Source organism: Rhizobium beringeri (assembly GCF_004306515.1).
GTDB classification, from domain to species: domain Bacteria; phylum Pseudomonadota; class Alphaproteobacteria; order Rhizobiales; family Rhizobiaceae; genus Rhizobium; species Rhizobium beringeri.
Window position 1 is genome coordinate 2951887 of the sequence record NZ_SILG01000001.1, and the last position, 55421, is coordinate 3007307.

Below are 55421 nucleotides of genomic sequence, written 5' to 3' on the forward strand. Positions count from 1 at the left end.
ATCGACGACGACAAGGATCTGCGCCGTGCCACCGCGCAGACGCTCGAACTCGCCGGATTCTCCGTTTCCGCCTATGACGGTGCAAAAGCCGCGCTGGCGGACCTGCCGGCGGGCTTTGCCGGCCCCGTCGTCACCGATATCCGCATGCCCGAGATCGACGGACTGCAGCTCTTCGCCACGCTGCAAGGCATGGATGTCGACCTGCCGGTGATCCTGATGACCGGCCACGGCGATATTCCCATGGCCGTTCAGGCGATCCAGGACGGCGCCTATGATTTCATCGCCAAGCCCTTCGCAGCCGATCGGCTCGTGCAGAGCGTGCGTCGCGCAAGCGAGAAGCGGCGGCTTGTTCTGGAAAACCGCATGCTGCGGAAAGCAGCCGAAGATGCGCAGGAGAATTTGCCGCTGATCGGCCAGACGCCTGTCATGGAAAACCTCAGAAACATTCTTCGCCACATCGCCGATACAGATGTGGATGTGCTCGTCGCCGGCGAAACCGGCAGCGGCAAGGAAGTGGTTGCCCAGATCCTGCATCAATGGAGCCACCGTCGGAAGGGCAATTTCGTGGCGCTGAACTGTGGCGCCCTGCCCGAAACCGTCATCGAAAGTGAGCTGTTTGGCCACGAGGCCGGCGCATTTACCGGCGCTCAGAAGCGCCGCACGGGCCGCATCGAACATGCAAGCGGCGGCACGCTGTTCCTCGACGAAATCGAGAGCATGCCGGCCGCCACGCAGGTCAAGATGCTGCGGGTGCTGGAAATGCGCGAAATCACGCCGCTCGGCACCAATGAGGTGCGCCCGGTCGATCTTCGCGTCGTCGCAGCTGCCAAGATCGACCTCGGGGATCCCTCGGTTCGCGGCGATTTTCGCGAGGATCTCTATTACAGGCTGAATGTCGTGACGATCTCCATTCCGCCGCTCAGAGAACGCCGCGATGATATCCCGCTACTGTTCTCCCACTTCACCGCTCGTGCCGCGGAGCGCTTCCGCCGTGATGTCCCGCCGCTTTCACCTGATGTGCGACGACATCTCGCCTCGCACACATGGCCGGGCAATGTCCGCGAACTCTCGCATTATGCCGAACGCGTCGTGCTTGGCGTGGAAGGCGGCGGAGCGGCAGCGGTCCCTCCTCAGCCGACGGCTGCGACGCTCCCCGAACGGCTGGAACGCTACGAGGCGGAGATCATCCGCGACACGCTGTCAGCCAATGACGGCGACGTGCGCCGCACCATCGAGGCGCTCGGCATTCCGCGAAAGACGTTTTATGACAAACTTCAGCGCCACGGCATCAACCGGGGCGGCTATATCTCGCGCAAGTGATCGGTGATGACGGTCTATCTGCCGAGTGGCTTTAGACTTCCACCAGTCCCAGCTTCTTCACCTGCCGGATCGTCAGCATGGTGCGCACGGTATCGACATGTTCGTTCGCCGTCAGCACCTCGATGACGAAATCCTGAAAACGGGTGAGGTTCTCCGCCACGCAATGCAGCAGGAAATCGCTGTCGCCCGAGACCATCCAGGCCTGGCGCACCAGCGGCCACTCGGCGGTGGCAGCGGCGAAGGCCTTGAGATTGCCTTCCGACTGGTGCTTGAGGCCGACCATGCAGAAAGCGACGAGGTCGAAGCCGAGCTTCGGGCTGTTCAGCATCGCGTGGTAGCCCTCGATGATGCCGGCTTCCTCGAGCTTGCGCACCCGGCGCAGGCAAGGCGGCGCCGAGATGCCGACGCGATCGGCGAGCTCCACATTGGTCATGCGGCCATCGGCCTGCAGTTCCCGGAGGATCTTTATATCGATGACGTCGAGTTCCGCACGCCCCACATCATTGCCTTTCTTTAATTCTCCGCGGGGAGCTTCTATATAAAGCCGCGGAATACGCAAGAAAGTTTCGCGCCGATGACGGATTCTTGCATATCCGGGCAATTTGCCTTGTTGGTAACGCAAGGCTGCCCTTGAATAAAAGCATTGGACGTTCATAAATGGCCCATGGACCGCGAAACGGCCGCAATCGCGACTTAGCCGCCGCCCTCCTGCCAGTCGAAAGGAAATGACATGCCTGCCCGCCATACCAAGGTGCTCATCATCGGTTCCGGACCCGCAGGCTATACTGCCGCGGTCTATGCCGCGCGCGCCATGCTGAAACCGGTTTTGATCGCCGGTCTCGAACAGGGCGGCCAGCTGATGATCACCACCGATGTCGAAAACTATCCGGGCTTTGCCGATCCGATCCAGGGTCCCTGGCTGATGGAACAGATGCTGCAGCAGGCAAAACATGTCGGCGCCGAGATCGTCAACGACCTCGTGACCGAAGTCGATATGAATCAGCGTCCGTTCGTCGCCCGCACCGACAGCGGCCAGGTCTGGACCGCCGATACGCTGATCATTGCCACCGGCGCCAAGGCCAAGTGGCTCGGCATCGAGAGCGAGCAGCATTTCCAGGGCTTCGGCGTTTCGGCCTGCGCCACTTGCGACGGTTTCTTCTATCGCAACAAGGATGTGATCGTGGTTGGCGGCGGCAACAGCGCCGTCGAGGAGGCGCTCTATCTCTCCAACATTGCCAAGTCGGTCACGGTCGTGCACCGGCGCGACTTCTTCCGAGCCGAGAAGATCCTGCAGGAACGCCTGTTCTCCAAGGACAATGTCAAGGTGCTGTGGAATACCGAAGTGGCCGAAATAACAGGCACACCGGCCAAGCCGCCGATGCCGCAATCCGTATCCGGCGCGCGCCTGCGTGACGTCAGAACCGGCACGATCACCGACATGGTGATCGATGGCGTCTTCGTCGCGATCGGCCATGCGCCGGCAACCGAGCTCTTCAAGGACAAGCTGAAGCTGAAGGACAATGGCTATCTCTGGACCGCGCCGGATTCGACCGCGACCAGCCTGGACGGGGTCTATGCCGCGGGCGACGTGACCGATGATACATTCCGCCAGGCGATTACTGCCGCCGGCTTGGGTTGCATGGCTGCACTTGAAGTCGAGCGATATCTGACGGGCCACATGCCCGTCGCCGTGGCCGCGGAGTAAGATCGGCATGAGGGGTGGGGGAATGCCATTGGATTGGGACAAGCTGCGTATTTTTCACGCAGCTGCCGAGGCGGGTTCGTTCACGCATGCGGCGGATAAACTGCATCTGTCCCAGTCCGCCATCAGCCGCCAGGTCAGCGCGCTGGAGCAGGATGTCGGCACCAAGCTGTTTCATCGCCATGCGCGTGGACTGATTCTGACGGAACAGGGCGAGCTGCTTTACCGCACCGCCCATGACGTGCTGCTGAAGCTCGAAACCGTGAAGATGCAGCTCACCGAAACGACCGAGACGCCATCCGGCAAGCTGCGCGTCACGACGACGGTCGGCCTCGGCCAGGGCTGGCTGACGGACAAGATCCAGGAATTCCTGCAGCTCTATCCCGATGTGCAGATCCAGCTGATCCTCGACAATGAGGAAGTGGATGTGAACATGCGTCATGCCGACTGCGCGATCCGCCTGCGCCAACCGCAGCAATCCGACCTCATCCAGCGCAAGCTCTTCACCGTGCACATGCACGTCTATGCGGCCCCCTCCTACATCAACCGCCACGGCGAGCCGCAAAAGGTCGAGGATCTCGACAATCACCGAATCATCACCTTCGGTGAGCCGGCGCCGAGTTACCTGCTCGACGTCAACTGGCTGGAAGTCGCCGGCCGCTCCTCCGACAACAAGCGTATTCCGCATCTGCAGATCAACAGCCAGACCTCGATCAAGCGCGCCGCCCTGCTTGGAATCGGCGTCGCCTGCCTGCCGGATTACATCGTCGGCCGCGACCCGGGCCTGATCCAGCTGGCGATCAATGCCGACGTCCCCTCCTTCGACACTTATTTCTGCTATCCCGACGAGATCAAGAACGCCGCCAAGCTGAAGGCTTTCCGCGATTTTATCGTCAGCAAGGCTAGAAACTGGAACTTTTAAGCCCGGTTTTATTGATGAATTGCCGACTATGCAGAACGTGCATGACTGGCATGCACAAATGAGGGTTGCCGTTTGCCCAATAAACCACCATATCGCACATAGCTGATGCACATGGTGGCTTTTCCTCCCAGTTCCACCGCATTAGCTGTTCCCCTCTGGAGGTTTTTGACCTTCACACTTATAAGGGCCCTGGTTTTCCAGTGGCCCTCTTTTTTTGCCCTTGCTTCCTCGATAAATGCCGCACCGCAAAAAAATTGTGCGGCGCATAGCAGACATGCACAAAAAAGCATTGAAACCTGCTCAAGGAAGCACCATATCTCTCTCAGCTGATGCATCTTGTGGTTTCTCTCCCAGTACCACCGCATTAGCTGTTCCCCTCTGGAGGTTTTTGACCTTCACAATTATAAGGGCCCTGGTTTTCCGGTGGCCCTCTTTTTTGCCCAAAATTTGAGCACCCACTAAACACCACGGCCTCACGCCTCCGTGATTTGCATATCGAAGTCCGACGATCGATATATCGGTTAAACACGATTTATGGTTCGGCGAATGACGATGGACAAAGACGAAATTATCAAGGCCCTCGCCCATCCTACCCGGATGGACATTCTGAGCTGGCTGAAAAACCCCGAGGAACATTTCCCCTCGCAGGAGCATCCTTTCGAAATGGGCGTCTGCGCCAGCCAGTGCGAGCGCTGCGGCCTGTCGCAGTCGACGGTCTCGGCCCATCTCGGCACGCTGCATCGCGCCGACCTCGTCACCACCAAACGCGTCGGCCAGTGGATCTTTTATAAGCGCAACGAAGAAACGATCTCCGCCTTCCTCAAGCAACTGACGCAGGATCTTTAGAATGCCCCTCGCCCTCCTCGTTCTCGCCTTGAGCTCGTTTGCGATAGGCACCACCGAATTCGTCATCATGGGTCTGTTGCCGGAGGTGGCTGCCGATCTCTCGGTCAGCATCCCGCAGGCCGGATGGCTGGTCACCGGTTATGCCTTGGCGGTCGCGATTGGCGCCCCCGTGATGGCCGTTTTGACCGCGAAGCTGAAGCGCCGCACTGCCCTGATTGCGCTGATGGCATTCTTCATCGCCGGCAACCTGCTTTGCGCTCTGGCGAGCGACTACTGGGTGCTGATGATCGCGCGAGTCGTTACGGCACTCTGCCATGGCGCCTTCTTCGGCATCGGCTCGGTGGTTGCCGCCGGCCTCGTCGCCGAGGATCGCAAGGCCCGCGCCGTCGCGCTGATGTTCACCGGCCTGACGCTCGCCAATGTTCTCGGCGTGCCGCTTGGTACTGCGATCGGCCAGGCCTATGGCTGGCGCGCCACCTTCGGCGTCGTCACCGTCATCGGTATCGTCACCATATCAGGCCTGATCGCCATCCTGCCCAGGGATAAGCAGCAAGAAAACGGCAGCATCCTGCGTGAGATCGCAGCCCTTAGGAATGGCGGCCTGTGGCTGGCACTCTCCACCACCGTCTTCTTCGCCGCCTCTATGTTCGCTCTCTTCACCTATATCGCGCCGTTGCTGCGCGACGTCACCGGCGTTTCGCCGGAAGGCGTCACCTGGACGCTGTTTCTGATCGGCCTCGGACTGACCATCGGCAACCTCGTCGGCGGCAAGCTTGCCGACTGGCGGCTCGGCGCGACGCTTGCCGGCGTCTTCGCCGCGATCGCCATCACCTCGATCGCCTTCAGCTATACGAGCCGCTTCTTCATCCCGGCTGAAATCACCCTCTTCCTCTGGGCGATGGCAAGCTTTGCCGCCGTGCCGGCACTTCAGGTCGGCGTCGTCGGCTTCGGCAAAGATGCTCCGAATCTCGTCTCGACGATCAACATCGGCGCCTTCAACACCGGCAATGCGCTCGGCGCTTGGGTGGGCGGCTTGGTCATCGACGCCGGCTTCGATCTCACCCGCGTTCCGCTCGCCGCAGCGTTGATGGCCCTGATCGGCCTCGGCGCCACGGCACTCACCTATCTCTCCGCCAGGGGCCGGGCCGCCCTCGCCCCTGCCGAGTGATCCCCCCGCAAAAGAAAGGACCATCATGGCCAAGCTTTTCGAACCCACGAAAGTCGGCGACATATCAGTCAAGAACCGCGTCGTCATGGCGCCGCTCACCCGCAACCGCTCGCCGGGCGCGATCCCCAACGACCTCAACGTCGAATACTACCGCCAGCGCGCCACCGCCGGCCTGATTATCACGGAAGCAACCGCGATCACCCATCAGGGCCAGGGTTATGCCAACGTGCCTGGTCTCTACACCAAAGAGGCTCTCGACGGCTGGAAGCGCGTCACCGACGCAGTCCATGCATCAGGCGGCAAGATCGTCGTCCAGATGTGGCATGTCGGCCGCATCTCGCACACGACATTGCAGCCGAACGACGGCAGGCCGGTTTCATCGACCAACCGCGTCGCCAAGGCCAAAACCTATCTGGTCAATGCCCACGGCACCGGCAGCTTTGCCGACACCTCCGAACCACGCGCGCTCGAAACCGCAGAAATCCCCGGCATCATCGAGGATTACCGCAAGGCTGCCCGGGCGGCGATCGACGCCGGCTTCGACGGTGTCGAGATCCACGGCGCCAACGGCTATCTCCTCGACCAGTTCATCCGCGACGGCGTCAATGACCGTACTGATGCATATGGCGGCTCGATCGAAAACCGCACCCGTCTAACTTTCGAAGTCGTCGATGCCGTGGTGAAGGAAATCGGCGCCGGCCGCACGGCGATCCGCATCTCGCCGGTGACGCCGTCCGGCGAAAGCTACGATTCCAATCCGCAAGCGACCTTCGCAAATGTCGTCGAAGGGCTGGCCAAATACGACCTCGCCTATATCCATGTCGTCGAAGGCCAGACCGGCGGCGACCGCGACTACAAGCAAGGCGACAATCCCGCCTTCGATTACAAGGCACTGCGCCTGACTTATGAAAAGGCCGGCGGCAAAGCCGACTGGATGGTCAACAATGGCTACGATCGCGATCTGGCGATCGACGCCGTCGAAAGCGGCCGCGCCGATCTCATCGCCTTCGGCAAGCCTTTCATCGCCAATCCCGATCTCGTCGAGCGCCTGGTACACAATCTGCCGCTCAACACGCCCGACCAGTCGACCTTTTACGGCGGCACCAGCAAGGGCTATATCGACTATCCCGTCCTCGAAAAGGTCGCCTGACCTTCACGCGAACGCGAATCCCGCCGAAAGGCGGGATTTCCATCTTCGACGCGTTTTTGTAGGGTGCCGCCATGTTTGCTCCCTATCTTGATCGCTGGTCGCTGATATCAGACGGTGAACCGATCATCACACATTCCAGCCGCCTGCTGCCGGTCCTCTGGCAGGACAGGCCAGCCATGCTGAAAGTGACGGCCAATATCGACGAACGATATGGCGCGCTATTGATGCAATGGTGGGACGGGGACGGCGCAGCCTATGTCTACGCCCATGAGGGCGACGCCGTGCTGCTGGAACGGGCGACGGGAAAACGCTCGCTGCTTGCCATGGCGATGAACGGCGAGGACGACAAGGCAAGCCGCATCCTCTGCGGGACGGCGGCACGGCTGCATGCACCGCGCGAAAAACCGCTTCCCGATCCCATACCCCTCACCCGCTGGTTCCGCGATCTGGAACCAGCAGCAAGCAAGCATGGCGGCACGCTTGCCGATTGCTCGGCGATCGCCAACGTCCTCCTTGCCGATCAGCGTGATGTCACCATCCTCCACGGCGACATCCACCACGACAATATCCTCGATTTCGAAGCACGCGGCTGGTTGGCAATCGATCCGAAGCGGCTCCATGGCGAACGCGGCTTCGATTTCGCCAATATCTTCGCCAACGAGGAACTGCCTGTCATCACCGATCCCGTCCGTTTCCGCCGCCAGCTCGCCATCGTCTCAGCGGAGGCTGGGCTCGAGCCGAAACGGCTGCTGCAATGGATCGCCGCCTATTCCGGCCTTTCCGCCGCCTGGTTCCTCGGCGATCCGAATATTCAGCAGGCAGAAACAGCCCTGACGGTCGCCCGGATCGCGCTGGCCGAACTCGAGAGCTAACCCGCGTTCTGCGACGGGTGCCCGATAAGGGCGGCCGCGGCTTGACGGTGCGGTTCGGGCAGGCAGCCAAGTGCCACGAGCGAAGCCCTGACCGCCTCGTCGATCGGCGTCTGCGGTTCCTTGCCGAGTTCGGCCGTAAGCCTGGTATTCCGCATCCGCACCGGCACCTTCCAGAGATAGCGCATTTCCTTGATCTCCCGCATCACAGGAACGAAGAGCGCCGCCAGCGGCACGATCCACCAGGGGAAGTTGCCGATCTTCGCCTTACCGCCGACGACGCGCTTGATCGCTTCGGCCATCTGCATGCCGTCCGCATCCCAGAAGCCCTCCATGTGATAGACGGCGAAAAGCGGCAGCCGATCGGCCCGCTCGACGAGTTGGGCGATGGTTTCTGCCATGTCGGGCAGGTAAGCCCATTGATGGCCGATACCACGCCGTGCCGGGTTCCTGATCGTGCCGACCGGCTTGCCTGGGGTCACGAGACCGGACGAAAACCAGCTGTTGGCCGTCGTGCCCGGGCCGAAGAAATCCCCCGCCCTGACCATGATGACGCCGACGCCGGACTGCGACGCCGCCTTCAGCCGCTTCTCCATTTCGACCCGGATCGCCCCCTTCTTCGTCACCGGATGCTGCGGGCTTTCTTCCGTCGGCGCCGGCAGGGCATCAGGACCAAAATTATAGACGTTGCCAGGCAGCACGATGCGCGCGCCGACGGCGCGAGCAGCGGCGATGGTATTGTCTAGCATCGGCAGCACCAGCGTTTCCCAGTCACGGTAGCCGGGCGGATTGACAGCATGGACGATCAGGCCGACGCCTTCAGCCGCCATCAGGACGTCACCGGCATTCATCGCATCGCCCTGCACCCATTCGAAAGCCGGCTCGCTGCTCGACGCCTTGGCGGCGTCACGGTTCAGCGCCCGGATGCGCCAGCCGCGCGCAAGCAGCTTACGGGCAACCGCGCCGCCGATACCGCCTGTCGCGCCGAGAATGAGGGCCGTCGTCTTCATTTCACTGCTCATGACAATCATCTCCTTCGATCGGATCGAGAGGATCATGCCATCAGAATGATATAAACGAAATTGACCAAATAAATGCATATGCTATACAAAAATATATGAACGCGGAACCGAGCTGGGATTTCTACCGCAGTTTCCTGACCGTGCTTCAGCAGGGGTCGCTTTCGGCCGCCGCCCGCGAACTGGGGCTGACTCAACCGACCATAGGCCGTCATGTCGACGCCCTGGAACTGGCGATCGGCGCCGAACTCTTCACCCGCTCACCGAACGGCCTGCTGCCGACCGACGCCGCACTGGCGCTGAAGCCCTATGCCGAAACGCTGGCGGCAACCACCGCCGCCCTTTTGCGCACCGCATCCGGCCAGCGCGATCGCGTGGCGGGAACCGTCAGGGTCAGCGCCAGCGAGGTCATCGCCGTCGAAGTACTGCCTGGAATTCTCGGACCGCTGCAGGAGACTTATCCGGAACTTCAAATCGAGCTCTCGGCTTCCGATACGATCGAGGACCTGGTGAACCGCGAGGCCGATATTGCCGTGCGTATGGCCGAACCGCAGCAGGACGCACTCGTCGTGCGCCGCATCGGCGATATCCCGCTCGGCTTTCACGCCCATCGCCGCTATCTCGAACGATACGGCATTCCGCAGACCCTGGCTGACCTCGCAAACCACCGGCTCATCGGCTTCGACCGGCAGACGGCCTATGTCCGCATGGTGATGAAACGTTATGCGGTGCCTGGCATCGAGTTCTCCTTCCGCTCCGACAGCAACCTCGCCCAACTTTCGGCGATCCGTGCAGGCGTTGGCATCGGCGTCTGCCAGACAGGGCTCGCGCGTGAAAATCCCGACCTTGTTCACATCCTGCCTGATACCTTCAGCATACCGCTCGGCACGTGGGTGGCGATGCATGAGAGCCTGAAGTCTTCGCCGCGCTGCCGTGCTACCTTTGATGTATTGGTCAAGGGGCTTCAGGACTATCACCGATATTCGACCAGCGCATAACCGCGAAAATCAGAATCGATTTTCGGAAAGAATCATGCGCAAATTTGGAAGCGACAGAGCCTCCTTAACGCGTCGAGCACCCCAGCGGGATGGAAATGGTAACGAACAGCCCGGTTGAACTCGTGCCTCACGATCCGCAATGGCCGCAAGCCTTCCAGCGTATCCGCGACAGGCTGCTGGCCTTGCTGCCGCAGGCGCTCTCCATCGATCACATCGGCAGCACGTCCATACCGGGCATGACAGCCAAGCCGCTTATCGATATCGACATCGTTCTTCCCGGCCTCGGGCACATCGAGGGCGCCACACGCGTGCTCCTGGCAGAAGGCTACGAGCCACGCGGCAACCGCTATGACGACGAGGTCTGGGCTTTTCTATCGAAAGGTTCAGTGCCGGCGGAACGGGTCTACCTTTGCCCGGCCGGCAACGGCACGCATCGAAACAGGCTGGCTTTCCGGGATTATCTCATCGCGCATCCGCAAGCGGCGGCCGCTTATACCGCGCTCAAACGCAGGCTGGCAGCCGAATTCAGGATGGACGGCGACCGCTACACTGCGCACAAGCGCGAATTCGTCGATGCAATCGTCGTGCGGGCATTGACGGGCGATGCTTAGCTTCAAATGCCTTGCGAGGCCTCGGCCGGACGGTCCTTCCACAGGCCGTCCACCACTTCGGTTTCCGGCCGGTCGCCGCCCTCGGCATATTCCTCATGCCATTTGCCGTTCTCGTCCTGCCAACTGATCTCGGCGGAATCGCCGCCGACCTGCTGTTCGGCCGCGACGATGCGCGCAGCTTCGAGCGCCTCGGCATGGGTCGGGAATGCCTCGGAATAGACGCCTCCCAGCCTGTAGGCCCAGCCGCCGTCATGCGGCACGACTTCGTAGACCACCTTGATCATGCATCCGTCTCCTCATCTTCTTGTTGCGCATTCGCACGCTTCCGGACAGGATCCGGATCATCGCGGCCGCTTGACGAGAATTCGAGGACGCCGCGATCTGCTTTTCGGCCCCGATAACGTTCAGTATTCCATTAAACGCCGAAGACTGCAAATGGCACTCGACCGAGGCTTGCTTGATACGCGAAATCAGCGACTTAGATTAAACGCATGAATCGGAATAGGAGCTGGGGCTTGGGGATCGCGTCACGCTTTAAAGAGGAAAAGTTTCTGGTCGCCGCACTTGCCGTTGCAGTGATCGCTTATCTCTTGGAACACGCAGTGATCGGGATGGGGCGCGGCGTCGCGCTGATCGCAGCCGTCGCCCTGGTCGGCACCATCGTGCTCGCCTCGATCCGCGTTGCTCATCATGCCGAACTGCTCGCCGTCAAGGTCGGCGATCCCTATGGCACGATGATCCTGACGCTCTCGGCCGTCGCCGTGGAAGTCATCATCCTCGCCATCATGATGGGCGGCGAGAGTTCGCCGACGCTAGTGCGCGACACGATTTATTCGGCCCTGATGCTCGATATCAACGGCATTCTCGGCCTGGCCGCCCTGCTCGGCGGCCTCAAGCACGGCGAACAGCCCTATAACGACAATTCCGGCAAGACCTACGGCGTGATGATCCTCACCGCCATGGGCATCTCGATGATCGTGCCGGAATTCGTGCCCAGCGACAAATGGCACTATTATTCCGCCTTCACCATCGTCGCGATGATCGCGCTCTACGGCCTCTTCCTGCGCATGCAGGTTGGCCAGCACAGCTATTTCTTCAGCTACAGCTACCCGCGGTCCGAACGGAAGAAGGAAAGTCCGGACGAGCATGGCCCCGACGAGTCGGCGGCGATCTCGATCGCCACCATTCTGGTCGGCGTCGTCATCATCGGCCTGCTGGCGGAGTTCATGGCGGCCTTCATGACCGAAGGCCTGCGCGACAGTGGCGCGCCGATCGCCGTGACCGCCGTGGTCGTCGCGGCAATTTCGGCCGCGCCCGAGATCCTCACCGCATTAAGGGCGGCACTTAGGAACCGCATGCAGGCGACGGTCAACATCGCTATGGGCGCCTCGCTGTCGACGGTCATCCTGACCGTGCCCGTCATGGAGGCGATCGCGCTCTATACCGGCCAGCCCTTCATCATGGCGATGACCCCGGTGCAGACGGTGATGGTGACAATCACGCTGATTGCCGCCGCGATCAACCTCAACGATGGCGAGACCAATGCCATCGAGGGCATGACGCACTTCATCCTCTTCGCCACCTTCGTCATGCTGACGGCGCTGGGACTTTGAGGGTTTCCCTTCTCCTGACGGAGTATGGAGAGCAGCCATCCGCGCGCCGTCAGCTGAAAGAGCAGCTTTCTTGACAGCCTCGCCTTTGGGGAGGGCTTTCGACAGTCATTCCTTCGACTTTTCGAGGAAACGCTGCTTGCGGGTTTTCGGCTTGAAGCGCCGGAAGAAACCCTCGATGGCGCGGATCGATTTGGTGACGGACATCAGCCTGTCGATCTGGCCGTTCGCATTGTGGAGCCGTTCCGACAGAACTTCAGCCGCGGTCATCGCGATCTCGATCGGCGGCACCTGTGGGAAGCGTTTGGCGAGTGCCGCATAGGGGCTGACGTCCACGCCGCCCATCATTGAGATCGTGCCCATCCTGGCAAAGAGACGCAGGAAGATCTGCTCGAACGTCCAGTCGTGCACGTCGAAGACCTTCCACTTCTCGCTTCTCTTGGCCGAGAAGCCGGCAAGCAGGATCTTGCCCGGCAGTTGCAACTCGGCGAGCCAAAGCGCCATCGCAAAGCCGCTCGTCGCGATCTTGTCGGTCGGATAGAGATCGCCGAGCATTTGCGTCAGATCGAGATGGCGGGTTCTGGCGCCATTGAAGCCGCTCTCGTCACTGAAGTTCTCCTCCGGCGAGACGCGAATGTTGACGACGCCCAGAAAATCGTCGCCGGCAAAGAAACGCAGGACATCCACCACCTCGCGCCGGTGGACGATATTGGCGCCCATCACACCGCTGCGGGCAATCAGCACCGCATGGCCGGCGAAGGGTTCGTCGAGCACCTTATAAACATTGTTGAAGAAGACGTAGAGCGCCGTCTCCGGCAATTCGCTTCGCAGCCGTCCGAAATCGACTGCTTCGCTGTTTGCCACCAGCACGATGTGGGAATAGGGTGACAGCAGCGCCTTCCACGCCTCCGGCGTCAGGACGTTGAAGCCGCCATCTGCAGCGGCGCTACTCTGCGTATCACTGGGGATTGCTTCCATACCGGCTCACATGCACTTTCCAAGGACGATGCGCTCGCCTTACTAGCTGTTGCTGAAATAAGCGCGCGTTCGTGCCAGCCGCGTCAGCCCGCCGATGCGCTTTCCCAAATGCGAGAGGAGACCCGCAACCCGGCCCGCCATCGACGGCTGCCTGCAGAAAGAGGCCCACGGTGTGTTGCTGAGATCCTCGATATAGTGCCTGGCCATCCGCCGGTGCACCCAGGGCACGGTGGCCTGCCACGGCTTTTTCCGGCCAGTGAAATGAAGGATCCCCGGCCGGCCGACGAACGGCAGCAGGCCCGTCTGCGTGTTCCAGCGCGGATCGAGCACCAGCCAGTCGCCGTCGAAGGTGACATTCAGCGCATCCTGGTCGTTATTCTCGAAAAGATGCGACCGCTCCTCGAAGATCTCCCGTGTCCTGGCAAAAAGCTCCCTCTCCCGGCAGGCCGACCAGTCGAACAGCAGCACGCCGGCATTGAAGTAGCGGCCGTCCTCGCGCATGCCGATCTTCCGCTGCCGCGCACCGGCCTTCTCAGGAAAGGCCATGACATAATCGTCGACCGCAGCAAGCGCTTTGCCTTGAAGATTTCTCGTGAAGAGTTCGTCGACCGGCGAAACCGCCAGCACATCTGCGTCGAGATAGAGCAGGCGCTCGATATGATCGGGTATATGCAGATCCATGTAGAGTCGCGCCAATGTCGCGCCCGACCAGCGGCCGCGCGCCTGCAGCGCCGTATCCGGCGTATTGTAGGGCAGCACCCTGATCGCCATGTCATGCAGCCGCGCGAAATTTCCCACCTCGGCGATCTCGTTCGGCTTGAGGTCGATGCCGAGAAGCAGGAACTCCACGGCAAGACCTGAGAGATTGCGCTTGACGGAAAGCAGGGTGCAGCAGGCGGCAGGCAGCATGTTGACATCCGAACAGACGATCACGGCACTCTGCTGCAAAATCCCGGCCTCCCGAAGCGGCAACTTAAACTTGATGCCGGATATCTAGTTGGTTTGATGCCAACCCGCAACCGCAGATCAGCCGCCGAACCGTCACGCTGCGTCACGTTTTGAATCGGATTTCAACGACTTGAGAGGCAAAGCGGAATCAACTCCGCAGCATGTTGAATCGGGATGTGAGCGATAATCGCAGCGCCAGCCCAACGTCACAGCAAACAAAAAGGCCTGCCGTCGCCGGCAGGCCTTCGATCGGTGTTTTTGAAGCCCGCTTACTTGCAGGCGCCGCAGAAGCGCTGGATGCGGCGGCAGGCTTCCTCGAGCTGCTCTTCCGAAGTCGCGTAGGAGATGCGGAAGTTCGGGCCGAGGCCGAAGGCCGAACCATGAACGACGGCAACGCCTTCGGATTCCAGCAGTTCGGAGACGAAATCCTCGTCCGTCGCGATGACCTTGCCGGAGGGCGCTGTCTTGCCAATCAGACCCTTGCACGAGGGATAGACATAGAAGGCGCCTTCCGGCACCGGGCAGACAATACCCTTGGCCTGATTCAGCATCGAAACGACGAGATCGCGACGGCCTTCGAAGATCTTCTTGTTCTCAGGGATGAAGTCCTGCGTGCCGTTCAGCGCTTCGACAGCCGCCCACTGGGCGATCGACGTCGCACCCGAGGTCTGCTGACCCTGGATCATGTCCATGGCCTTGATGAGCTGGATCGGGCCGGCCGCATAGCCGATACGCCAGCCGGTCATCGCATAGGCCTTGGAGACGCCGTTCATCGTCAGCGTGCGGTCGTAGAGCTGAGGCTCGACTTCCACAGGCGTGACGAACTTGAAGTCGCCATAGGTCAGGTGCTCGTACATGTCGTCCGTCAGCACCCAGACCTGCGGATTCTTCATCAGCACATCCGTCAGCGCCTTCAGCTCGTCATGCGTATAGGCCGCCCCCGTCGGGTTGGACGGCGAGTTGAAGATGAACCACTTGGTCTTCGGCGTGATCGCCTTTTCAAGATCGGCCGCCTGAAGCTTGAAGTTATGCTCCTGGGTGGCCGAAACGAAAACCGGCGTGCCGCCGCACAGTGCCACCATCTCAGGATAGGAAACCCAGTAAGGCGCCGGGATGACGACTTCGTCGCCGGGGTTCAGCGTCGCCATGAAGGCGTTGAAGAGGATCTGCTTGCCGCCGGTGCCGACGATCGTCTGCTCCCAGGAATAGTCGAGGCCGTTCTCGCGCTTGAACTTGGCGGCGATCGCCTTGCGCAATTCCGGGATACCGGAAACCGGCGTGTACTTCGTTTCGCCGCGATTGATCGCGTCGATGGCCGCCTTCTTGATATTATCGGGCGTATCGAAATCCGGCTCACCCGCGCCGAGCCCAATGACGTCACGTCCTTTTGCTTTCAGCTCGCGCGCTTTCTGGGAGACGGCGATGGTGGCTGAAGGCTTCACACGGGAAAGAGCATCGGCAAGGAAAGCCATGATAACGGTCCTAATGGTTGAAACGGGCAGAAAGCCGGGACCGGAGTTCTGCGGTTAGCTCTATGTCCAATGTATGACGGCATTTCAAGCGGAAAGGCGTCATGGTGGCATGATTCTTATTGATCGGTTCGCCGCGCCGCCCGCCCGGCATGCCGCCCCCTTGGAAGAGGCTTGCGTCACCTGGTCGAAACACCAGGCGCAGATCTTGAATCAATCTCTGAAGTCATCCGGATTTATCCCCTGAAATCAGAGGCATCGTCGTATTCGGCCATCGCCACGAATAAGCCGCAACAAATGCCGCGCCACGCCGCAATTCGGTCGTGAGCGCGCCGAGATCGAAGCCGCATCATCCGGCATCCGAAATTGGTTATTGAGGGTATGCCAATGTTTCTGGAAGATGAGTTTGCCATAGGGCGCATTCGTGCGCGCCGAATTTCCGTTTCAGTCCTTGTTGCCGTCACCGCCTTTGCCGCCTGCATCGCTGCGATGCTGGGGCTTGCCTCCACCGCTCGCGCCGCCGAAACGCCGCAGGCGTCCGTCCAGCTCGCAGCGCTTGTCCGACCGAACGACGTCCGCAGCGGCTCGCTGCTCTTTCCATCGAAGGAGCCGGGCTTCTATGTCGAAGCGCCGCGGCTGAAGAGTGATGTCGAAATCGATATCTCCGGACCGATCGCCAGGGTGAAAGTGACGCAACGCTTCCAGAATCCGAGCCAGGGTTGGGTCGAGGGCACCTACGTCTTTCCGCTACCGGACAATTCCGCCGTCGACGCGCTGAAAATGCAGATCGGCGAACGTTTCATCGAAGGCCAGATCAAGCCGCGCCAGGAAGCCCGCGAGATCTACGAGCAGGCCAAGGCCGAGGGCAAGAAGACGGCGTTGCTCGAACAGCAGCGGCCGAACATCTTCACCAACCAGGTCGCCAATATCGGTCCCGGCGAAACCATCGTCGTCCAGATCGAGTATCAGCAGATGATCCACCAGTCGGGCGGCGAGTTCTCGCTGCGCTTCCCGATGGTCGTCGCCCCGCGCTACAATCCGGCACCGATCGTCCAGACCGTCGAGTTCAACAACGGCGCCGGTTTTGCCACACCGCGCGACCCGGTGGAAAACCGCGACAAGATCGAAGCCCCCGTGCTTGATCCGCGTGAGAACGCCAGGATCAATCCGGTTTCGCTAACCGTCGACCTCAAGGCCGGTTTCCCGCTCGGCGACGTCAAATCCTCCTTCCACGCGGTCGATATCAGCCAGGACGGCGACCAGGCGAGAACGATCAGCCTGAAGGCGGACTCCGTTCCCGCCGACAAGGATTTCGAGCTCACCTGGAAGGCCGCCCCCGGCAAGATGCCGAGTGCCGGCCTCTTCCGCGAAGTGATGAACGGCAAGACCTATCTACTCGCCTTCGTCACCCCGCCCACGGCTCCGGATGCGGCAACGCCGCCGGCAAGACGCGAGGTGGTCTTCGTCATCGACAATTCCGGCTCCATGTCCGGCCCATCGATCGAGCAGGCAAGGCAGAGCCTGGCGCTTGCGATCTCCAAGCTGAACCCCGACGACCGCTTCAACGTCATCCGTTTCGACGATACGATGACCGATTATTTCAAGGGTCTCGTCACTGCCACCCCTGACAATCGCGAAAAGGCGATTGCCTATGTCAGAGGCCTGACTGCCGACGGCGGCACGGAAATGCTGCCTGCCTTGCAGGCTGCGCTGCGTAACCAGGGACCGGTCGCAACCGGAGCGCTGCGCCAGGTCGTGTTCCTGACGGATGGCGCGATCGGCAACGAACAGCAGCTTTTCCAGGAAATCACCGCAAACCGCGGCGATGCCCGCGTCTTCACCGTCGGCATCGGCTCGGCGCCGAATACCTATTTCATGACCAAGGCCGCCGAAGTCGGCCGCGGCACCTTCACGGCGATCGGCTCGACCGATCAGGTGGCGAGCCGCATGGGCGAGCTTTTCGCCAAGCTGCAGAACCCAGCCATGACCGATATCGCCGCAACCTTCGAAGGCATCGCAGCCGAGGATATCACGCCGAACCCTATGCCGGACCTCTACAGCGGCGAGCCCGTCGTTCTGACCGCGCAGCTGCCTGACGATAAGCCGGCCGGCAAGCTGCAGATCATCGGCAAGACAGGCGACCAGCCCTGGCGCGTCGAGATGGATATCGCCAATGCCGCCGACGGCAACGGCATTTCCAAGCTCTGGGCGCGGCGCAAGATCGACGATTTCGAGGCGCGCGCCTATGAACGTCAGGATCCGGCCGCGCTCGACAAGGATATCGAGACCGTGGCGCTCGCCCATCACCTCGTCTCCCGCGTCACCAGCCTGGTCGCCGTTGACGTCACCCCGTCTCGCCCGGTCGATCAGCCGCTCGGCTCGACCAAGCTACCGCTCAACCTGGCGGAAGGTTGGGACTTTGATAAGGTCTTCGGCGAAAACGCTGCCCCTCTTGGCGGCACGGAGCGCCATGGCTCGGCTACGCCGACAGGAAACGCCGGACCGGAACAGGCTGCGGCCGAAACACAGGATCTCGTCGTATCGCCTGAGATCGCAAACATGATGGCCGCAGCCCCCACTGCCAAGGCCGCCACCATGATCGCGCAAAAAAGCACGACCGTGAACCTGCCGCAGACAGCGACGCGCGCAGACGAGAAGATCATCCGCGGGCTGACCATGTTGCTCCTCGCGCTGACGGCGGCAAGCGGGCTGGCCGTCTGGCGGCGGCGGATCAAGCGCATGATAGCGGTCGGAGCCAAGCGAAATGGTCTCTAGGCTTTCTGCAAACCAGAATGAAGAAGCGGCCGAATTCGAGCCGCTTCCGACCTATCTGGAACTCGCCATGGCCGCCGCCACGGCCTATGACCGGCCGAAGATGCGCCAGAAGAAGGGTTTCTTCCTCTGGCGTCTTTCCTCGATCGAAAAAGCAATCGCCTTTGCCATCGCCGGCCTTGCCCTCTATGGCTTGGCGCTGATCGGCGACGGCTTCCTGTTGAAGGCGAAGGCGGAGCTTTCCCAGGTTCTGCTGAAACGCGCCTTCGCTGCCGAATTGCGGGGCGAAGAAACAAAACCCTGGCCCTGGGCGGATTTCACCACCGAGGCCAAGGTGCGTGCCCCGCGCCTCGGCAAGGAGGCGATCGTGCTCTCCGGCGCCTCCGGCGAAGCGCTCGCCTTCGGTCCGGCCTGGCTCGTCAACACGCCACAGCCGGGCGAGGAAGGCACCTCCGTGATTGCTGCCCATCGCGACACGCATTTCCGCTGGCTGCAATATATAAGGCCCGGCGATACCATTGAAGTCACGCGCCGCGACGGCAAACTGTTGACCTTCAAGGCCGGCGAGGGTCGCATCGCCCCGTGGGATGCAAGCGGCATCGATCCCTCCTCCGATGGCCGCCACCTGGTGCTGACCACCTGCTGGCCCTTCGATGCGACCGAACGCGGGCCGTTGCGCTACATCCTCGAGGCGGAACTGGTCGATGGCCAGGCAACGGGATCGGTTCAACCGCTAAACACAAAGCCGTCATTGCAGGTCGAATGAGGGTTGAAGCTCTCCCCTGCTCGCTCCACGTTCAGCCTGGAGAGACGACGGGGATGCAAGATGAAGAGAATGTCCGCCTTCCATTTCGCCGCAGCGCTGGTTCTGTTCGGCGCCGTATCCGCGGATGCGGCCGACACCATCAACACGCAGGATCTCGCGGTCCGTGTCGACAAGCTCGCCGACGGCCTCCAACATCCCTGGGCGGTCGAGGTCTTGCCCGACGGCGCCTATCTCGTCACCGAGCGGCCGGGCCGCATGCGCATCCTTCGCGACGGCAAGGTCTCCGACCCGATCGGCGGCGTGCCTAAGGTCAGCGCCCGTGGCCAGGGTGGCCTGATGGACGTGGCGCTCGCTCCGGACTTTGCGACGAGCCGCAAGCTCTATTTCACCGCGGCCATCGCCAGCAGCCAGGGCTCCGGCACCGAAGCCTTCAGCGCCACGCTTTCAACTGACGAAAAGACGCTCCACGCCGTGACGCCTGTTTTCACCATGCGGCGCTTTACGTCAGGCAATATCCAGTATGGCTCGCGCATCGCGATTGCCCGTGACGGCTCGCTGTTCATCAGCGTCGGCGACCGTGGCGACCGCGACCGTTCGCAAGACTGGCAGGACGATGCCGGCTCGATCATCCACATCAACGCCGACGGTACCATCCCTGCCGACAATCCGTTCAAAGATGGCGGCAAGGCGCTGCCGGAAATCTGGTCGAAAGGCCACCGCAACCCGCAGGGGATCACCTTCGACGCCAAGGATGGCAAGCTCTATACCGTCGAGCACGGCGCGCGCGGCGGCGACGAGATCAACCAGCCCGAGGCCGGCAAGAATTACGGCTGGCCGATCATCAGCTATGGCCGCGACTATTCGGGTGCCGAGATCGGCGAAGGCACGGCGAGGGAAGGGCTGGAACAGCCGCTGCATTACTGGGATCCTTCGATCGCGCCCGGCGCGCTTGTCGTCTATCGCGGCGCCATGTTTCCGGAATGGGACGGCAATTTCATCGTCGCAGCTCTGAAGTTCCAGTTGCTCTCACGCATGCAGCGCGACGACGGCGGCGCCTTCGTCACCGAAGAGCGCCTGTTCGAGGGCGAATACGGCCGCATCCGCGACGTTGTCGTCGCACCCGACGGCGCCCTGTTGATGGTGACGGACGAGGACAACGGCGCGCTGCTCAGGGTCTCAAGAGCGCAAGCCCGTAACGGCTGAGCGATCACAACGCGCCACGCAATTCCTTGCGGATGACGAATTTCAACCCGGACCAGATCTCGTCGACGGCGCAGACCTTGATGTCGACGAGGCCCATAGGAAGCAGAACCTCCCGCAGCACGTCCTCGGTGATATCAGTCGGCACCCTCGAACTCTTCTTAGGCCAGGAGATCCAGACCATGCCATTCGGCACCAGAACAGGCAGGAGTGCAGGCGCGGCCCGCTCTAGCACGGCCCGTTCGGTCGTAAAGAGATGCACATAGTCGAACACGCGTGCGGGCGTCTCCGGAAGTGCCCGAACGACCGAGGCAAAGCCGTCGAAACCGTTGATATCGCCGATCGTTTCAGGAACGCTGAGAAGAGCCGCCGCCTGCCCGCGCGCAAGGCCGAGCTTCCTGGCCAGCGGCGTGCCGGAATAGCCTGCCGCCCTGGGCGCGGCCACGTCGCCGTCCGGCTTCCGTTCTTCGCCTCGCATGCCTTCACCTCCGTCAACCGGCACGAAGTCTTCGCCCTTGCCGAAAGGAAACGCAACTGCTAACCGCTTGCGCACATCTCCCTTCCCCTCGAGGACGACATGACGCGCGTTCAAGCGAACCTCCTCCTATTGCTTGCAGCCGCCATCTGGGGCGGCGGCTTCGTCGCGCAGTCGACGGCGATGAAGGCGATCGGCCCTTTCTGGTTCATCGGCCTGCGTTTTGCCGTCGCCACGCTGGCCGTGCTGCCCTTCGTCCTTTTCGAAGCGCGCAAGGCAAAGGAGAAGACCAGCGCACGCCATGCGAAACTCTATATCCTGATCGGCCTTGCGCTTTTCGGCGGTGCAGCCACGCAGCAGGTCGGACTGCAGACGACGACGGTGACGAATTCCAGCTTCATCACCGGCCTCTATGTCGTCTTCGTGCCGCTGATCGCCGTGTTCTTCCTGCGCCGTGCCCCGCATTGGATCATCTGGCCGGGCGCGCTGATGGCTGTCACCGGCATCTATCTCCTGTCCGGCGGCCATCTCTCGGCGCTGACGCCAGGCGATCTGCTGACCGTCGTCTGCGCCGTCTTCTGGGCGATCCAGATCACCCTTGCCGGCACGACCGTTTCGGAGACCGGAAGGCCGCTCGCGCTCTCCGCAGTGCAATTCGCCGTCACCGCAGTCTGTGCGCTGGCCGTTGCCGCAGCCGTCGAACCGGTCAGCCTTTCGGCGATACGGGCCGCGGCGCCGGAGATCCTTTATGTCGGCATCTTCTCCTCGGGCGTTGCTTTCGTGCTGCAGGTGATCGGCCAGCGCTACACGACGCCCTCCCAGGCCGCGATCTTCCTTTCTTCCGAAGCACTCTTTGGCGCCTCACTCGCCGCCCTGCTGCTCGGCGAGACGATGCCGGTAACAGGCTATGCAGGTTGCGCGCTAATGTTTATCGCTATGCTTGTAGTCGAACTCGTGCCGGGACTGACCCGCCGGCGCTTGCCGGCCGCGTGAACACGCGTCCAAATATGGGTGAGTCACGCATCGGAAAAAAAAATCATTTGCCGTGAGAGACGCGTTCACGTTGCATTTTTGGGAAAATCTGCTCGGAACTTATATTGCAGACGATATAAAACGTTAATCATTCCCTATCAGCGAAGGAAATTTTGCGTTTTTGCGCAAATTGGATATCGGCAGGGGTGTGCCCGCAACGACACGCTAAAAAACTTTTGCTTGCCAAAATCCTTTAAACGCAGCACTCTCAGCGCGTTCGGGCATTTTGCGAGCATGGGAAGTCCTTAAGTATTTGCGCGCCGGGAACGCTAATATCCCGGTCAGCCGGTTCCGAAAATGGCGGGCGAAAGTCCTGCCTGGAACAGGCCGAGGTAGAGGGGACCTTTTTCTCAAATTTCAAGAATTGCCTGCCAACACCTCCCCGCAAGGAGGCAATGCTATGATGCTGCCCGTGTGGATGGCGGGCAGAGAGAAAAGGACCTGAGGCATGGCAGAGACTGGCACTGTAAAATTCTTCAATACCGACAAAGGCTTCGGCTTCATCAAGCCGGACCGGGGCGGCGCCGATATCTTCGTTCACATTTCTGCCGTTCAGGCCTCTGGCCTGGCCGGTCTGACGGAAAACCAGAAGGTAAGCTTCGACACGGAGCCGGATCGCCGCGGCAAGGGCCCGAAGGCCGTCAATCTGCAGATTGCGGGCTGAACCCTTAACAAGGCTGGCGAGTTCGAGTTGAAGCCCGGCAGCAATGCCGGGTTTTGTCGTTCAGCCTTCGTTCAGCTATAAATCTGTACTACTCTCATCATCGAGAAAGGGGCCGGCGTTCGGTTCCCGGGGTTAGGATTTATGCTTATGAACAGGCTCGCCAAGACCATTCTGCTGACGGCAACCGCTGCCGCACTCACGCTTTCCGCCATCGGTGAAGCGTCGGCCCGCGACCGCCACTGGCGCCACGGCAATCACGGCAACAACGATGCGTGGGTCGGCGGCGCCGTCGGCCTTGCCACCGGCCTGATCGTCGGTTCGGCCATCGCCAACGCCAATAATGGTCCGGTTTACGAAGAGCGCCGCTACATCGACCCGGCCTACGAGCCGGATTATTACGAGCCCGCTCCGGTCTATCGCGCGCCCCGCCGTGTCTATGTCGACCAGCCGCAATATTACGCGCCAGTCCGCACGGCGGTGGAGCCCTGGTCGCCGCAATGGGAGCGTTACTGCTCTTACCGCTACCGCTCCTTCGATCCGCGCAGCGGCACCTATGTCGGCAATGACGGCCGCAGCCACTTCTGCACCGCCGGCTGAATTGTCGAATATCCCTGATGCAAAGCGCCGCTTTTCAGCGGCGCTTTTGTTTTGCCTGCGTCAGCCGGTCTTCTTTTCCCAGGGCATGAACTCGGCCTCAGCATCAAAATCGGTCGAGACACTCACGGTGCGCCACATCCGATCGGCTTCGATGCGCGCCGCATCCGCCTTTTCGACATTGCGTACCGCATCGGTGCCGAGCAGCAGCCGGAACGGCGGCTCGTCGAGACCCGCGATGTGGATGACGACTGCAGCCGCTCTGGCAGGATCGCCGGGCTGGCGACCATCGTACTCACGCTGGAAACGCACCGTAGCGCCGACCGTCTCCGCATAGTCCTGCCGCCCTTCGGCAAGCACCGTCGAGGAGCCGGCGAAATCGGTCCTGAAGCCGCCGGGCTCGATCACCGTCACCCTGATGCCGAACGGCGCGACCTCTTTCGACAGCACTTCGGAGAAGCCCTCGACACCGAATTTCGCCGCCGAATAGGCGCCGCGCCCGGCAGGTCCGATCCGGCCGCCGACCGATGAGAACTGAATGATGTGCCCCGCCTCCTGCCCGCGCATCAGGGCGATGACCGCCTTGGTCATGATGATCGTGCCGAAGAGGTTGGTCTCGATCTGGGCGCGGAAATCGGCAAGACTGGTATCCTCGATCGAGCCGACATTGCCGTAGCCGGCATTATTGACGAGCACGTCGATGCGCCCGAACCTCTTCACACCAGCTTCGACTGCTGCCGCTGCCGCCACCTCGTCGGTCACGTCGAGCGCCAGCGTCAGAACCTGATCGCCATACCGCTCGGAAAGATCGGCAAGCTGGCCGGGGTCGCGCGCAGTCGCCACCAAATTGTCGCCGGAGGCCAAAACCGCCTCCGCCAGCGCCCGGCCGAGACCGCGCGAACTCCCTGTTATCAACCAGACTCTGAACATCGGAAACCCTCCTGCTTTGGTTCCCGGCTCATGTATGGTCTATTGTATCCGATCGAAAGAAGGTACCCAGACGATCCATACGCACCTTGAGGTAACTGACTTGACCAGTGACATGTTCGATTTCTGCAGCACCATGACGGACGAACAGGATGGGCGGGCCCGTGAACTGATCGAGCGGGCGGCGGCGAAATGGCCGCTGCGCATCCTGCATGTGCTCTCCGATGCCGGCGCGCCCTTGCGCTTCTCGCGCCTTATGGAGAGGGTCGAAGGCATCAGCCAGAAAGTGCTGACGCAGACGCTGCGCACCCTCGAAAGAGATGGCCTCATAATCCGCACGCTCTATCCCGAAGTGCCGCCGCGCGTCGAATATGAGTTGACGCCGCTCGGACGCGACCTCCTCATGCAAGTCGCCGCGCTCTGGCGCTGGATCGTCGAACACCTGGACGATTTCGATGCACGCAAAGCCGTGAAGCTGACGGCCGCCGGCGTCTAAAGCGCGTCGCAATCTTTCAGATTCGTTCCTCGCGCTTTAGGTCTTTATTTTTACGCATGTCGTTATAGCAAAACCGCTGCACATTTTTGCGCGACTTGCCTTCAAGCCGGAATGCGGATCGTTGCCCTCAGTCCGCCGAGCGGACTGTCGCTGAGCGTGACATTGCCGCCGTGGCTGCGGGCGATGTCGCGGGCGATCGCAAGGCCGAGGCCGGTGCCCGACGCATCAAGATTGCGCGCCGTATCCAGCCGGAAGAATGGTTTGAACACATCCTCACGGTTCTTTTCCGGAATGCCTGGCCCGTCATCGTCGAAGACGACGGTCAGCCATTTGGCATTGTGCTTGGCTTCGATGTCGAGCCTATTGGCATAACGCCGAGCATTCGAGGCTAGGTTGGTGACGAGCCGCATGAAAGCGTTCGGCCTGACGGATATGTCGTCATCGCCTTCGATGGAAAAGCTGAATTTTTTGCCGTGTAGGGCGAAATCGGATTCCAGCTTCGCGAAGATCTCACTGAGTCTCAGCTCGCCAACATCCTCTTCGACCTCGCCGCGCGCAAAGGCCATATAGGCCTCCAGCATGGTCTGCATGTCGTTGACGTCGTCGTTCAGCCCATGCAGGTCGGGATTGTCGCCAGCGAGCGCCAGTTGCAGCTTGAAGCGGGTGAGGATGGTGCGCAGGTCATGGCTGACACCGGAGAGCATCGCGGTGCGCTGTTCGATCTGGCGTTCGATTCGCTCCCGCATCAGAATGAAGGCAAGACCGGCGCGCCTGACCTCGTCGGCGCCGCGCGGATAGAAATTATCGGGCTTCTGCCCCTTGCCGAAGCTTTCGGCCGCTCGCGCCAAGGTCAGGATCGGCCGGATCTGCCCGCGCAGGAAGAGGATCGAGATGCCGATCAGCACCAGCGAGGTGCCGACCATCCAGACGATGAAGATATGGGTGTTCGACGCATAAGTCTGGCTGCGCTTGGTCAGCACCCGCAGGATCTTGTTGTCGAGTTTGATGCGGATCTCGACGAGGTTTGAATTGCCGACCGTGTCGATCCAGAAAGGCCGGTGGATCTCGTCGGTAATCTCGTCGCTGAGGATGCCATCGAGAATCGAGAAGAAAGGCTTGACGCGCGGCGGCGGCAGATCGCCGTCCGGCTCGATCGAGATCTGCAGGCTGAGCTGGTCGCGAGCAATGCGGATGATCTCGCTATAGTCCGAGTTCTGCGGATAGGTCTCGATGATTTCGATGATGGCGGCGATGTCACGGGTGACGGCAAGCGACAGCCTCTCCGTCACCATTTGCCAGTGGCGCTCCATGAAGACGGCGGCGACGACGGATTGCAAGAGCACCATCGGAATGATGATGATCAGCAGCGAGCGCGCGTAAAGTCCGGTCGGCAGCCGGCGGCGCAACCAGCGGACGATCCAACGCCAGCCCGGCGCAGAAGTGCGGTCTTCCCGCCGCAAGCTGTCGATCGTCACCATCAGCGCCGGTCCCGAACCTTGAGTTTAGTCGATGCTCAGCCTGTATCCGATGCCGCGCACTGTCTGCAGCCAGACGGGATTGGCGGGATCGTCCTCGATCTTACGCCGCAGCCGGTTGATCTGCACGTCGATCGTCCGCTCGCCGACTTCGGTATCGTTGCCGATCAGTTCATGGCGAGGGATCGTGTCGCCGGCGCGCCGCGCAAAGAGCAGCATGATCTCTTGCTCACGGTCGGTGAGCCGGATCACCTCGCTGGCTTTCTTCAGCTCCTTGCGGGTCAGCGAGAAGGTGTAGGGGCCGAACATCACTTGTTCGATCTTCGGTCCCTCGCCACCGGCGTTGCGGCGCAGGATGTTGTTGATGCGCAGCACCAGTTCGCGCGGGTCGAAGGGCTTGGAAAGATAGTCGTCGGCGCCCGCCTCCAGGCCTTCGATGCGGTTGCCCGATTCGGCCAGCGCCGTCAGCATGATGATCGGGACATTCTTGATGGCGCGAAGCCCGCGGGTGACGTCGATGCCGGATTCGCCCGGCATCATCACATCCATGATGATCAGGTCGAAATCGAGACCCGCAAGCTTGCGCTGCGCCTCGGCGCCGTCGGCGGCGACGGTGACGCGGAAGCCGTTCTCGGCGAGATAACGATTGAGCAGCGCGCGGATGCGGGAGTCGTCATCGACCACAAGCAAATGCGCCGCATCGTCGGAAATACCTGTCTTGACCGCCATTCAATCCGCCTTCTGTCTGTCCCGCATGCCGCTGAGGAAAGCTTTTACGCCCTCCCGCACCTCCGCAGAAGCCCCTTCGAATGCCCGCTCAATGCGGCGCGATTGCGGCTCGGCAAGGGCAAGCGCCAGCTCTCGTCCCGATTGCGTCGGATAAAGCTTGCGCTGCCGCCGATCCTCGGGACCTGCCACCTGGCGAATATAGCCTGAATCGATCAGCTGTTTCAGCACCCTTGCGAGGCTCTGCTTGGTGATCTTCAAGGTATCGAGAAGATCGGCCACCGTCATGCCGGGATTGCGGTTGACGAAATGCACGACGCGATGGTGCGCCCGGCCGAAGCCGCTCTTTTCGAGGATGGCGTCAGGATCGGAAACGAAGTCGCGATAGGCGAAGAAGAACAGCTCGATGATCTCGAAGTCGATGATGCCTGTATCTTCCATCGGAGTGGCCAGCGGCTCTGGCCTGCCTGCTTTCGGGCCGGTCTGTCGTGACACTCGGCATTCCTTTCTCTTTCCGCGCGCTGCGTGAAACTTTCGCGAAGATATGTCAGCTTTACTGCCATAAATTTCCATCGCTGTTAGCTTCCGCGAACTCTGCGGGACGCCCGCACGGTCTCTCATTTCCCTGGCACTTCCCTGGAAACTAAGGCCCGTCCGGCACTCCGACGCAATACGCGATTTCCCCCTGCGTCTGTGGATAAGACGTAATGGGGACAACAATCAACAGGCATGGCGCTTAAAGCGCCGGAGGAGTTTAGGGATGGCTTCAGTTCCTTTCGACCAGCTGGACGGTGAAATATCGTTCAACGGCGAGCTCGTCGCCTGGAAAGACGCCAAGATCCACGTGCTGACCCACGGCCTGCACTATGCCAGCGCCGTCTTCGAAGGCGAGGCGCCTATGGCGGCCGGGTGTTTAAGCTCACCGAACATAACCAGCGTCTGCACAGATCCGCTGAGATCCTCGGCTTCAAAGTTGCCCTACTCCGTCGAGCTCCTGAAGCGCCAGGGGGTCCATGATGCCTATGTTCGATGATGGGCGTTTCGGCGCAGGCCAACCGCATCAACGTCGGCTACGGAAGTGACCCCGGTTTCCGATATCGGCCGGTACCGCTTCACGCCGTCAATGATCTCTGAAATGCTGATGAACGACTACATGAAGGAAGTCTATCCGGCGGCGATCGCCGCCGAATAAGACCCTCTCACAATCGGTCCGGCTACTGCATAATTCCTTAAAGGATAAAATTATGCAGCAATTTAAGTGCTACAGCGTCCATTGCGCGTCTCAAAAGACGCGCGGCGCTATAGATAACCGCCTGCCGGGCCTTTTACCTATGCGCCCGTGCCATGACCAGTCCGGCGAGCGTCGAGAGAATGCCGCCGCCGATCAGGCCGCCGATGCCGTCGGCGATCAAGCCGGTCATGGCCGCTTCCCCACCGACCATGCTGAGCAGCATACCGCCGGCAACGCCGCCGATCGCACCTGCGATCGTACGGGCGACGACGTTGATCGCCTGCTGCTTCAAAGCGGCGCTCGCGGCGTTGCCGCCGATTGCACCGGCAATCAATTGCGTGATGAGCGGAAGTAGCGCTTCCATGATTTCCTCCTCTGGCGATCTCCCCGATCGCCGATCCATGCCGAACCTTCGGCATATTAGTATTTTATCATATCTTGGAGGAAAGCGTTAAGAAAAATCAACCGATGCGGGATTAAGGCAGGGAAAAGCGCCCCGGAACGAGGCGGTCCGACGTCCGCCTCGCCTCAGTTTCTGTCGATCACGTCATTGATAGACGTAGACGATCCGGCGCGTACCGGGATCGACCAGCACCGGCCGATCGTTGATCCTCGTATAGCGGTACTCGTAGTCGGGAATCGTCTGGAAAGTGACGTCTGCAGGCACTTCCGCGCCGACGACGACATCGCCGCCAAGCTGCACCGTCTCACCCGGATTGGTGTCGATATAGGTGCGCACCGTCTCCGGCGGGGTGATAGTCTCGACCGACCCGACGGGGCCGAGCAACTCATCGCCCGGCGCCGGCTGCGGCTCGGCCGGAACGACACTCGCGGTCGACTCGTATGTCACGCTGGGAACGCCGATCTCGGTGCGGTGCTGCTCGACGATAACAGAGCTGCCGCCGTGATCGACCTGCAGATAATCGGCATAGACCCAACCACGCATGCCGTTGACGTCGACACGGCACCAGCGGCTGCCTTCGATGCAACCGTCGAGGACTGCTGTGGAGCCGCGGGTGGCAAGACCGACCGAGGGATATTGCGGGCCGGGGCCAGCGCGAACGTTGAGATCGTTGACCGTCGTCGCCATCATCTCCGCCTGTGCAAGACCGGCGCTAGCCATCAGCACCGCGCCTGCCAGCAGAATGTTTCTCTTCAAGGTCATGTGAGCGTCTCCTTGGTTTCGATGGGCTGACAACGCGCGGGGTTCCACGATGTTCCCCTGCGCTCCGCCGAGCGAAACCCTACTTGCGGGAGATTTCATGCAAATGATTATAATAATTGAGAAAAACTCGATTTTCTCGCCCTGCGACGATGGCGAAGAGAGGCATAAACTCGTGTTGCAGTCCGTCTTTTTACCGTGAGGCACGCCGCCAATGGCGGAAGATTCCGGCTGTCCTTGCCACGATTTCGGACTATACCCGAAACAGCAGAGACACCAAGCGAGGCACTTATGGGCATGCTCCAGGCCGGCATCATTCCGGTGACACCCTTCCAGCAAAACTGCACGATCTTCTTCGATCCCGATACCAAGGAAGGCGTCGTCGTCGATCCCGGCGGCGACGTGCCGCTCATCCTGCAGGCGATTGCCCAGAACGGCCTGACCATCAAGGAAATCTGGCTGACACACGGCCATCTCGACCATGCCGGCGGCGCCAGTGAATTGAAGGAAGCTCTCGGCATCGACGTGGTTGGCCCGCATCAGGACGACCTGCCGCTGCTGCAGCGGATCGAGACCCAGGCCGCGAAATACGGCATATCAGGATTGCGTAACGTCGTGCCCGACCGCTGGCTGAAAGACGGCGACAAGATTTCTTTCGGCGCCCATGAATTCGAGGTCTATCACACGCCCGGCCATGCCCCCGGCCACATCATCTATTTCAACCGTGCGCAGAATTTCGCCCATCTCGGCGATGTCCTCTTCAACGGCTCGATCGGCCGCACCGACCTGCCGGGCGGCGATCATCAGCAGCTTCTCGATTCAATCCGCGACAAGGTATTGCCGCTTGGCGACGACGTAGGCTTCATCTGCGGCCACGGCCCCGGCGGCCGCATCGGCGACGAGCGGCGCAGCAATCCATTTCTGCGGGAGATCAGGCCTCGTGGAGGATCCGATGCCGGCACATCAGGCGAAGCCCCGAACAACTAATGCATGTCGCCCAAAAGTGCGCAGCGGTTCGCGTCGCATGAATCCGATTCGACGCGACGCGCTTTAAGTGTGAGCTCGCGCTCACATCATCTTTCGGCCGTTTGGCACCGGCTGTTCGACCGCAGCTAGCACGATCGCGCCGTTCTCGTCCTCGAATCCCAGCGTCAACACTTCCGAGCGGAATGGCCCGATCTGGCGCGGCGGGAAATTGACGACGCCGAGCACTTGCCGGCCCAGCAGGCTTTCCGGCGTATAGTGCACGGTGATCTGCGCTGAGGATTTTCTGGTACCGATGTCAGGGCCGAAATCGATCACCAGCTTGATCGCCGGCTTGCGCGCCTCCGGAAAGGGACTGGCCTCGATGATCGTGCCGACGCGAATGTCGACACGCTCGAAATCGGCGTAGGTGATCTCTTCGGCCATATGGTCTCCGTCAGCCGGCCAGTTCCTCGGCCCGCTTGCGCGCTGCCGCGAGTGCTGCGTCGAACAAGGGCTGCATACCGTCTTCGGCCATCAGTACGGCGAGCGCTGCCGCCGTCGTGCCACCGGGAGAGGTTACATTCTCCCGCAGCCGCGAAGCGTCGTCGGGGGACTGGTGCATGAGTTCACCAGCCCCCGCGACTGTTTCCCGCGCAAGACGCATGGCGAGGTCCGCCTGCAGACCGAGTTTACGGCCTGCCTCCGCCATACATTCGACGAGATAGAATACATAAGCCGGACCGCTGCCCGAAAGCGCGGTCACGGCATCGATATCGGCTTCCGCCGGCACCCATTCGACCGGGCCTGAGACGCGCAGAAGGGAATGCACGCGTTCGCGCTGAGGGTCGCTGACCCCTGAATTGGCAAAGGCACCGGTGACGCCACGCCCGACCATGGCCGGCGTATTCGGCATGGCCCGCACCATGGCGGCCTTGCCGAGATGTTTCTCGAGGAAACCGAGCGTCTTGCCGGCTGCGACCGAGACGACGACCGTGTCCGACCCGACGGCGCTCTTCACCGCCGGCAGCACCGTCTCCATCACCTGTGGCTTGACCGCGAGGAACAGCACGCTTGCCTTCAAATCCGCCGGAAGCGCGGTCAGATGGGTGGCACCAGCCTCTTTGATCGTCGCCAGCATCGCCGGCGACGGACCGGGATCGACGACAATGACAGCCGAGCCCGGAACGCCACTCTTCAGCCAGCCGGAGAGCATCGCCCCGCCCATATTTCCGGCGCCGATCAGAACGACGGGGTGTGTCGAGGAGAAAGCCTTCGCCGGCATCTTAAGCCTCGCCGACCGTCTCGAACAGCACGGCTTCCATCGCCTTCGTCGCTTCCATGCCGGACCAGACGACGAACTGGAATGCCTGGAAATAGGCCTCGCAGGTGTCGAGCGCGCTGGAAAGCAGCACCTCAACCTGGCGATTGGTAGGCTCCGCACCGCCGGCAAGCAGCAGCGATTGGCGGAAAATGACGACATCTTCCTGGCGCCAGAGGTCGAAATGCCCCATCAGCACCTGCCCGTTGATCGCCGAGAGCAGCTTGACCACCTCATTGACCCTGATGTCGGGAACTTTGATATCAAAGGCGCAGCCAAGGTGCAGCGCCTCGAATTCCTCCATCCAGGAGAAGGAGACGTGGTAGTCCGTCCAGCGCCCCTCGACCGTCATCGCGATCTCGTCCTCGCCGGAGCGTTCGAACGACCAGTCGTTGTTGGAGGCAACGTACTCGATCATGTCGACCGGGTTCGACTGACGCTCGACTTCCAATTCCATCAGGTTCATGCAGCACCTTCTTGACCGGAACGAATGCGACCTAACTTGGTGTACGAACACAAGAAAGACACACGCAAATACCGGAAACCACCACTCGGATGATCGTTGAACCGCTGCCAGACTTAACGCAGATAACCTGCCCGGAGCTTACCAAGTCGCTTCGAATCATCATTTAAAATCAGTGTATAGCGCCCCTTGCCCCCTGCCAGCCCCCTGAACGGAAAATAGGACCGGCCACTGTGGAAAGGCTCTTCGAAATTCAATTCAGAAGGGAGAATAAGCGACTCTGCGAATTGGCTTTTTTGCCAGTGTCCACAGGTGGAAAACTCACCTGGTTTTTTTACGGAAGATGCGGCGTGTGGCATGAAGGCAACGCCGCATCTGTGTCGTACCGGGACTTAAGCGCCCTCGCCGGCAAGCTTCGCCTCGAGTGCTGCGATGCGGGCGGCGAGCGCCTCGTTCTCGTCGCGTGCCTTGATCGCCATCTCGCGCACGGCCTCGAACTCCTCGCGCTTGACGATGTCCATGCTGTTCAGCCAACGCTCGGCCTGAGCGTTGAAGGCGGTTTCGATCTCCTTGCGGACGCCCTGGGCGGCACCGGCCGCATCGGTCATCAGCTTGGCGAATTCGTCCATGATGCGGTTCGTTCCGGTCGTCATGGCGTTTTTCTCCCTTCGCATGAGGTGAATTCAGCCCTTCGGGGCCTCAAGAGTTGAGGTAGGGCTTCACCATCGACGATGCAAGCGCTTTGCACGGGATAAGCTTGCCGGAACTGGCCGGGAACGCGCCATCACGAACAATGGACTTGACCGTCCGGGATCGCAGCGGCATGTTCCGCGCAACTCAACAGGTGGAAAACCTTGCCGATAGCAGCCGATCTCCTTGCCATCATGCCTTTCCCGGATATCGATCCGATCGCCTTTTCGATCGGTCCGCTGGCGATTCACTGGTACGGTCTCGCTTACGTCGCCGGCATCCTGCTCGGCTGGGCCTATGCGCGCCGCCTCGCCGCCAATGAAAGTCTCTGGCCCGGCAACGTCTCGCCGATATCAAGGACGCAGCTCGACGATTTCATCGTCTGGGCAGCGCTTGGCGTCGTCCTCGGCGGCCGTCTCGGCTATATTTTCTTCTATGATCTCCCCGCCGTCCTGCGCAGTCCCCTCCGTGCGCTCGAGATCTGGAACGGCGGCATGTCCTTCCATGGCGGCCTGACCGGCACGACGATCGCCATGATCCTCTTTGCCCGCCGCAACGCCATCCCGATCTGGAGCCTGTTCGATATCGTCGCCACCGTCGTTCCCTTCGGTCTGTTTTTCGGCCGCATCGCCAATTTCATCAATGGCGAGCTGTGGGGCCGGTTGACCGACGTGCCGTGGGCCGTGGTCTTCCCGACCGGCGGTCCCTTCGCCCGCCATCCGAGCCAGCTTTACGAAGCCGGCCTCGAAGGCATCGTTCTGCTCCTGGTGCTGGCCGCCCTGGTCTACGGCATGCGCGCGCTGAAAAGCCCCGGCTTCATTACAGGCGTCTTCGTTTGCGGTTATGCGCTGTCGCGCATCTTCGTCGAATTCTTCCGCGAGCCTGATGCCCAGCTCGGTTACCTCCTCGGCACGAACTGGCTGACCATGGGCATGGTGCTCTCCTCCCCGATGATCCTACTCGGCCTCTGGGCGATGCTGCGGGCCCGCCGCCAGGCTGCGCTGCAGCTCTGAAAACGGCAGGACGCGCGACATGACCACCGCTCTAGGCGAAAAGATCAAGGCGATCATCCAGGCCAACGGCCCGATCAGCGTCACCGATTATTTCTCGCTCTGCCTCGCAGACCCCGAACACGGCTACTACCGCACCCGCGAGCCCTTCGGGCGTTCCGGTGATTTCGTCACCGCGCCCGAGGTCAGCCAGATCTTCGGCGAGATGATCGGCGTCTTCATCGTCCATGCATGGCAGCGCCACGGCACACCGACGGATGTCCGCCTCGTCGAGATCGGCCCCGGCCGCGGCACCATGATGGCCGACATGCTGCGCGTCATCTCCCGCATCGCTCCACCGCTTTTCGACGCCATGACCGTGCATCTCGTCGAAACCAGCGAGCGCCTGCGAGACGTCCAGAGCCAGACGCTCGAACCCCACGGCGAGAAGATCACTTGGCACGATGGCTTCGATGAAGTGCCGGCCGGCTTCACGCTGATTGCCGCCAACGAACTCTTCGACGCCATCCCGATCCGCCAGTTCGTTCGCATGCCGACGGGTTTCCGCGAGCGCATGGTCGGCATCGACGCCGATGGCGAGCTCACCTTTGCCGCCGGCGTCGCCGGCATCGACCCCAGCTTGCTGCCCGAACCGGTGCAGAACGTGCCGGTCGGCACGCTCTTCGAGATCTCGCCTGCCCGCCAGGCGGTGATGATGGCGATCTGCGAGCGGCTGCGCACTTTCGGCGGCACGGCGCTTACGATCGACTACGGCCATCTCGTCACCGGCTTCGGTGATACGCTGCAGGCCGTGCGCATGCATGAATTCGACCCGCCGCTCGCCCATCCAGGTGAAGCCGATCTGACGAGCCATGTCGACTTCCAGCAGCTCGCCGAAACGGCGCTTGCGGCCGGCCTCCATCTGAACGGCGCCTTGCATCAAGGTGATTTTCTGACCGGCCTCGGCATCCTCGAGCGCGCAACCGCCCTCGGCCGCGATCGCGAGCCGCAAACCCAGCAGGTCATCCAGACGGCGGTCGAAAGGCTCGCCGGCGCCGGTGAAGGCCGGATGGGCGAACTCTTCAAGGTGATGGCGGTGTCCTATCCCGCCATCGATCTCATGCCCTTTCGTCCGGTGGATTGACAGGGCGCACGCGGCTGGTTCAACATCCGCCCGAAACAAGAACTTGAAGCGCGCCGCATATGCGATGCGCTTGGGATAATGACAAACCCCTCGAAAACCCCGGAATCACAGATGCAGGACGCGGCCTCTCCCGCACCGATCGAAAGCGCGCTGCTGAACCAGGCGGCGGGCAGCGCGATCCGGCACGGTTATTTCACTCGGGCCGGCGGCGTTTCCGAAGGGCTGTATCGCGGCCTCAATGTCGGCCTCGGCTCCAGCGACGAACGCGACAAGGTTCTGGAAAATCGCCGTCGCGTCGCCGCCTGGTTCGGCCTGCCGGTCGAGCGGCTGGCAACCGTGCATCAGGTCCATTCCCCCGATGTCGTGACGATCGGCGCCGATTATGACGGCATCCGCCCCGACGCCGATGCAATGGTGACGGCGGCCCCTGGTATTGTGCTTGGCGTGCTTGCCGCCGATTGCGGACCGATCCTGTTTGCTGACCCGGACAATCGCGTCATCGGCGCCGCCCATGCCGGCTGGAAGGGCGCGTTGACGGGCGTGCTCGAAAATACCGTCGCCGCCATGGAGGCGCTGGGTGCGGACCGCGGCAGCATCGTCGCCTGCCTCGGCCCCTCGATCAGCCAGGCAAGTTATGAGGTCGGTCCCGAATTCGTCGAGCGTTTCGTCGCCGAAAACCCGGACGACGAGCGCTTTTTCGTGCCTTCCGCAACGCCCGGCCACGCCATGTTCGACCTACCGGCGCTGACCGTCGACCGGCTGACGAAAGCCGGCGTGCGTGCCGAAAGCCTCGGCCTCTGCACTTATCCGGACAACGAGCGCTTCTTTTCCTACCGTAGGACGACACATCGCAAGGAGCCGGATTACGGCCGCCAGATTTCCGCGATATCAATCAGGGAGACTTGAGCAGAATGGCACTGCACTTCAAAAAGGCCGAATTCGCAAGCCGGCTTGCGCGCCTCACCGAGAAGATGAAGGAAGAAAAGCTCGACGCCTTGCTGCTCTTCGCCCAGGAAAGCATGTACTGGCTGACCGGCTACGACACCTTCGGCTACTGCTTCTTCCAGACGCTGGTCGTCAAGAGTGACGGCACCATGGCGCTGATCACCCGCTCGGCCGATCTTCGCCAGGCCAGGCACACCTCAATCCTCGAGGACATCCATATCTGGGTCGACCGGGTCAATGCCGACCCGACGCTCGACCTGAAGAACCTGCTGGTCGAGATGGATCTGCTCGGCGCCCGCATCGGCATCGAATACGATACGCACGGCATGACCGGCCGCGTCGCCCGCCTGCTGGACGCGCAATTGACCACCTTCGGCCAGATCGTCGACGCCTCCTACCTCGTCAGCCGCCTGCGCCTGATAAAGAGCCCGACGGAGGTCGCCTATGTCGAGCGCGCCGCCGTTCTCGCCGACGATGCGCTCGATGCTGCGATCCGGCTCACAAAACCCGGCGCCGACGAGGCCGATATCCTCGCCGCCATGCAGGGCGCGATCTTTTCCGGCGGCGGCGACTATCCCGCCAACGAATTTATCATCGGCTCCGGCGCCGACGCGCTGCTCTGCCGCTACAAGGCCGGCCGCCGCAAGCTCGACGCCAGCGACCAGCTGACGCTCGAATGGGCCGGCGCCTATGCGCATTACCATGCCGCCATGATGCGGACGATCGTCATCGGCGAGCCGACGCATCGCCACCGCGAGCTCTACAACGCCTGCCGCGAAACCATTGAGGCGATCGAGACCGTACTGAAGCCCGGCCAGACCTTCGGCGATGTCTTCGACATGCATGCCAGGATCATCGATGAGCGCGGCCTGGCCCGCCACCGGCTGAATGCCTGCGGTTATTCGCTCGGCGCCCGTTTCTCGCCCTCCTGGATGGAGCATCAGATGTTCCATGTCGGCAATCCACAGCCGATCGAGCCGAACATGTCGCTCTTCGTGCACATGATCATCGCCGATTCCGATACGGGCACGGCGATGACGCTCGGCCAGACTTATCTGACGACAGTGGATGCGCCGCGCGCCTTGTCGCGCCATCCGCTCGATTTCATCGGGCTTTGACCGGTGAGAATCCGGAATTGACAGACGACAGTTCCCACCCGCATAAATTCGGGTGGGGCTGATTGCGATTGTTGGAAGGACGGATCAAGGGATGACGCGAGCTGCGATTGTGCCCACGCTCCTGTTCGTCATGGCTCTGCTGACCGCCTGCAATACCACCGATGCGCTGACACCGCAGGTCGATATCGGCGATTCCTCCGGCCGCGCGTCGTCGAGCCCGGTGACGCAGAGCGAAGCCGAGCGTTTGGCGGGCACCCGCCAGCCGAGTTTCTCGGGAAGCTCGCAGCAGGGCGGCTACCATCCAGCCTATGATCAGTCGCAGCAGGCCTATCGGCCCGGCACCGGCGCGCCGCCGACGACGATGCAGGAGCAGGCAGACGCCCTGTCGAGGAGCAGCTCCTCACCAGCCGCCTCCGCCCCGATCGACGGACAATCGCTGCCACCGCCGGCGGCCAGTGGTAGTCTTCCCGCACAGTCGGCTCAGCCGGCCGAGGCGCAACAGCCGCAGCAGACCGCCGCCCTCTCCTCCGTTCGCGGCAGTACCGTACGCTTCCTGCCGATCATCGGCGCGCCGGTGCAGGCAGTGACACCGCTCTCGCGCCAGCTCGGCACCGAGGCGCGTGCGCACGGCCTTTCCATCAAGAGCTCGAACGATGCGAGCAGCGATTACATCCTCAAAGGCTATCTCTCCGCCTTCAGCGACGACGGCAAGGTTACAGTGGTCTATGTCTGGGATATTCTCGACAGCGGCGGCGCCCGCCTGCACCGTATCCAGGGACAGGAAAGCGTGCCGACGGCCGCGGCCGATCCCTGGGCGGGCGTTCCAGCATCGGTGATGCAGCAAATCGGTTCAAAAACCATCGCGGAATTCGCCTCTTGGCGGCAGACTCAAGGCGGTTAGTCACAAACTTTTTGCAAATATGGAAGCCTGTGGCGCGTTTGCCCTTGCATTCACGGGGAAGCTGACTAAAAAGCGCGGCTATCAGCGCATAACAGGCGGACCAAAATGAAGGTTTTCGCAGGCAATTCGAACCGGCAACTCGCCGAAGCGATCTGCAACTATCTCAATGTTCCCTTGGGGAAAGCCAGTGTTCGAAGGTTTGCCGATCAGGAAATCTTCGTGGAAATCCAGGAAAATGTGCGCGGTGAGGATGTTTTCCTCGTGCAGCCGACCGCCTTTCCCGCCAACGACCATCTGATGGAGCTGCTGATCATGATCGACGCGATGCGTCGTTCGTCAGCCCGCCGCATCACCGCCGTCCTACCCTACTTCGGCTATGCCCGTCAGGACCGCCGGGCCTCCGGCCGCACGCCGATCTCCGCCAAGCTGGTCGCAAACCTCATTACCGAAGCCGGCGCCGACCGCGTCATGACGCTCGATCTCCATGCCGGGCAGATCCAGGGCTTCTTCGATATCCCGACCGACAATCTCTTTGCCATGCCCGTGCTGACCCGCGACATCAAGAGCCACTATGACCTCAGCAACGTCGTGGTCGTCTCGCCCGACGTCGGCGGCGTGGTTCGCGCCCGCGCGCTCGCGAAGCGCCTGGACTGTCTTCTGGCCATCGTCGACAAGCGTCGCGATCGGCCGGGTGAATCCGAAGTCATGAACATCATCGGCGACATTGCCGGCAAGGACTGCCTGCTGATCGACGATATCGTCGATTCCGGCGGCACGCTCTGCAACGCGGCCGACGCGATGCTGGCCAAGGGCGCATCCAGCGTCACCGCCTATATCACCCACGGCGTTCTCTCCGGCGGCGCGGTCACCCGCGTGACCTCCTCGAAGCTGCGCGAACTCGTCATCACGGATTCCATCCAGCCGACCACGGCCGTGCTCTCGGCCCACAATATCCGCGTCGTAACGACGGCGCCGCTGATCGGCGAAGCCATCAGCCGAACGGCTCAGGAAGAGTCCGTCTCCAGCCTCTTCGATTAAAAAGAGCCGGCATTCGACCGGCTCTTTCAATTTCTACTTCAGATGGACCAAGCTATTACCGGGCACGCTCTCCGAGCCGCGTGAATTGCTGGCCGTTGATTGCCGCGGAGCCCCGTTCGCAAACCGTCGTCCCGATCGTTGGTCTCGGCGAGGCTTGTGACGCAAGACGCAAAAAGCCGGCACAAGGCCGGCCTCTTTCATTTCTGATCCCAATTGATAACGCTCAAGGCTGCTGCGGCGGCGCAGGTACCGCGTCCTGACCCTGATCCCGTTCCTGCTGGTCTGGCTCCAGCCCCTGATCTTGATCCTGATCCTCATCCGGACCATCCGGCCCCTTGATCTGCTGGCCATTGATCGCCACGGAGCCATCGCGGCTGATGCTGATGTCCCAGCGCGAGCGGCCATCTGCATCGGTCTTGGCAAAGCCCTTCACCATCATGATGCCGAAGGAGACCTGGTTGAGGTCGGGATCCGTCTTGGCAAGCTCCTGAACCGCGGCGATCGTCTTGTCGAGATCGCGGGCAAGGATCGTCGCCTCCATCGAATAGTCCTTCTGGGTGTCGACCCGTCCCTCGATCTTACCCGTCATGTCGACGTCGTAGACATCGGACTTGGCGCTGACCTTCGGAAATTCGATGGTGAGCCGGCCATCGCGGAAGAGCTTTTTCGCCATCTCGTCGCCGCTTTGCTCCGGCGGCTTGGCGTTGAAATCCATCGCCATGAGCGCGTCGCCGAAGGTTGCGAAATCCAGATTCGGAATGGCGAGTTGCAGATCGAAATTGTTCGGCACGAAGGGCGAATAACTTGCCGGCATCGCCGGGCTGTCGAGGCTGATGTCCTGCGCGTCGATGCCGAAGCCGAAACGCATGGCGTCGCTCGGCCCGTCCATAGCCAGGTTGTAACCGAACGCCTTGACGCCGCCATTGCCTACTTGGCTGCTGACGGTCAGATTATTGACCCCGATTGTCTCGCTGAACGAGGCAAGAATCGGAAAGGCTTGCTTGAGCATTCCCTTTATCTTGTCGCTGTTTTCTGGGCTTAGTTCCTTCTCCTCGAGATGGTCGAGAATGAAAAGGACGATCTCGCGGATTTGCTTGGCCGGCAGGCCGTTCACCTTGGCATCGAAATCGATCGAGTCTGCACGGATTTCAACGGGCGGCATTTGCATGCCGGAAACCTGCTCGACGAAAGTCGACATCGAGCCACTGCCCGCGAAATCGATACGCCCGTTGCCGCCTGCGCTGTCCGTTGAAGTCAGCTTTTGGTCCATCCCGGCAAAGCTGGCATGGACTTCCTCGGTGTCGGACTTGCTGGCGACCTTGATGTCCTTGGCGGTGAAGGTGCCGGAGCGCAGATAGCTGATCGCCGGATCGAAGACGCCGGTGTAGACAAGCGAAGCGATGGAGTAGGAGAAATCCGTCGGCTTCTGGTCGGGGCCTTTGAAATGGCCGGAGACGTTGAGCTTGTTGTCACCCTCAATGTTCCAGAGCCCGCTGTCGAGCGGCGTAGCGAACATCGAGAACGGCGTCAGCCCGTTGATCGCAAATGTCGCCGGATCGGCTTTGGCAAGCAGCTTCGCCAGATCGTAAATGATCTCGTAGCGGGAGCCCGCCGGATTGACGGTAAGCAGGCCGCTCTTCGCAAGATCCTCAGGAAGCAGCTTCGTCAGATTGTCCTTGACCGCATTGGCGCCATCTTGATTGATCTCGACACCCTGGGCCGTGGTGACAAGGCAAAGTGCCAGCAAGCTCGTTGCCGTGACAAGTTTGAGACGCATAGTCCGATTTCTCCTCAGCCCCTTTTTTGAATGCGGCCATCCAAAGATGCGAAGCGCGCCGATGTCAACCTCAGCTGTGGAAGAGAATGGCAATTTTGCCTTCATACGGCCGCGTATTTCGGACGGGCGAGAACATCGCCTCCTCGTATGCCGCACTCGGCTCACCGTTGGCGATCGACGCGATGCTCGAATGCGGTTTCGGCTTGTCGAAGCGTGTATATCACCGGAAAACAGCCCAAATCCGCAACTTGCGTTTCCGATCGACTTATAATATAGGCCACCGGTCCGTGTAGACACCCTTGGAGGCAACGCGGATGAGGTCGGGTCATACCGCCTCCGGTTCGTCGGAACAAGGCTTTTGCCCGCCGCCGAACTCTCCAAATAACCTCGAAAGGAATAGCCATGAGCCAGGAAACTTACGAGCTCAAGGCCGAGGCGCGCGAACGGGTTGGTAAGGGGTCCGCCCGTGAACTTCGCCGCAACGGTTTGATTCCCGCTGTCATCTATGGTGACAAGCAGGCCCCCATTGCCATCGCTCTCAACACCAATGAGGTGACGAAGCGCATTCACGCCGGTGGTTTCATGACCACCGTGGCCACGATCGAAGTCGACGGCAAGAAGCACAAGGTTCTGCCGAAGGACTACCAGCTCGATCCGGTCCGTGACTTCACGTTGCATGTCGATTTCCTGCGCGTCTCCGGCAACACCCAGGTGACCGTCGAAATCCCCGTTCACTTCATCAACGAAGAGAAGTCCCCGGGCCTCAAGGTCGGCGGCGTTCTGAACATCGTTCGCCATGAAGTCGAAGTTCATTGCCCGGCCGATGCGATCCCTGAATTCTTCAACATTGACCTCAGCGGCAAGAAGATCGGCGACAGCATCCATATCTCGGAAGTCACCCTGCCGAAGGGCGTCACCCCGGTCATCGACCGCGACTTCACGATCGCGACCATCATTGCCCCGGCTGGCGGCATTGACGAGACTGCTGCGGAAGGTGGAGCCGAAGCCTGATCGCTTCGACCAATTTGTAAAGCATATGGCCCGCTTTCCCCTGGAAAGCGGGCTTTTCATTGCCCGGAAACGCCCCGTTTCAGCAACATTTAACAAATTCGTGAAAGCATGCTTCGTCAGCTGCGAAGAAGCCCGCCTCAACGCGCGACAGCAAATATGGCCGGCCCGGGGAGTAGACGGAACCATGAACAATTCCGTTGAGAACAGATTTTTTGCGATAGTTTGCGGAGCGCTGCTTGTTTTTGTCGCTCCCCTCTTTGTTCTCTTCCTTTTTCTTTCCTCGGAGCGGGCCGACAAGGAAATACGCGACCATATCTCCGTTCTTCTTGTCGCCAATGCCCAGGCGCTGGCCAAACCCCTGTGGGACCTCGATGAGGACAGCGTCACCCAGATCAGCGCGACGGTCGTTTCCCAGGGCGCCATCGTCAAGGTCGAAGTGCGTGACCAGTCGGGCCAGCTCGACGTCAGCCAGTCCACCATTCCGCGCTCCTTCGACGGCAAGCTCGTGCAGGTGTCGCGCGCCATCATCTACAACACCGTCGACGGTCCGAAGAACCTCGGCAGCATCAGCGTCTATTATCCTGCGCTCGGCCTGTTTTCCGGCCTGAAGCAAGAAGAGGTCGTCTTCATCTCGATCTTCATCTTCGCGGTGCTGACCGTTTTCGGCACGGCGCTGATCGGCAACCGCTTCTTCGTCATCCAGCCCCTGATGCGGCTGACGGCAGCGATCGAAGCCACCCGCCAACTGGGCTCACGCCATCACGTCGACTGGCAGTCGAACGACGAGATGGGACGACTTGCCCATAGCTTCAACGAGATGCAGACCAAGCTCGAAAGCGAGGAAAAGGAGCTGAAGTTCGCCCACCGCCGCGCCACCGACATCTACAATCTGACTCCCGCCATGCTCTTCTCGCTCGACGAGGAGGATCGCATCACCGCCGTCAGCGATTATTGGCTGCTTGCCACAGCTTATAACCGCGCTGCTGTCATCGGCCGCAACTTCGCCGATCTCGTCACCCCCACCACCCGCGACAAATTCGTCAAGCGCCGCCGGGCCGAAAGCGGCTTGACCGTCACCGTCAAATTTGTCTGCCTGGACGGCCGCACCATGGACGTCCTCATCATGGAATCGGAGGCGGGAGCCGGCGCTCACGACCGCCTCTCGCTATCGGTCATGACCGATGTCACCGAACTCAAGGCCTCCGAGGACCGCAACCACCGCCAGGCAATCACCGATCACTTGACCGGGCTTCTTAATCGCCAGGGCTTCGAAGCCGTCCTCGACAACAAGATCGCCGCCGCCGACGCCGCTGGCCAGGAACTCGCCTGTCTCTTCGTCGATCTCGACCGCTTCAAGTGGATCAACGACAATATGGGCCATGCCGCCGGCGACATGGCGCTGGTCGAGCTCGTCGAGCGCCTGAAGGCCCATCTTGCCCCCTCCGACGAGGCAGCTCGTCTCGGCGGCGACGAATTTGCCATCCTGCTGCCGGCGAAGGATGCAGAAAAACGCGCCAGGATGATGTGCGAGCAGATTGCCTCGATCTTCGAAACGCCATTCGCCCCCGACATGCATCTGAGCGCTTCCGTCGGCATCGCCATCTATCCGCATCATGCTGCAACCGCGGCCGAACTGCTGCAGAAATCCGACATGGCGATGTATGCAAAGAAACGCGACGGCAAGAACGGCGCGCAGCTCTTCGACAATGCCATGCTCGACCGTGCCCGCAGCCGCGCCGAAATCGAGGCCAACATCGAAGCCGGCCTCGTCGACAACTGGTTCGAGGCCTTCCTGCAGCCGATCGTCAACCTGAACGGCCGCGGGATTGCCGGTTTCGAGGCGCTGATGCGCCTCAACCATCCGCAGAAGGGCTTGATGCCGCCAGCCGAGATCATCAGCGTCGCCGAGGAGACGGCAAAGATCGTCCGGGTCGGCAACGTCATCATGGAAAAGGCGATCGCCAACCTCGCGAAAATTTCCCGCATATCAGGCATGCAGGATACCTATCTCGCCATCAACTTCTCGCCGCTGCAGTTCGAGCCGGCGCTGCCGGCCCGTCTTGCCGCCTTCGTCGGTCGCCACGGCATCCGCCCCGAGCGCATCGTCGTCGAGATCACCGAAGCCGTGCTGATGCACGACAACCCTGAGATTCGCATGATCGTCACGGAGCTTCGTCGCTTCGGCTGCCGCATCGCGCTCGACGACTTCGGCACCGGCTATTCGTCGCTGAGCTACCTCAACCGCTTCCCTGTCGACATCATCAAAATCGACCAGTCCTTCACCCGCGCGATCAACGACGGCGACGACGACGTGCGCCAGAAAAGCCGCATGCTAATCGAAGGCATTACCACGCTCTCCCACAAGATGAATTGCACCGTCATTGCCGAGGGCGTCGAGACCGAAGAGGAATGCCGCACGCTCCACCAGATGGGGCTCGACTATGGTCAGGGCTACCTCTTCCACCGTCCGCAGCACGCAGCCACGCTGATCGAGGAACTGATGGCCTCGCAATCGGCCGTCGCACGCGCCTCGTAAACGAAGAACGAAGGAGATGATGCCGATGAAAAAGCTCCTGCTTCTCGCATGCCTGGCGCTGCCCTGCACCGCCCATGCACAAAGCGTGACCTTCACGACCGAGGATTATGCCCCCTTCAACTACCGCGAAGGCAAGGAGATCAAGGGCGCGACCGTTGAACAGGTCGAAAAGGTAATGGCCGCGATCGGCGTCGACTACACGATCGAGATCATGCCCTGGGCGCGCGCTTTTAGCCTTGCCCGCACGGCGCCGATGACCTGTGTCTTCGCGACCGCCCACAACGGCGCACGCGACCCGTTGTTCAAATGGGTCGAGCCGCTGCTCATCGACCGCAACATCCTGATCACCCGCAAGGGCTCGGGCGTCACCGCCGGCAATCTGGACGAGGCGAAGAAATATACGGTTGGTACTCAGCGCGAGGATTATACCGAGACGATCCTGAAAGAGAAGGGCTTCACCAAGCTCGATGTCGCCAGCGACTTCAACGCGACGCTGCGCAAACTGCTTGGCGGGCGCATCGACATGATGCCGATCTCCGAACTCTATTTCGAGAAGCTGCGGGTCGACCAGCCGGTGGAGATAGTGACCGTGCTCTCCTCCCAGCCGATGGGCATCGCCTGTGAGAAGAACTTTCCGGCCGATCTGCTCGCCAGGATGCAGGCTGCCCTCGACAAGCTGATCGCCGACGGCGACCAGAAGCAGATCTTCCTGAAATACGGCATGAACCTCTCGGAATGACCCTGCTCGGCGGGCTGCGGCCCTTTCTGCTTGACTTTGCTTTCGTTTCGCGGTGGTGAACGGCGGGAAGTTCTAGCGAGGGAAGACAGGCCATGCTGATCATCGCGGGTCTCGGCAATCCCGGCGGCAAATACGCCGGCAACCGCCACAATGTCGGTTTCATGGCCGTCGACGCCATCCATCGGCGTCACAGCTTTTCGCCCTGGTCGAAGAAGTTCAGGGCCGAGATCGCCGAGGGCGAGCTCGCCGGCGAAAAGGTGCTGCTGATCAAGCCGCAGACCTTCATGAACCTCTCCGGTGAGTCCGTTGGCGAGGCGATGCGCTTTTACAAGCTTCAGCCCGCCGACCTTGTCGCGATCTACGACGAACTCGACCTTCCTCCGGGCAAGGCGCGGCTCAAGACCGGCGGCGGCCATGGCGGCCACAACGGCATCAAGTCGCTGGACGCCCATTGCGGCAGGGAGTACCGGCGGCTACGCCTCGGTATCGGCCATCCCGGCGTCAAGGAAATGGTGCAGAACCATGTGCTCGGCGATTTTGCCAAAGCCGACAAGGCCTGGCTGGAACCGCTTCTCGACACGCTCGCCGACAATGCCGACATGCTGGTGCGAAACGAGGATTCGCAGCTGATGAACAAAATCGCGCTGGCGCTCGGCGACAAAGCCGAGGAGGAGAAACCGCGAAAGGAAAACAAGAATACCGAAAAGAAGCCGGCCGGCCAGTCGCATATCCATCAGGCCCGCAACCACAATCAGCCGAAGCTGCTGACCACCGGGCCGATGGCCGACATGTTGAAGAAGATGTTCGGCAACAAGGGCGACTGAAGCCATGACGGACCGGGACTTCATCATCCGCCCTGCTTCCCGCAGCGATCTCCCCGGTCTCATGACGCTTTACCGTCACCTGAACCCGACCGATCCGGTTCTCGACCAGGCACTTGCCGAGGAACGCTTCTCCGCCATCCTCTTGCAGCCGGGCATGACCGTGTTCATCGGCTATGCCGGTGATGTCGCCGCCGCAACCGTCACAAGCGTCGTCGTGCCGAACCTGACGCGGAGCGGCGCTCCTTATGGGCTCATCGAAAACGTCGTCACCCACACCGATCATCGCAAGCGCGGTTACGCCGGCGCCGTTATCCGCCACGCGATCGCAGACGCCTGGAACGCAGGCTGCTACAAGGTGATGCTGCTCACCGGCTCGAAGAATCCGGCGACGCTGCGCTTCTACGAGAATTGTGGCTTCGTTCAGGACAAGACCGGCTACCAGATCCGCCGGCGCTGAGCCCATCTTCGGGACTGCCCCCCGGTAAAGCGCCTATTCTTCCGGCTCTGTGGTGAACATCAGCGGAAAGCCCATGCCCTTGGCAAGGTCGATGCCTTCCTTGGCCTTGGTCTCGGCGATGTCCCTTACGCAGACCACGACCACACAGGAACCGAGCTTGTGCGCCGTCATCATCACCCGGTAGCCAGTCTCCTCGCTCATGCGGAAGACGGACTTCAGGATCATGATCACCAGTTCGCGCGGCGTATAATCGTCATTGACCAGAATGACCTTGTAGAGCTTCGGCTTGTCCAGCTTCGGCTTCACCTTGGTCTTCGGTTTCAGGGCAATGTCATTGTCACTCATCGGAAAAATCCACCCGTTGATGACATGGAAAAGGCAGAGAAAACGTCCGCCAACAATATATTGCACCGTAAGCACGGCAGTTCAATGACGTAAATGTCACTCAGCGGAAAGCAGGAGGCAATCCCGGCCACGTTTTTCGAGAATCGCCGCAGCCTTCCTGTCATCCGGAGAGCCGTCGACCTTCAATTCCTGTTGCGAACCCTTGACCCAGGGCGGCCATTCCCGCATAGGCAGGGCAAAGTTACAAATAGATATGGATCAAGCCATGGGCTTCAAATGCGGTATCGTCGGGCTGCCGAATGTCGGCAAATCGACCCTCTTCAACGCGCTCACCAAGACGGCCGCCGCACAGGCGGCGAACTATCCCTTCTGCACCATCGAGCCGAACACCGGTGAGGTCGCCGTTCCCGATCCGCGCATGCGCAAGCTTGCCGACATCGCCAAGTCGAAGGAACTGATCCCGACCCGCATCTCTTTCGTCGATATCGCCGGCCTGGTGCGCGGCGCCTCGAAGGGTGAAGGCCTCGGCAACCAGTTCCTCGCCAATATCCGCGAGGTCGATGCTATCGTGCATGTGCTGCGCTGCTTCGAAGACAGCGACATCACTCATGTCGAGGGCCGCATCAATCCTGTCGCCGATGCCGAGACGATCGAGACCGAGCTGATGCTCGCCGATCTCGAAAGCCTGGAGCGCCGCACCGAGCAGACGCGCAAGCGCGCCACCGGCAAGGACAAGGATTCGGTGGCGATGCTGCCGATCATGGAAGCCTCGCTGAAGCTGCTCAACGAAGGCAAGCCGGTGCGCACGCTGCTATCGACGCTCGATGCGGAAGAGATCGTCATCCTCAAGAGCCTCAATCTTTTGACCTCGCATCCGGTGCTTTACGTCTGCAACGTCGCCGAAGGCGACGCCTCGACCGGCAATGAATTCACCGAAGCCGTCGCCGTGATGGCGAAGGAACAGGGTGCCGAAACCGTCGTCATCTCGGCGGCGATCGAGGCCGAAGTTGCCCAGCTTCCCGAAGAGGAAGCCAAGGAATTCCTCTCCGCCCTCGACCTTGATGAGGCAGGCCTCGACCGGCTGATCCGCGCCGGCTACAAGCTGCTCCACCTCATCACCTATTTCACTGTCGGCCCGAAGGAAACGCGCGCCTGGACGATCGAGCGCGGCACCAAGGCGCCGCAGGCCGCCGGCGTCATCCATTCGGATTTCGAGCGCGGCTTCATCCGCGCCAACACCATCGCCTATGACGACTATATCAAATACAATGGCGAAGTCGGCGCCAAGGATGCCGGCAAGGCGCGCGACGAAGGCAAGGAATACGTCGTCCAGGACGGTGACGTCATCCACTTCCGCTTCAACACCTAAAGCAATTCCGGGAAGAGTGCGAAGCGGATTTCCCAAGCAAAGCGCGAAGCGATTTTGCCGGGAATTGCGTGAAAATAAAAGGTTAGAACGGTCCTGCGCTTCCATGAAAAGCTGAACCGCTCTAACCGGAAACCGCTGCCATCCCGACCAATGCTTGTCGCCCAACTGCTGAGCAGATTGGGCGACATGAGTTTTAAGACATCGCCACTAAGACAGCAGGCGGCAGTTTTTGCGAAATGGCGGCTGGCAACGCCCGCAGCACGATGCGGCGCAGCGGCATCCAGCCTGTTCCGATGATGAGTACGATCGCTCCGACGACGATCAGCGTCGTGTAGATATAGGTATCGACAGTCGCACTCCCCTGCCGGAAAATGCCATAGATCGCAAAACCGAGCGACAGAAGGCCTGACGTGACGAAGGCACGGCGGTCGATGACAAGGCCGATCAGCATCAGCACCGCCACACTGATAACAACGATGGGCGTCTTGATCGACACCGTCTGGGCAACATCCAGCCAACTGCCGTCAAACGAAATCAGCAGCCTTACGCTGAAGAGCAGAGCCGGTGCAGCACCCAGATGAAGCCAGAAGGCGATGTCAGAGCGTGTCGTCTGGCGCAAACGATCGCCAAGGTCGAAATAGAGCGCCGTCGCGAACAAGCCCAGCGCGCAAACGAGGAAGATCACCGCCAGCACCATGGGATGATTGCCGAAAAACGCAGGATCGCCGCTCGCCCATTGCAGGAGCCGCAATAGCAGGGTGAACACCAGCGCAAGGGCCGACATGATGCAGAGCGCCAGCGACAGCGGTACGCGGTACCGGGCATAATAGAGGGCGAGAATGATCGGAAAGCCGGCGACGAACTGCGTCATGTCCGCCCCGATGTCGTTAAAGAAGGCTGTTCCCGGCTTGAAGAAGAAGGACATCAGCAGGAATGTCCAGCAGAACAGCGCAATTGTCAGGCTGACGGCCGGCAGGGCAAGCCGTTGGCGGCGCACCAGGATTTCCGAGAGCACGATGATCGCAGGAAGCACGGCGTAAAGTGCTGCAAGCCCCCAGAGGCCGCCGAGCGCCACGGCGACGCCGATGGTGATCAACACATCGTGGAAGCCGCGCACGAAACGCGGCGTCTCGGTATCCGACCAGGCCTGCCCCTCCGCCGCCATTGCCGGCTGCGCCTCAACGACACCGCCCCCGACGACGACCCCGCGCTCCGTCAGGAACGGCAAAAGCCGCCCGCCCGCCTCCGGCGAGATCAGCTCCTGGCGCACGGCCTCATTGAGTATCGACCTTAATTCAGTCATGCCGGTTTATCTCCCCGGAATCATTGAGCCCGCGCGGATGCTATTGTAAGCATTGTGCGCTGCATATGGCGGGAGGAGCGAATGTCGGCAGAAAAGCTTTCCTTCGAGGATTTCCAACCCGGCCGCCGCTTCGCGCTCGGCCCAAAGCTGGTGACCACCGAGGAAATCATTGAGTTCGCAAGAGAATTCGACCCGCAGCCGATGCATCTCGACGAGGCTGCCGGCCGCGCCAGCATTCTCGGCGGGCTTGCCGCTTCCGGCTGGCATACCTCTTCGATGTTCATGCGCATGATGGCCGAGAGCTATGTGCTGCATTCGCTCTGCGAGGGTGCGCCGGGCGTCGATCTGATGGAATGGCGAAAGCCGGTGCTTGCCGGCGACACGCTGTCGGGCCGCTCGACTGTGCTCGAAGCCCGGCCGATGCGCTCGCGCCCCGGCATGGGCATCGTCAAGTTTCGCCACGAGGTGGAAAACCAGCGCGGCGAACTCGTCTGCGTCTCGGAGAACTCGGTCATGTTCGGCATGCGCGCCCGGCCCGCAGATATCGGCGTAAGCCCGGAGACATCTGCATGAGGATGTCCGAGCTTTACGCGGTTGGCGAAAAGGCCGAGATCGGCAGCTACACCTTTACCGAGGAAAACATCATCCGCTTCGCGACGCGCTACGATCCGCAGCGTTTTCACGTCGACAAAGAAGCCGCCAAAGACACTCTCTTCGGTGACCTCTGCGCCTCGGGCTGGCACACCACCGCCGCCTGGATGCGGACCTTCCTGGCCTTTTGGGAAAGGCAGAGCGCAGCCCTCGCGCAAAAGGGCCTGATGTCACCGAATCTAGGTCCTTCACCCGGCTTCCAGAAACTGCAATGGCTGCGGCCAGTCTTCGTCGGCGACGTCGTCACCTATTCCGTCGCCTTCCTCTCCAGCCGGGCGCTCGCGTCGCGACCGGGCTGGCACCTCAACACCATCCTCTGCGAGGGGGTCAATCAAAACAACGATCCCGTTATCCGCTTCGAAAGCGGCGTGCTCGAATTCGACTGACGCTGCAGGCAGCCGGACGAGGGCTCAGTGCCCGGAGAATTCGACCAGCGTATGCACGACGACGCCGAGCTCTTCCAGCTTCTTACGGCCGCCCAGGTCCGGCAGATCGATAACGAAGCAGGCGCCGACCACTTCCGCGCCGATCTGGCGCAACAGTTTCGTGGCACCCACAGCCGTACCGCCGGTGGCGATCAGGTCGTCGACCAGGATCACCTTCTCTCCGGGCTGCACCGCATCGCGATGCATCTCCATCTCATCGACGCCATATTCCAGACTGTAGGCGATGCGCACGGTCTCGTGCGGCAGCTTGCCCTTCTTGCGGATCGGCACGAAGCCCGAGGAAAGCTGGTGCGCCACCGCACCTCCGAGGATGAAGCCGCGCGCCTCCATGCCGGCGATCTTGTCGATTTTCGTGCCCGCATAGGGCTGCACGAGCTCGTCGACCGCCCTGCGGAAAGCGCGTGGGTTGCCGAGCAGCGTGGTGATGTCACGGAAAATGATGCCGGGCTTGGGATAGTCGGGAATGGAGCGGATGCTGGCTGCGAGCTCCGAAGTCGTATTGTCCATGGAAAGTCCATATTCTGCGAGGGCATGAAACTGGCCGCACCCTATCAATTGCCAAGGGCGGAACCAACAAAAAAGGCGGCCAGAGGCCGCCTTTTGAATGTCGATCGGGAACCGCTCAGTGTTCCTTGTTGGCGTAGATCGAGCGCTTCGTCAGGTAGATCAGCACCGTGAAGATCGCCAGGAAGATCATGACCATGAAGCCCGTACGCTTGCGCTCCTCGAGATGCGGCTCGGCGGCCCACATCAGGAAGGCGGAGACGTCCCTCGAATACTGGTCGACCGTCGCCGGCGCGCCATCGTCATAGGTCACCTGGCCGTCGGAGAGCGGCTTCGGCATGGCAAGGACGGCCGCAGCATGGAAATAAGGGTTATAATGTCCGCCCTGCGGCACCTGGAAACCAGCAGGCGGCTCTTCATAGCCGGTCAGCAGCGAATGGATGTAATCCGGGCCACCTTCCTGATACTGCGTGAAGATGTCGAAGACGAATTGCGGGAAACCGCGCTCGACCTCGCGGGCCTTGGCAATCAGTGAAAAGTCAGGCGGAGCCGCACCGTTGTTGGAAGCCGCCGCGGCCTCCGCATTGGGGAAAGGCGCCGGGAAGTGATCGGAAGGGACCGCTTTGCGGGTAAACATCTCGCCGGCGGCGTTCGGGCCGTCCTGAACTTCGTAGTTCGCAGCGAAAGCCTTCACCTGCGCCTCGGAATAACCGAGTTCGTCGAGCATGCGGAAGGGCACGAGGTTCATCGAGTGGCAGGCGGAACAGACTTCGGTGTAGACCTTGAGGCCACGCTGAAGCTGACCCTTGTCGTAATGACCGAACGGACCGGCGAAAGTCCATTCCTCCTCCTTCGGCTCCTTCAGCGGATAGTGCGGCGTCTCACTTTCCGCGTGATGGGCAGGAGCCGCGCCGTTGGCGGGCGTCGCCTCCTGGGCCAGCACGGCACTGCCAAGACTGGCAGCGAATGCGAACGAGAGAATGCTTGTAACAAGCGTTTTCATATTTCTATTCCCTTCCGTCGCTCGCTTATGCCTTGACCGCTACGGTCTTGTTGCGCTTTTCGAGCACCGCTTCGGTGATCGAGTTCGGGATGCGGCGCGGTGTTTCCACCAAGCCGAGAACCGGCATCGCGACCAGGAAGAAAGCGAAGTAGAGGAGCGTGCAGATCTGCGAGATCGTGGTGAACAAGCCTTCCGCCGGCTGCGAACCGAGCCAGCCGAGGATGATCGCGTTGATCACGAACAGCCAGTAGAACAGCTTGTACCAGGGGCGGTAGACGGCGGAACGGACCTTTGAGGTATCGAGCCAGGGCAGGAAGAACAGCACGATGATCGCGCCGAACATCACGAGCACGCCGCCGAGCTTGGAGTCGATCGGGCCGACATTGAAGGTGATCGAACGCAGCATCGCGTAGAACGGCAGGAAGTACCATTCCGGGACGATGTGGGCCGGCGTCTTCAACGGGTCGGCCGGGATGTAGTTGTCGGCGTGGCCGAGGAAGTTCGGCAGGTAGAAGACGAAATAGGCATAGACCAGCAGGAAGATCGAGACGCCGAGAGCATCCTTCATCGTCGCATAGGGCGTGAAGCGCACCGTGTCCGTCTTCGTCTTGACCTCGACGCCCGTCGGGTTCGTCTGGCCGACGACGTGCAGCGCCCAGATGTGCAGGATGACGACACCGGCGATCATGAAGGGCAGCAGGTAGTGCAGCGAGAAGAAGCGGTTCAGCGTCGGGTTTTCGACTGCGAAACCCCCGAGCAGGAACTGCTGCACCCATTCGCCGACCAGCGGAAAGGCGGAGAAGAAACCGGTGATGACGGTGGCACCCCAGAAGGACATCTGGCCCCAGGGCAGAACGTAGCCCATGAAGCCGGTCGCCATCATCAAGAGGTAGATGACCACGCCGAGGATCCAGAGGATTTCGCGCGGCGCCTTGTAGGAGCCGTAATAGAGGCCGCGGGCGATGTGCAGGTAGACTGCAACGAAGAAGAAGGATGCGCCGTTGGCATGCATATAGCGCAGCAGCCAGCCGTGGTTGACGTCGCGCATGATCTTTTCGACGGAGTTGAAGGCGACCGACGATTCGGCGGCGTAATGCATGGCGAGCGTGACGCCCGTCAGGATCTGCACCACCAGCATGACGGCCAGCATGGCGCCAAAGGTATAGGCATAGTTCAGGTTACGCGGAACCGGATAGGCGATGAAGCTGTCATAGACCATGCGCGGCAGCGGAAGGCGCGCATCGACCCATTTCTCGAGGCCGGTTGATGGCTCGTAGCTGGAATGGCCACTCATTAATCAGTCTCCCCTCAACCGATCTTGATCTTGGTATCGGACAAAAATGAAAAGGTCGGAATCGCCAGGTTCTGCGGCGCCGGGCCTTTGCGGATGCGGCCGGCCGTGTCGTAGACCGAGCCATGGCAGGGACAGAACCAACCATTGTATTCGCCGGCCTGGCCGAGCGGCACGCAGCCAAGATGCGTGCAGGTGCCGATCATGACGATCCAGTTTTCCTTGCCCTTGCCGCCCGAACGGTCAACACCCGTTGCCTGAGCGTCGACAGGAAGGTTTGCATTGCGCGCGATCGGGTCCTTCAGATCAGCAAGCTGGACAGCGCTTGCCGCTTCCACTTCCTCAGGTGTGCGATTGCGGATGAAGATCGGCTTGCCGCGCCATTTGACCGTCAGCGACATGCCGGGCTCGAGGCTGGCAACGTCGACTTCGATGGAGGCGAGAGCGAGCGTCGAAGCGTCAGGACGCATCTGATCGATGAACGGCCAAGCGACCGCGACAGCGCCGACGGCGCCTGCCATACCAGTGGTGAGATAAAGGAAATCACGGCGAGTGGGTTCGCCCATGCCCTCGCTTGTCGTTTCGTGTTCGCTCACGGCTAACATCCTCTGCGCAATTTTCGCGGAATTCCGCCCTGCCCCCTCTACCGGCGAATCTCTCTGGACACAATTCGGCCATAGATTCCCCGGCAATCCGGCGCGTTCTATGCTTGATCGCAAATTATGTCCAGCCTTGGCAAGGGGATGAGGGCACAATGTCGCGGGAAATTTCGGATGAATTTTTTAAGGCAAACACGCGCTTGCCATTATGTTGCATTGCAACAAAAATGCCCCCGTGATAGGCGCAGTCGCAGCCATGCCAGCGAGCCGGACCGGAGCGGATGAGAGACACGATTTTTTGCGTATTCAGCGTCCTCACGACCCTCGTTCTCGCCATCATCTCCCTGCGATATGTCACCGATTTCTATCTGCTGTCCTTCTTTTACAGCTTCCAGGTCCATCTGGCGGTGGCCGGCGCGGTGGCCTCGGTCGCTGCCCTTCTCGTCAAGCGGCACTGGTATGCACTGCTGACTCTCGCGGTATCGGTGGTCCTTGCCGTCCACGGTGTCGTGATGATGCGCGAATTCGTCGAGCCGGCCGTGGAGGAGAGCCGCCCGGCCCTATTCAGGCTGATGTCCTTCAATATCGAGAACGACAATTTCGCAAACGGCCCTGACATCGCCGATATGGTCATTGCCTCAGGCGCCGACGTCGTCAGCATCCTGGAGGCCGAACCGCTGCTGTCGGAACTGCCGCGGTTGTTGAAGATCTATCCCTATTATATCGGCTGCGGTGTCGGCATGGAGCAATGCGACACGCTGGTGCTGTCGAAGCGTCCGCTGATTGAACCCCGCATCCGCAATCTCGGCCTGCTCTGGCGCAACCGGCTGACGATCTCGACGATCGATTTCGATGGCCAGAAGATCAATTTCCTCGCCGCGCATCTGACCAAACCTTATTACGACGAATTCCACGGCCTGGAAATCGAGGATCTCGCAGAGATCATTCCCTCCCTTTCGGGACCGCTCGTTCTTGCCGGCGATTTCAATACGTCGATTCTGGCGCCCGACGTGCAGTATCTCATGCGCAGCCAGGGCTTGGGCACGGTATCGCTGGAGCCCGCGACATGGCCGATCCGCGCCGGTGCTTTCGGCATTCCGATCGATCATATCTTTACCCGGGCGCCCCTGCGGCTGAAATCGGTTCGCCGCATCGAGAACGGCTTCGGATCAAACCATTTTGGCCTCATGGCGGAATTCGTTGTCGACCCTTGAGCCCGCATCCTCATCCGTAGCGAGGAAGCCGCCGGACTGGCGCGCCCAAAGTTCCGCATAGAGCCCACCGTGGCGAAGCAGTTCATCATGGCTGCCCTCCTCGATGATCCGGCCGAGATCGACGACGATCAGCCGGTCGAGCGCGGCGATCGTTGACAGCCGATGGGCGATCGCAAGCACCGTCTTGCCTTCCATGATCCGATGGAGATTGGACTGGATCGCTTCTTCCACTTCCGAATCGAGCGCCGACGTCGCTTCGTCGAGAACGAGGATCGGCGCGTCCTTCAGCATGACGCGGGCAATCGCGATACGTTGCCGCTGCCCGCCTGACAGTTTGACGCCGCGTTCGCCGACATGCGCATCGAAACCTCTGCGGCTCTGCTGATCCTGCAGGCGTTCGATGAAGTCAATGGCTTCGGCGCGCCTGGCCGCCTCGACCAGCTCCTTCTCGCCGGCATCTGGCCGTCCGAACAGGATATTGTCGCGCACCGAACGATGCAGCAGCGAGGTGTCCTGACTGACGACGCCGATCTGCATCCTGAGAGATTCCTGCGTCACGGCTGCAATATCCTGGCCGTCGATCAGAATGCGGCCGTCCTGGATGTCGTAGAGGCGCAGCAGCAGGTTCATCAGCGTCGATTTCCCCGCGC

Annotated in this window: 58 protein-coding genes and 1 pseudogene (2 of these 59 only partly in view); 34 read left to right on the plus strand and 25 right to left on the minus strand. The window is 61.1% G+C overall.

The features are described from left to right. A protein-coding gene (locus ELH03_RS14930; protein WP_130766467.1) for a sigma-54-dependent transcriptional regulator crosses the window boundary here: on the plus strand, window positions 1-1320 show its 3' portion. 27 nt of this gene lie to the left of the window's left edge; 1320 of the gene's 1347 nt are visible here — the last part of the coding sequence; its start codon lies off the left edge, out of view; its stop codon occupies window positions 1318-1320. Window positions 1321-1351: 31 nt separating this feature from the next. Here the strand turns inward: ELH03_RS14930 and ELH03_RS14935 are convergent, their stop codons facing one another. Continuing rightward, a complete protein-coding gene (locus ELH03_RS14935; RefSeq protein ID WP_003541645.1) occupies window positions 1352-1819 on the minus strand; it encodes an Lrp/AsnC family transcriptional regulator in 468 nt (155 codons plus the stop codon). Window positions 1820-2050: 231 nt separating this feature from the next. Here ELH03_RS14935 and trxB point away from each other — a divergent pair, with 231 nt between their 5' ends. The 6 genes from trxB (at window position 2051) to ELH03_RS14965 (ending at window position 7980) form a co-directional block, all read left to right on the plus strand. Further along, on the plus strand, window positions 2051-3025 hold the full coding sequence (trxB, locus tag ELH03_RS14940) for a thioredoxin-disulfide reductase (protein WP_128402784.1): 975 nt from the start codon (window positions 2051-2053) through the stop codon (window positions 3023-3025). Window positions 3026-3047: 22 nt separating this feature from the next. After that, on the plus strand, window positions 3048-3944 hold the full coding sequence (locus ELH03_RS14945; protein WP_018446649.1) for a LysR family transcriptional regulator VtlR: 897 nt from the start codon (window positions 3048-3050) through the stop codon (window positions 3942-3944). 552 nt (window positions 3945-4496) lie between these two features. Further along, the gene (locus ELH03_RS14950) at window positions 4497-4790 is read left to right on the plus strand and encodes an ArsR/SmtB family transcription factor (protein ID WP_130806791.1); all 294 of its coding nucleotides are present in this window, start codon (window positions 4497-4499) and stop codon (window positions 4788-4790) included. Between the two features lies 1 nt (window position 4791). Then, window positions 4792-5958 (plus strand): MFS transporter, encoded by a 1167-nt coding sequence (locus ELH03_RS14955; RefSeq protein WP_128402786.1) that lies wholly within the window; start codon window positions 4792-4794, stop codon window positions 5956-5958. Window positions 5959-5983: 25 nt separating this feature from the next. Beyond that, entirely contained in the window at window positions 5984-7108 is a 1125-nt protein-coding gene (locus tag ELH03_RS14960; RefSeq protein WP_130766468.1) for an alkene reductase, read from the plus strand. 71 nt (window positions 7109-7179) lie between these two features. Continuing rightward, window positions 7180-7980 carry an aminoglycoside phosphotransferase family protein gene (locus ELH03_RS14965; protein ID WP_128402788.1) on the plus strand — a complete coding sequence of 267 codons (801 nt, stop codon included), beginning with the start codon at window positions 7180-7182 and terminating at the stop codon, window positions 7978-7980. On the opposite strand, the gene ELH03_RS14970 is transcribed toward ELH03_RS14965, so the two are convergent. Then, entirely contained in the window at window positions 7977-8999 is a 1023-nt protein-coding gene (locus ELH03_RS14970) for an NAD(P)H-binding protein (protein ID WP_128402789.1), read from the minus strand. The genes ELH03_RS14965 and ELH03_RS14970 overlap by 4 nt on opposite strands. Before the next feature lie 95 nt (window positions 9000-9094). Between ELH03_RS14970 and ELH03_RS14975 the strand changes: the two genes are divergently transcribed. Both ELH03_RS14975 and ELH03_RS14980 read left to right on the plus strand, forming a co-directional pair. Beyond that, window positions 9095-9994, plus strand: coding sequence for a LysR family transcriptional regulator (locus tag ELH03_RS14975; RefSeq protein ID WP_128402790.1), 900 nt, complete (start codon window positions 9095-9097; stop codon window positions 9992-9994). 95 nt (window positions 9995-10089) lie between these two features. Beyond that, the gene (locus tag ELH03_RS14980; protein ID WP_128402791.1) at window positions 10090-10605 is read left to right on the plus strand and encodes a GrpB family protein; all 516 of its coding nucleotides are present in this window, start codon (window positions 10090-10092) and stop codon (window positions 10603-10605) included. 2 nt (window positions 10606-10607) lie between these two features. On the opposite strand, the gene ELH03_RS14985 is transcribed toward ELH03_RS14980, so the two are convergent. Continuing rightward, window positions 10608-10889 (minus strand): DUF2188 domain-containing protein, encoded by a 282-nt coding sequence (locus ELH03_RS14985; RefSeq protein WP_027683609.1) that lies wholly within the window; start codon window positions 10887-10889, stop codon window positions 10608-10610. A gap of 231 nt (window positions 10890-11120) precedes the next feature. On the opposite strand from ELH03_RS14985, the gene ELH03_RS14990 reads away from it, so the two are divergent. Next, entirely contained in the window at window positions 11121-12218 is a 1098-nt protein-coding gene (locus ELH03_RS14990) for a calcium:cation antiporter (protein WP_128402792.1), read from the plus strand. A 105-nt stretch (window positions 12219-12323) separates the two neighbouring features. Here the strand turns inward: ELH03_RS14990 and ELH03_RS14995 are convergent, their stop codons facing one another. The 3 genes from ELH03_RS14995 to ELH03_RS15005 all read right to left on the minus strand — a co-directional run bounded on the left by ELH03_RS14995 (window position 12324) and on the right by ELH03_RS15005 (window position 15613). Next, window positions 12324-13193 carry a 3-deoxy-manno-octulosonate cytidylyltransferase gene (locus tag ELH03_RS14995; protein WP_128402793.1) on the minus strand — a complete coding sequence of 290 codons (870 nt, stop codon included), beginning with the start codon at window positions 13191-13193 and terminating at the stop codon, window positions 12324-12326. A 42-nt stretch (window positions 13194-13235) separates the two neighbouring features. Then, a complete protein-coding gene (locus tag ELH03_RS15000; protein WP_128402794.1) occupies window positions 13236-14141 on the minus strand; it encodes a glycosyltransferase family 8 protein in 906 nt (301 codons plus the stop codon). A 269-nt stretch (window positions 14142-14410) separates the two neighbouring features. Next, a complete protein-coding gene (locus ELH03_RS15005; protein WP_128402795.1) occupies window positions 14411-15613 on the minus strand; it encodes a pyridoxal phosphate-dependent aminotransferase in 1203 nt (400 codons plus the stop codon). 384 nt (window positions 15614-15997) lie between these two features. Between ELH03_RS15005 and ELH03_RS15010 the strand changes: the two genes are divergently transcribed. Genes ELH03_RS15010 through ELH03_RS15020 form a run of 3 tightly spaced genes read left to right on the plus strand, consistent with a single transcriptional unit; the run spans window position 15998 to window position 20351 of the window. Beyond that, window positions 15998-18385 (plus strand): marine proteobacterial sortase target protein, encoded by a 2388-nt coding sequence (locus tag ELH03_RS15010; protein WP_128402796.1) that lies wholly within the window; start codon window positions 15998-16000, stop codon window positions 18383-18385. Continuing rightward, a complete protein-coding gene (locus ELH03_RS15015) occupies window positions 18375-19148 on the plus strand; it encodes a class GN sortase (protein WP_128402797.1) in 774 nt (257 codons plus the stop codon). The genes ELH03_RS15010 and ELH03_RS15015 overlap by 11 nt, the downstream gene beginning before the upstream one ends. Before the next feature lie 60 nt (window positions 19149-19208). Next, window positions 19209-20351, plus strand: a complete 1143-nt coding sequence (locus ELH03_RS15020; protein WP_130806697.1) for a PQQ-dependent sugar dehydrogenase — start codon at window positions 19209-19211, stop codon at window positions 20349-20351. A gap of 4 nt (window positions 20352-20355) precedes the next feature. On the opposite strand, the gene ELH03_RS15025 is transcribed toward ELH03_RS15020, so the two are convergent. Then, window positions 20356-20826 carry a DUF3052 domain-containing protein gene (locus ELH03_RS15025; RefSeq protein WP_130659593.1) on the minus strand — a complete coding sequence of 157 codons (471 nt, stop codon included), beginning with the start codon at window positions 20824-20826 and terminating at the stop codon, window positions 20356-20358. Window positions 20827-20925: 99 nt separating this feature from the next. Between ELH03_RS15025 and ELH03_RS15030 the strand changes: the two genes are divergently transcribed. The 3 genes from ELH03_RS15030 (at window position 20926) to ELH03_RS15040 (ending at window position 23116) form a co-directional block, all read left to right on the plus strand. After that, complete coding sequence (locus ELH03_RS15030) at window positions 20926-21816, plus strand: DMT family transporter (RefSeq protein ID WP_128410867.1); 891 nt, start codon at window positions 20926-20928, stop codon at window positions 21814-21816. Window positions 21817-22303: 487 nt separating this feature from the next. Then, on the plus strand, window positions 22304-22519 hold the full coding sequence (locus tag ELH03_RS15035) for a cold-shock protein (protein ID WP_003561293.1): 216 nt from the start codon (window positions 22304-22306) through the stop codon (window positions 22517-22519). Window positions 22520-22660: 141 nt separating this feature from the next. Further along, complete coding sequence (locus ELH03_RS15040) at window positions 22661-23116, plus strand: BA14K family protein (protein WP_026230703.1); 456 nt, start codon at window positions 22661-22663, stop codon at window positions 23114-23116. A gap of 60 nt (window positions 23117-23176) precedes the next feature. On the opposite strand, the gene ELH03_RS15045 is transcribed toward ELH03_RS15040, so the two are convergent. Continuing rightward, window positions 23177-24043: an oxidoreductase gene (locus ELH03_RS15045; protein ID WP_128402800.1), complete on the minus strand. Its 867-nt coding sequence runs from the start codon at window positions 24041-24043 to the stop codon at window positions 23177-23179. Window positions 24044-24077: 34 nt separating this feature from the next. Here ELH03_RS15045 and ELH03_RS15050 point away from each other — a divergent pair, with 34 nt between their 5' ends. Further along, window positions 24078-24536, plus strand: a complete 459-nt coding sequence (locus ELH03_RS15050) for a winged helix-turn-helix transcriptional regulator (protein ID WP_128402801.1) — start codon at window positions 24078-24080, stop codon at window positions 24534-24536. Window positions 24537-24637: 101 nt separating this feature from the next. Here ELH03_RS15050 and ELH03_RS15055 read toward each other — a convergent pair whose 3' ends face one another. Genes ELH03_RS15055 through ELH03_RS15065 form a run of 3 tightly spaced genes read right to left on the minus strand, consistent with a single transcriptional unit; the run spans window position 24638 to window position 27232 of the window. Next, window positions 24638-26014: an ATP-binding protein gene (locus ELH03_RS15055; RefSeq protein ID WP_128402802.1), complete on the minus strand. Its 1377-nt coding sequence runs from the start codon at window positions 26012-26014 to the stop codon at window positions 24638-24640. 24 nt (window positions 26015-26038) lie between these two features. Next, window positions 26039-26740: a response regulator gene (locus tag ELH03_RS15060; RefSeq protein WP_003581129.1), complete on the minus strand. Its 702-nt coding sequence runs from the start codon at window positions 26738-26740 to the stop codon at window positions 26039-26041. After that, complete coding sequence (locus ELH03_RS15065; RefSeq protein WP_128402803.1) at window positions 26741-27232, minus strand: MarR family winged helix-turn-helix transcriptional regulator; 492 nt, start codon at window positions 27230-27232, stop codon at window positions 26741-26743. It lies immediately after the preceding gene. Between the two features lie 265 nt (window positions 27233-27497). Here ELH03_RS15065 and ELH03_RS15070 point away from each other — a divergent pair. Continuing rightward, a pseudogene (locus tag ELH03_RS15070) lies at window positions 27498-27802 on the plus strand (aminotransferase class IV); the annotation flags it as partial. A 260-nt stretch (window positions 27803-28062) separates the two neighbouring features. Here ELH03_RS15070 and ELH03_RS15075 read toward each other — a convergent pair. Both ELH03_RS15075 and ELH03_RS15080 read right to left on the minus strand, forming a co-directional pair. Beyond that, entirely contained in the window at window positions 28063-28332 is a 270-nt protein-coding gene (locus ELH03_RS15075; RefSeq protein WP_003541697.1) for a hypothetical protein, read from the minus strand. Window positions 28333-28515: 183 nt separating this feature from the next. Continuing rightward, entirely contained in the window at window positions 28516-29133 is a 618-nt protein-coding gene (locus ELH03_RS15080) for a DUF1236 domain-containing protein (RefSeq protein ID WP_026188479.1), read from the minus strand. A gap of 288 nt (window positions 29134-29421) precedes the next feature. On the opposite strand from ELH03_RS15080, the gene ELH03_RS15085 reads away from it, so the two are divergent. Further along, window positions 29422-30117, plus strand: coding sequence for an MBL fold metallo-hydrolase (locus ELH03_RS15085; protein ID WP_128402804.1), 696 nt, complete (start codon window positions 29422-29424; stop codon window positions 30115-30117). 81 nt (window positions 30118-30198) lie between these two features. Here ELH03_RS15085 and ELH03_RS15090 read toward each other — a convergent pair whose 3' ends face one another. The 4 genes from ELH03_RS15090 to ELH03_RS15105 form a co-directional block, all read right to left on the minus strand. Next, window positions 30199-30540, minus strand: coding sequence for a tRNA-binding protein (locus ELH03_RS15090; protein ID WP_027683594.1), 342 nt, complete (start codon window positions 30538-30540; stop codon window positions 30199-30201). 10 nt (window positions 30541-30550) lie between these two features. Beyond that, window positions 30551-31378, minus strand: a complete 828-nt coding sequence (gene proC / locus ELH03_RS15095; protein WP_128402805.1) for a pyrroline-5-carboxylate reductase — start codon at window positions 31376-31378, stop codon at window positions 30551-30553. Window position 31379: 1 nt separating this feature from the next. Continuing rightward, the gene (locus ELH03_RS15100; RefSeq protein WP_003541709.1) at window positions 31380-31880 is read right to left on the minus strand and encodes a type III secretion system chaperone family protein; all 501 of its coding nucleotides are present in this window, start codon (window positions 31878-31880) and stop codon (window positions 31380-31382) included. A 389-nt stretch (window positions 31881-32269) separates the two neighbouring features. Further along, window positions 32270-32530: an accessory factor UbiK family protein gene (locus ELH03_RS15105; RefSeq protein WP_003541711.1), complete on the minus strand. Its 261-nt coding sequence runs from the start codon at window positions 32528-32530 to the stop codon at window positions 32270-32272. 201 nt (window positions 32531-32731) lie between these two features. Here ELH03_RS15105 and lgt point away from each other — a divergent pair, with 201 nt between their 5' ends. From lgt to ELH03_RS15135, 6 genes are all read left to right on the plus strand, one after another. After that, window positions 32732-33580, plus strand: a complete 849-nt coding sequence (lgt, locus tag ELH03_RS15110) for a prolipoprotein diacylglyceryl transferase (protein ID WP_128402806.1) — start codon at window positions 32732-32734, stop codon at window positions 33578-33580. Between the two features lie 19 nt (window positions 33581-33599). Then, window positions 33600-34700: a class I SAM-dependent methyltransferase gene (locus ELH03_RS15115; protein WP_128402807.1), complete on the plus strand. Its 1101-nt coding sequence runs from the start codon at window positions 33600-33602 to the stop codon at window positions 34698-34700. A 111-nt stretch (window positions 34701-34811) separates the two neighbouring features. After that, window positions 34812-35606 carry a peptidoglycan editing factor PgeF gene (gene pgeF, locus ELH03_RS15120; protein WP_128402808.1) on the plus strand — a complete coding sequence of 265 codons (795 nt, stop codon included), beginning with the start codon at window positions 34812-34814 and terminating at the stop codon, window positions 35604-35606. A 5-nt stretch (window positions 35607-35611) separates the two neighbouring features. Then, window positions 35612-36763 (plus strand): M24 family metallopeptidase, encoded by a 1152-nt coding sequence (locus ELH03_RS15125; protein ID WP_130766469.1) that lies wholly within the window; start codon window positions 35612-35614, stop codon window positions 36761-36763. A gap of 91 nt (window positions 36764-36854) precedes the next feature. Then, window positions 36855-37664, plus strand: a complete 810-nt coding sequence (locus ELH03_RS15130; protein ID WP_128402810.1) for a hypothetical protein — start codon at window positions 36855-36857, stop codon at window positions 37662-37664. 105 nt (window positions 37665-37769) lie between these two features. Beyond that, window positions 37770-38702 (plus strand): ribose-phosphate pyrophosphokinase, encoded by a 933-nt coding sequence (locus tag ELH03_RS15135; protein ID WP_018073974.1) that lies wholly within the window; start codon window positions 37770-37772, stop codon window positions 38700-38702. 223 nt (window positions 38703-38925) lie between these two features. Here ELH03_RS15135 and ELH03_RS15140 read toward each other — a convergent pair whose 3' ends face one another. After that, a complete protein-coding gene (locus ELH03_RS15140; RefSeq protein WP_128402811.1) occupies window positions 38926-40479 on the minus strand; it encodes a hypothetical protein in 1554 nt (517 codons plus the stop codon). 402 nt (window positions 40480-40881) lie between these two features. Here ELH03_RS15140 and ELH03_RS15145 point away from each other — a divergent pair, with 402 nt between their 5' ends. The 5 genes from ELH03_RS15145 (at window position 40882) to ELH03_RS15165 (ending at window position 46046) form a co-directional block, all read left to right on the plus strand. Then, on the plus strand, window positions 40882-41490 hold the full coding sequence (locus tag ELH03_RS15145) for a 50S ribosomal protein L25/general stress protein Ctc (RefSeq protein WP_018483211.1): 609 nt from the start codon (window positions 40882-40884) through the stop codon (window positions 41488-41490). A gap of 184 nt (window positions 41491-41674) precedes the next feature. After that, window positions 41675-44026: an EAL domain-containing protein gene (locus ELH03_RS15150; RefSeq protein ID WP_130766470.1), complete on the plus strand. Its 2352-nt coding sequence runs from the start codon at window positions 41675-41677 to the stop codon at window positions 44024-44026. A gap of 25 nt (window positions 44027-44051) precedes the next feature. Continuing rightward, the gene (locus ELH03_RS15155) at window positions 44052-44765 is read left to right on the plus strand and encodes a substrate-binding periplasmic protein (RefSeq protein WP_128402813.1); all 714 of its coding nucleotides are present in this window, start codon (window positions 44052-44054) and stop codon (window positions 44763-44765) included. 92 nt (window positions 44766-44857) lie between these two features. Next, complete coding sequence (pth, locus tag ELH03_RS15160; protein WP_128402814.1) at window positions 44858-45589, plus strand: aminoacyl-tRNA hydrolase; 732 nt, start codon at window positions 44858-44860, stop codon at window positions 45587-45589. Window positions 45590-45593: 4 nt separating this feature from the next. After that, entirely contained in the window at window positions 45594-46046 is a 453-nt protein-coding gene (locus ELH03_RS15165) for a GNAT family N-acetyltransferase (protein WP_130766471.1), read from the plus strand. 33 nt (window positions 46047-46079) lie between these two features. Here ELH03_RS15165 and clpS read toward each other — a convergent pair whose 3' ends face one another. Then, window positions 46080-46391, minus strand: a complete 312-nt coding sequence (gene clpS, locus ELH03_RS15170; RefSeq protein ID WP_027683580.1) for an ATP-dependent Clp protease adapter ClpS — start codon at window positions 46389-46391, stop codon at window positions 46080-46082. Between the two features lie 265 nt (window positions 46392-46656). Between clpS and ychF the strand changes: the two genes are divergently transcribed. Beyond that, entirely contained in the window at window positions 46657-47760 is a 1104-nt protein-coding gene (ychF, locus tag ELH03_RS15175) for a redox-regulated ATPase YchF (RefSeq protein ID WP_027664117.1), read from the plus strand. A 193-nt stretch (window positions 47761-47953) separates the two neighbouring features. Here the strand turns inward: ychF and ELH03_RS15180 are convergent, their stop codons facing one another. Next, window positions 47954-49063, minus strand: a complete 1110-nt coding sequence (locus tag ELH03_RS15180) for a hypothetical protein (RefSeq protein ID WP_128402816.1) — start codon at window positions 49061-49063, stop codon at window positions 47954-47956. An 81-nt stretch (window positions 49064-49144) separates the two neighbouring features. Here ELH03_RS15180 and ELH03_RS15185 point away from each other — a divergent pair, with 81 nt between their 5' ends. After that, window positions 49145-49636: a MaoC family dehydratase gene (locus ELH03_RS15185; RefSeq protein WP_128402817.1), complete on the plus strand. Its 492-nt coding sequence runs from the start codon at window positions 49145-49147 to the stop codon at window positions 49634-49636. Then, window positions 49633-50100, plus strand: coding sequence for a MaoC family dehydratase (locus ELH03_RS15190; protein WP_130766472.1), 468 nt, complete (start codon window positions 49633-49635; stop codon window positions 50098-50100). The genes ELH03_RS15185 and ELH03_RS15190 overlap by 4 nt, the downstream gene beginning before the upstream one ends. 24 nt (window positions 50101-50124) lie before the next feature. On the opposite strand, the gene ELH03_RS15195 is transcribed toward ELH03_RS15190, so the two are convergent. The 4 genes from ELH03_RS15195 to petA form a co-directional block, all read right to left on the minus strand. Then, window positions 50125-50667: an adenine phosphoribosyltransferase gene (locus ELH03_RS15195; RefSeq protein WP_128402819.1), complete on the minus strand. Its 543-nt coding sequence runs from the start codon at window positions 50665-50667 to the stop codon at window positions 50125-50127. A 115-nt stretch (window positions 50668-50782) separates the two neighbouring features. Continuing rightward, on the minus strand, window positions 50783-51667 hold the full coding sequence (locus ELH03_RS15200; RefSeq protein WP_128411341.1) for a cytochrome c1: 885 nt from the start codon (window positions 51665-51667) through the stop codon (window positions 50783-50785). Window positions 51668-51692: 25 nt separating this feature from the next. Beyond that, window positions 51693-52961, minus strand: a complete 1269-nt coding sequence (locus ELH03_RS15205) for a cytochrome b (RefSeq protein ID WP_128402821.1) — start codon at window positions 52959-52961, stop codon at window positions 51693-51695. A gap of 14 nt (window positions 52962-52975) precedes the next feature. Continuing rightward, window positions 52976-53554 (minus strand): ubiquinol-cytochrome c reductase iron-sulfur subunit, encoded by a 579-nt coding sequence (gene petA, locus ELH03_RS15210; RefSeq protein WP_128402822.1) that lies wholly within the window; start codon window positions 53552-53554, stop codon window positions 52976-52978. 284 nt (window positions 53555-53838) lie between these two features. Here petA and ELH03_RS15215 point away from each other — a divergent pair, with 284 nt between their 5' ends. Next, on the plus strand, window positions 53839-54771 hold the full coding sequence (locus tag ELH03_RS15215; protein WP_130659172.1) for an endonuclease/exonuclease/phosphatase family protein: 933 nt from the start codon (window positions 53839-53841) through the stop codon (window positions 54769-54771). Here ELH03_RS15215 and ELH03_RS15220 read toward each other — a convergent pair. Next, on the minus strand, window positions 54727-55421 hold the end of the coding sequence (locus ELH03_RS15220) for an ABC transporter ATP-binding protein (protein WP_130766473.1). It continues 1219 nt past the right edge of the window; only the last 695 of its 1914 coding nucleotides appear in the window; its start codon lies off the right edge, out of view; the stop codon is at window positions 54727-54729. The two genes, ELH03_RS15215 and ELH03_RS15220, sit on opposite strands and share 45 nt — an antisense overlap.

Excerpts from the sequence above, each read along its gene's own strand:
- ELH03_RS15195 (WP_128402819.1), bottom strand. The coding sequence starts at position 50,667 with ATGGACAATACGACTTCGGAGCTCGCAGCCAGCATCCGCTCCATTCCC.
- ELH03_RS14985 (WP_027683609.1), bottom strand. The coding sequence starts at position 10,889 with ATGATCAAGGTGGTCTACGAAGTCGTGCCGCATGACGGCGGCTGGGCC.
- ELH03_RS15015 (WP_128402797.1), top strand. The coding sequence starts at position 18,375 with ATGGTCTCTAGGCTTTCTGCAAACCAGAATGAAGAAGCGGCCGAATTC.
- ELH03_RS15080 (WP_026188479.1), bottom strand. The coding sequence starts at position 29,133 with ATGACCTTGAAGAGAAACATTCTGCTGGCAGGCGCGGTGCTGATGGCT.
- clpS (WP_027683580.1), bottom strand. The coding sequence starts at position 46,391 with ATGAGTGACAATGACATTGCCCTGAAACCGAAGACCAAGGTGAAGCCG.
- ELH03_RS15050 (WP_128402801.1), top strand. The coding sequence starts at position 24,078 with ATGGTCTATTGTATCCGATCGAAAGAAGGTACCCAGACGATCCATACG.
- ELH03_RS15200 (WP_128411341.1), bottom strand. The coding sequence starts at position 51,667 with ATGAAAACGCTTGTTACAAGCATTCTCTCGTTCGCATTCGCTGCCAGT.
- ELH03_RS15145 (WP_018483211.1), top strand. The coding sequence starts at position 40,882 with ATGAGCCAGGAAACTTACGAGCTCAAGGCCGAGGCGCGCGAACGGGTT.
- ELH03_RS15205 (WP_128402821.1), bottom strand. The coding sequence starts at position 52,961 with ATGAGTGGCCATTCCAGCTACGAGCCATCAACCGGCCTCGAGAAATGG.
- ELH03_RS15045 (WP_128402800.1), bottom strand. The coding sequence starts at position 24,043 with ATGTTCAGAGTCTGGTTGATAACAGGGAGTTCGCGCGGTCTCGGCCGG.
- ELH03_RS15055 (WP_128402802.1), bottom strand. The coding sequence starts at position 26,014 with ATGGTGACGATCGACAGCTTGCGGCGGGAAGACCGCACTTCTGCGCCG.
- ELH03_RS15100 (WP_003541709.1), bottom strand. The coding sequence starts at position 31,880 with ATGAACCTGATGGAATTGGAAGTCGAGCGTCAGTCGAACCCGGTCGAC.
- ELH03_RS15140 (WP_128402811.1), bottom strand. The coding sequence starts at position 40,479 with ATGCGTCTCAAACTTGTCACGGCAACGAGCTTGCTGGCACTTTGCCTT.
- ELH03_RS14975 (WP_128402790.1), top strand. The coding sequence starts at position 9,095 with ATGAACGCGGAACCGAGCTGGGATTTCTACCGCAGTTTCCTGACCGTG.
- ELH03_RS15180 (WP_128402816.1), bottom strand. The coding sequence starts at position 49,063 with ATGACTGAATTAAGGTCGATACTCAATGAGGCCGTGCGCCAGGAGCTG.
- pth (WP_128402814.1), top strand. The coding sequence starts at position 44,858 with ATGCTGATCATCGCGGGTCTCGGCAATCCCGGCGGCAAATACGCCGGC.
- ELH03_RS15060 (WP_003581129.1), bottom strand. The coding sequence starts at position 26,740 with ATGGCGGTCAAGACAGGTATTTCCGACGATGCGGCGCATTTGCTTGTG.
- ELH03_RS15005 (WP_128402795.1), bottom strand. The coding sequence starts at position 15,613 with ATGGCTTTCCTTGCCGATGCTCTTTCCCGTGTGAAGCCTTCAGCCACC.
- ELH03_RS15165 (WP_130766471.1), top strand. The coding sequence starts at position 45,594 with ATGACGGACCGGGACTTCATCATCCGCCCTGCTTCCCGCAGCGATCTC.
- ELH03_RS15155 (WP_128402813.1), top strand. The coding sequence starts at position 44,052 with ATGAAAAAGCTCCTGCTTCTCGCATGCCTGGCGCTGCCCTGCACCGCC.
- ELH03_RS15130 (WP_128402810.1), top strand. The coding sequence starts at position 36,855 with ATGACGCGAGCTGCGATTGTGCCCACGCTCCTGTTCGTCATGGCTCTG.
- ELH03_RS15150 (WP_130766470.1), top strand. The coding sequence starts at position 41,675 with ATGAACAATTCCGTTGAGAACAGATTTTTTGCGATAGTTTGCGGAGCG.
- pgeF (WP_128402808.1), top strand. The coding sequence starts at position 34,812 with ATGCAGGACGCGGCCTCTCCCGCACCGATCGAAAGCGCGCTGCTGAAC.
- ELH03_RS15085 (WP_128402804.1), top strand. The coding sequence starts at position 29,422 with ATGGGCATGCTCCAGGCCGGCATCATTCCGGTGACACCCTTCCAGCAA.
- ELH03_RS15025 (WP_130659593.1), bottom strand. The coding sequence starts at position 20,826 with ATGCGAGGCGAAGAACGGAAGCCGGACGGCGACGTGGCCGCGCCCAGG.
- ELH03_RS15135 (WP_018073974.1), top strand. The coding sequence starts at position 37,770 with ATGAAGGTTTTCGCAGGCAATTCGAACCGGCAACTCGCCGAAGCGATC.
- ELH03_RS15090 (WP_027683594.1), bottom strand. The coding sequence starts at position 30,540 with ATGGCCGAAGAGATCACCTACGCCGATTTCGAGCGTGTCGACATTCGC.
- ELH03_RS14960 (WP_130766468.1), top strand. The coding sequence starts at position 5,984 with ATGGCCAAGCTTTTCGAACCCACGAAAGTCGGCGACATATCAGTCAAG.
- trxB (WP_128402784.1), top strand. The coding sequence starts at position 2,051 with ATGCCTGCCCGCCATACCAAGGTGCTCATCATCGGTTCCGGACCCGCA.
- ELH03_RS14945 (WP_018446649.1), top strand. The coding sequence starts at position 3,048 with ATGCCATTGGATTGGGACAAGCTGCGTATTTTTCACGCAGCTGCCGAG.
- ELH03_RS15035 (WP_003561293.1), top strand. The coding sequence starts at position 22,304 with ATGGCAGAGACTGGCACTGTAAAATTCTTCAATACCGACAAAGGCTTC.
- ELH03_RS15010 (WP_128402796.1), top strand. The coding sequence starts at position 15,998 with ATGTTTCTGGAAGATGAGTTTGCCATAGGGCGCATTCGTGCGCGCCGA.
- ELH03_RS14950 (WP_130806791.1), top strand. The coding sequence starts at position 4,497 with ATGGACAAAGACGAAATTATCAAGGCCCTCGCCCATCCTACCCGGATG.
- ELH03_RS15190 (WP_130766472.1), top strand. The coding sequence starts at position 49,633 with ATGAGGATGTCCGAGCTTTACGCGGTTGGCGAAAAGGCCGAGATCGGC.
- ELH03_RS15115 (WP_128402807.1), top strand. The coding sequence starts at position 33,600 with ATGACCACCGCTCTAGGCGAAAAGATCAAGGCGATCATCCAGGCCAAC.
- ELH03_RS15125 (WP_130766469.1), top strand. The coding sequence starts at position 35,612 with ATGGCACTGCACTTCAAAAAGGCCGAATTCGCAAGCCGGCTTGCGCGC.
- ELH03_RS14995 (WP_128402793.1), bottom strand. The coding sequence starts at position 13,193 with ATGGAAGCAATCCCCAGTGATACGCAGAGTAGCGCCGCTGCAGATGGC.
- ELH03_RS15020 (WP_130806697.1), top strand. The coding sequence starts at position 19,209 with ATGAAGAGAATGTCCGCCTTCCATTTCGCCGCAGCGCTGGTTCTGTTC.
- ELH03_RS14955 (WP_128402786.1), top strand. The coding sequence starts at position 4,792 with ATGCCCCTCGCCCTCCTCGTTCTCGCCTTGAGCTCGTTTGCGATAGGC.
- ELH03_RS15030 (WP_128410867.1), top strand. The coding sequence starts at position 20,926 with ATGACGCGCGTTCAAGCGAACCTCCTCCTATTGCTTGCAGCCGCCATC.
- ELH03_RS15040 (WP_026230703.1), top strand. The coding sequence starts at position 22,661 with ATGCTTATGAACAGGCTCGCCAAGACCATTCTGCTGACGGCAACCGCT.
- ELH03_RS14980 (WP_128402791.1), top strand. The coding sequence starts at position 10,090 with ATGGTAACGAACAGCCCGGTTGAACTCGTGCCTCACGATCCGCAATGG.
- ELH03_RS15215 (WP_130659172.1), top strand. The coding sequence starts at position 53,839 with ATGAGAGACACGATTTTTTGCGTATTCAGCGTCCTCACGACCCTCGTT.
- ELH03_RS15075 (WP_003541697.1), bottom strand. The coding sequence starts at position 28,332 with ATGGAAGCGCTACTTCCGCTCATCACGCAATTGATTGCCGGTGCAATC.
- ELH03_RS15185 (WP_128402817.1), top strand. The coding sequence starts at position 49,145 with ATGTCGGCAGAAAAGCTTTCCTTCGAGGATTTCCAACCCGGCCGCCGC.
- ELH03_RS15105 (WP_003541711.1), bottom strand. The coding sequence starts at position 32,530 with ATGACGACCGGAACGAACCGCATCATGGACGAATTCGCCAAGCTGATG.
- ELH03_RS14970 (WP_128402789.1), bottom strand. The coding sequence starts at position 8,999 with ATGAGCAGTGAAATGAAGACGACGGCCCTCATTCTCGGCGCGACAGGC.
- ychF (WP_027664117.1), top strand. The coding sequence starts at position 46,657 with ATGGGCTTCAAATGCGGTATCGTCGGGCTGCCGAATGTCGGCAAATCG.
- proC (WP_128402805.1), bottom strand. The coding sequence starts at position 31,378 with ATGCCGGCGAAGGCTTTCTCCTCGACACACCCCGTCGTTCTGATCGGC.
- ELH03_RS14965 (WP_128402788.1), top strand. The coding sequence starts at position 7,180 with ATGTTTGCTCCCTATCTTGATCGCTGGTCGCTGATATCAGACGGTGAA.